At 40.1% G+C, this 57,221-nt stretch carries 58 protein-coding genes, 3 pseudogenes and 2 riboswitches; of the genes and pseudogenes, 50 read left to right on the forward strand and 11 right to left on the reverse strand.

Going from position 1 to position 57,221, the window contains the following annotated elements; translation table 11 throughout:
• Nucleotides 1–42: 42 nt before the first annotated feature.
• Nucleotides 43–825: a carbon-nitrogen family hydrolase gene (locus ACYH0O_RS09130; protein WP_482632019.1), complete on the reverse strand. Its 783-nt coding sequence runs from the start codon at nucleotides 823–825 to the stop codon at nucleotides 43–45.
• Nucleotides 826–947: 122 nt separating this feature from the next.
• Between ACYH0O_RS09130 and ACYH0O_RS09135 the strand changes: the two genes are divergently transcribed.
• The 10 genes from ACYH0O_RS09135 (at nucleotide 948) to ACYH0O_RS09180 (ending at nucleotide 9,821) form a co-directional block, all read left to right on the forward strand.
• Entirely contained in the window at nucleotides 948–2,132 is a 1,185-nt protein-coding gene (locus tag ACYH0O_RS09135) for an aminotransferase class I/II-fold pyridoxal phosphate-dependent enzyme (protein WP_482632020.1), read from the forward strand.
• 50 nt (nucleotides 2,133–2,182) lie between these two features.
• Nucleotides 2,183–2,285, forward strand: a riboswitch (SAM riboswitch).
• A gap of 111 nt (nucleotides 2,286–2,396) precedes the next feature.
• Nucleotides 2,397–3,611: a 2,3-diketo-5-methylthiopentyl-1-phosphate enolase gene (locus ACYH0O_RS09140; protein WP_482632021.1), complete on the forward strand. Its 1,215-nt coding sequence runs from the start codon at nucleotides 2,397–2,399 to the stop codon at nucleotides 3,609–3,611.
• Entirely contained in the window at nucleotides 3,611–4,273 is a 663-nt protein-coding gene (locus ACYH0O_RS09145) for a 2-hydroxy-3-keto-5-methylthiopentenyl-1-phosphate phosphatase (RefSeq protein ID WP_482632022.1), read from the forward strand. The genes ACYH0O_RS09140 and ACYH0O_RS09145 overlap by 1 nt, the downstream gene beginning before the upstream one ends.
• Nucleotides 4,270–4,917, forward strand: a complete 648-nt coding sequence (locus ACYH0O_RS09150) for a methylthioribulose 1-phosphate dehydratase (protein WP_482632023.1) — start codon at nucleotides 4,270–4,272, stop codon at nucleotides 4,915–4,917. The genes ACYH0O_RS09145 and ACYH0O_RS09150 overlap by 4 nt, the downstream gene beginning before the upstream one ends.
• The gene (locus ACYH0O_RS09155) at nucleotides 4,914–5,426 is read left to right on the forward strand and encodes a 1,2-dihydroxy-3-keto-5-methylthiopentene dioxygenase (protein WP_149155318.1); all 513 of its coding nucleotides are present in this window, start codon (nucleotides 4,914–4,916) and stop codon (nucleotides 5,424–5,426) included. The genes ACYH0O_RS09150 and ACYH0O_RS09155 overlap by 4 nt, the downstream gene beginning before the upstream one ends.
• 215 nt (nucleotides 5,427–5,641) lie before the next feature.
• Nucleotides 5,642–5,887, forward strand: a complete 246-nt coding sequence (locus tag ACYH0O_RS09160) for an aspartyl-phosphate phosphatase Spo0E family protein (protein ID WP_262481666.1) — start codon at nucleotides 5,642–5,644, stop codon at nucleotides 5,885–5,887.
• Nucleotides 5,888–6,127: 240 nt separating this feature from the next.
• Nucleotides 6,128–6,586, forward strand: a complete 459-nt coding sequence (locus ACYH0O_RS09165) for a MarR family winged helix-turn-helix transcriptional regulator (RefSeq protein WP_482632532.1) — start codon at nucleotides 6,128–6,130, stop codon at nucleotides 6,584–6,586.
• A gap of 176 nt (nucleotides 6,587–6,762) precedes the next feature.
• Entirely contained in the window at nucleotides 6,763–8,457 is a 1,695-nt protein-coding gene (locus ACYH0O_RS09170) for a M3 family oligoendopeptidase (RefSeq protein ID WP_482632024.1), read from the forward strand.
• Nucleotides 8,458–8,596: 139 nt separating this feature from the next.
• Nucleotides 8,597–9,628, forward strand: a complete 1,032-nt coding sequence (locus tag ACYH0O_RS09175) for a YkvI family membrane protein (protein WP_482632025.1) — start codon at nucleotides 8,597–8,599, stop codon at nucleotides 9,626–9,628.
• Nucleotides 9,629–9,701: 73 nt separating this feature from the next.
• A complete protein-coding gene (locus ACYH0O_RS09180; RefSeq protein WP_220154054.1) occupies nucleotides 9,702–9,821 on the forward strand; it encodes a DUF6254 family protein in 120 nt (39 codons plus the stop codon).
• 43 nt (nucleotides 9,822–9,864) lie between these two features.
• Here ACYH0O_RS09180 and ACYH0O_RS09185 read toward each other — a convergent pair whose 3' ends face one another.
• A complete protein-coding gene (locus ACYH0O_RS09185; protein WP_482632026.1) occupies nucleotides 9,865–11,250 on the reverse strand; it encodes a DUF2254 domain-containing protein in 1,386 nt (461 codons plus the stop codon).
• A gap of 130 nt (nucleotides 11,251–11,380) precedes the next feature.
• Nucleotides 11,381–11,560 carry a YkvS family protein gene (locus tag ACYH0O_RS09190; protein WP_044337597.1) on the reverse strand — a complete coding sequence of 60 codons (180 nt, stop codon included), beginning with the start codon at nucleotides 11,558–11,560 and terminating at the stop codon, nucleotides 11,381–11,383.
• Nucleotides 11,561–11,725: 165 nt separating this feature from the next.
• Between ACYH0O_RS09190 and ACYH0O_RS09195 the strand changes: the two genes are divergently transcribed.
• The 10 genes and pseudogenes from ACYH0O_RS09195 to ptsP all read left to right on the forward strand — a co-directional run bounded on the left by ACYH0O_RS09195 (nucleotide 11,726) and on the right by ptsP (nucleotide 19,933).
• Nucleotides 11,726–11,920: a hypothetical protein gene (locus ACYH0O_RS09195; RefSeq protein WP_482632027.1), complete on the forward strand. Its 195-nt coding sequence runs from the start codon at nucleotides 11,726–11,728 to the stop codon at nucleotides 11,918–11,920.
• Between the two features lie 396 nt (nucleotides 11,921–12,316).
• Complete coding sequence (locus ACYH0O_RS09200) at nucleotides 12,317–12,496, forward strand: aspartyl-phosphate phosphatase Spo0E family protein (RefSeq protein WP_149155324.1); 180 nt, start codon at nucleotides 12,317–12,319, stop codon at nucleotides 12,494–12,496.
• Between the two features lie 154 nt (nucleotides 12,497–12,650).
• Nucleotides 12,651–13,397 (forward strand): SDR family NAD(P)-dependent oxidoreductase, encoded by a 747-nt coding sequence (locus tag ACYH0O_RS09205; RefSeq protein WP_482632028.1) that lies wholly within the window; start codon nucleotides 12,651–12,653, stop codon nucleotides 13,395–13,397.
• A 237-nt stretch (nucleotides 13,398–13,634) separates the two neighbouring features.
• Nucleotides 13,635–14,576, forward strand: a complete 942-nt coding sequence (locus ACYH0O_RS09210) for an AAA family ATPase (protein ID WP_482632029.1) — start codon at nucleotides 13,635–13,637, stop codon at nucleotides 14,574–14,576.
• Nucleotides 14,573–15,766, forward strand: coding sequence for a DUF58 domain-containing protein (locus tag ACYH0O_RS09215; RefSeq protein ID WP_482632030.1), 1,194 nt, complete (start codon nucleotides 14,573–14,575; stop codon nucleotides 15,764–15,766). The genes ACYH0O_RS09210 and ACYH0O_RS09215 overlap by 4 nt, the downstream gene beginning before the upstream one ends.
• Nucleotides 15,736–16,998, forward strand: coding sequence for a hypothetical protein (locus tag ACYH0O_RS09220; protein WP_482632031.1), 1,263 nt, complete (start codon nucleotides 15,736–15,738; stop codon nucleotides 16,996–16,998). The genes ACYH0O_RS09215 and ACYH0O_RS09220 overlap by 31 nt, the downstream gene beginning before the upstream one ends.
• Nucleotides 16,999–17,164: 166 nt before the next feature.
• Nucleotides 17,165–17,320 (forward strand): annotated as a pseudogene (locus ACYH0O_RS09225) (ATP-binding cassette domain-containing protein); the annotation flags it as partial.
• A gap of 52 nt (nucleotides 17,321–17,372) precedes the next feature.
• Nucleotides 17,373–17,636: a hypothetical protein gene (locus ACYH0O_RS09230; protein ID WP_149155329.1), complete on the forward strand. Its 264-nt coding sequence runs from the start codon at nucleotides 17,373–17,375 to the stop codon at nucleotides 17,634–17,636.
• 309 nt (nucleotides 17,637–17,945) lie between these two features.
• A complete protein-coding gene (locus tag ACYH0O_RS09235; protein WP_034756145.1) occupies nucleotides 17,946–18,212 on the forward strand; it encodes a phosphocarrier protein HPr in 267 nt (88 codons plus the stop codon).
• Nucleotides 18,212–19,933, forward strand: coding sequence for a phosphoenolpyruvate--protein phosphotransferase (gene ptsP, locus ACYH0O_RS09240; protein ID WP_482632032.1), 1,722 nt, complete (start codon nucleotides 18,212–18,214; stop codon nucleotides 19,931–19,933). The genes ACYH0O_RS09235 and ptsP overlap by 1 nt, the downstream gene beginning before the upstream one ends.
• A 164-nt stretch (nucleotides 19,934–20,097) precedes the next feature.
• Here ptsP and ACYH0O_RS09245 read toward each other — a convergent pair whose 3' ends face one another.
• A complete protein-coding gene (locus tag ACYH0O_RS09245; protein WP_482632033.1) occupies nucleotides 20,098–20,772 on the reverse strand; it encodes a GNAT family N-acetyltransferase in 675 nt (224 codons plus the stop codon).
• Between the two features lie 359 nt (nucleotides 20,773–21,131).
• Here ACYH0O_RS09245 and ACYH0O_RS09250 point away from each other — a divergent pair, with 359 nt between their 5' ends.
• Nucleotides 21,132–21,308: a hypothetical protein gene (locus tag ACYH0O_RS09250; RefSeq protein WP_482632034.1), complete on the forward strand. Its 177-nt coding sequence runs from the start codon at nucleotides 21,132–21,134 to the stop codon at nucleotides 21,306–21,308.
• Nucleotides 21,309–21,353: 45 nt separating this feature from the next.
• Here ACYH0O_RS09250 and ACYH0O_RS09255 read toward each other — a convergent pair whose 3' ends face one another.
• A complete protein-coding gene (locus ACYH0O_RS09255; protein ID WP_482632035.1) occupies nucleotides 21,354–22,505 on the reverse strand; it encodes an aminotransferase A in 1,152 nt (383 codons plus the stop codon).
• Nucleotides 22,506–22,634: 129 nt separating this feature from the next.
• On the opposite strand from ACYH0O_RS09255, the gene corA reads away from it, so the two are divergent.
• From corA to queE, 4 genes are all read left to right on the forward strand, one after another.
• A complete protein-coding gene (corA, locus tag ACYH0O_RS09260; RefSeq protein WP_482632036.1) occupies nucleotides 22,635–23,630 on the forward strand; it encodes a magnesium/cobalt transporter CorA in 996 nt (331 codons plus the stop codon).
• A gap of 183 nt (nucleotides 23,631–23,813) precedes the next feature.
• A riboswitch (PreQ1 riboswitch) is annotated at nucleotides 23,814–23,858 on the forward strand.
• Nucleotides 23,859–23,983: 125 nt separating this feature from the next.
• Nucleotides 23,984–24,646, forward strand: a complete 663-nt coding sequence (gene queC / locus ACYH0O_RS09265; RefSeq protein WP_482632037.1) for a 7-cyano-7-deazaguanine synthase QueC — start codon at nucleotides 23,984–23,986, stop codon at nucleotides 24,644–24,646.
• Complete coding sequence (locus ACYH0O_RS09270; RefSeq protein ID WP_426891479.1) at nucleotides 24,646–25,080, forward strand: 6-carboxytetrahydropterin synthase; 435 nt, start codon at nucleotides 24,646–24,648, stop codon at nucleotides 25,078–25,080. The genes queC and ACYH0O_RS09270 overlap by 1 nt, the downstream gene beginning before the upstream one ends.
• Nucleotides 25,074–25,799 carry a 7-carboxy-7-deazaguanine synthase QueE gene (queE, locus tag ACYH0O_RS09275; protein ID WP_482632533.1) on the forward strand — a complete coding sequence of 242 codons (726 nt, stop codon included), beginning with the start codon at nucleotides 25,074–25,076 and terminating at the stop codon, nucleotides 25,797–25,799. The genes ACYH0O_RS09270 and queE overlap by 7 nt, the downstream gene beginning before the upstream one ends.
• Before the next feature lie 42 nt (nucleotides 25,800–25,841).
• On the opposite strand, the gene ACYH0O_RS09280 is transcribed toward queE, so the two are convergent.
• Nucleotides 25,842–26,042 (reverse strand): hypothetical protein, encoded by a 201-nt coding sequence (locus ACYH0O_RS09280; RefSeq protein WP_426891477.1) that lies wholly within the window; start codon nucleotides 26,040–26,042, stop codon nucleotides 25,842–25,844.
• A gap of 223 nt (nucleotides 26,043–26,265) precedes the next feature.
• Between ACYH0O_RS09280 and ACYH0O_RS09285 the strand changes: the two genes are divergently transcribed.
• Nucleotides 26,266–27,168 (forward strand): chemotaxis protein, encoded by a 903-nt coding sequence (locus tag ACYH0O_RS09285; RefSeq protein ID WP_482632038.1) that lies wholly within the window; start codon nucleotides 26,266–26,268, stop codon nucleotides 27,166–27,168.
• 94 nt (nucleotides 27,169–27,262) lie between these two features.
• Here ACYH0O_RS09285 and ACYH0O_RS09290 read toward each other — a convergent pair whose 3' ends face one another.
• Nucleotides 27,263–27,730 (reverse strand): YkyB family protein, encoded by a 468-nt coding sequence (locus tag ACYH0O_RS09290; RefSeq protein ID WP_149155340.1) that lies wholly within the window; start codon nucleotides 27,728–27,730, stop codon nucleotides 27,263–27,265.
• A gap of 981 nt (nucleotides 27,731–28,711) precedes the next feature.
• Here ACYH0O_RS09290 and ACYH0O_RS09295 point away from each other — a divergent pair.
• From ACYH0O_RS09295 to ACYH0O_RS09330, 8 genes and pseudogenes are all read left to right on the forward strand, one after another.
• Nucleotides 28,712–28,879, forward strand: coding sequence for a hypothetical protein (locus ACYH0O_RS09295; protein WP_482632039.1), 168 nt, complete (start codon nucleotides 28,712–28,714; stop codon nucleotides 28,877–28,879).
• A 59-nt stretch (nucleotides 28,880–28,938) separates the two neighbouring features.
• On the forward strand, nucleotides 28,939–29,415 hold the full coding sequence (locus ACYH0O_RS09300; RefSeq protein WP_482632040.1) for a GGDEF domain-containing protein: 477 nt from the start codon (nucleotides 28,939–28,941) through the stop codon (nucleotides 29,413–29,415).
• 17 nt (nucleotides 29,416–29,432) lie between these two features.
• Nucleotides 29,433–30,577: pseudogene (locus ACYH0O_RS09305) on the forward strand (putative bifunctional diguanylate cyclase/phosphodiesterase).
• Nucleotides 30,578–30,813: 236 nt separating this feature from the next.
• Entirely contained in the window at nucleotides 30,814–31,032 is a 219-nt protein-coding gene (locus ACYH0O_RS09310; RefSeq protein ID WP_149155345.1) for a hypothetical protein, read from the forward strand.
• A 135-nt stretch (nucleotides 31,033–31,167) separates the two neighbouring features.
• Nucleotides 31,168–31,935 carry a 2,4-dienoyl-CoA reductase gene (gene fadH, locus ACYH0O_RS09315; RefSeq protein WP_426891472.1) on the forward strand — a complete coding sequence of 256 codons (768 nt, stop codon included), beginning with the start codon at nucleotides 31,168–31,170 and terminating at the stop codon, nucleotides 31,933–31,935.
• Between the two features lie 154 nt (nucleotides 31,936–32,089).
• Nucleotides 32,090–33,313 (forward strand): EAL domain-containing protein, encoded by a 1,224-nt coding sequence (locus ACYH0O_RS09320; protein WP_482632041.1) that lies wholly within the window; start codon nucleotides 32,090–32,092, stop codon nucleotides 33,311–33,313.
• A gap of 384 nt (nucleotides 33,314–33,697) precedes the next feature.
• Nucleotides 33,698–33,940: a hypothetical protein gene (locus tag ACYH0O_RS09325; RefSeq protein WP_482632042.1), complete on the forward strand. Its 243-nt coding sequence runs from the start codon at nucleotides 33,698–33,700 to the stop codon at nucleotides 33,938–33,940.
• Between the two features lie 210 nt (nucleotides 33,941–34,150).
• On the forward strand, nucleotides 34,151–34,651 hold the full coding sequence (locus tag ACYH0O_RS09330; RefSeq protein ID WP_482632043.1) for a DUF3993 domain-containing protein: 501 nt from the start codon (nucleotides 34,151–34,153) through the stop codon (nucleotides 34,649–34,651).
• 55 nt (nucleotides 34,652–34,706) lie between these two features.
• On the opposite strand, the gene ACYH0O_RS09335 is transcribed toward ACYH0O_RS09330, so the two are convergent.
• Both ACYH0O_RS09335 and ACYH0O_RS09340 read right to left on the reverse strand, forming a co-directional pair.
• Nucleotides 34,707–34,946, reverse strand: a complete 240-nt coding sequence (locus ACYH0O_RS09335) for a glutaredoxin family protein (RefSeq protein ID WP_482632044.1) — start codon at nucleotides 34,944–34,946, stop codon at nucleotides 34,707–34,709.
• Entirely contained in the window at nucleotides 34,943–35,899 is a 957-nt protein-coding gene (locus ACYH0O_RS09340) for an MBL fold metallo-hydrolase (protein WP_482632045.1), read from the reverse strand. Before ACYH0O_RS09340 ends, ACYH0O_RS09335 begins: the two co-directional genes overlap by 4 nt.
• A gap of 153 nt (nucleotides 35,900–36,052) precedes the next feature.
• On the opposite strand from ACYH0O_RS09340, the gene ACYH0O_RS09345 reads away from it, so the two are divergent.
• From ACYH0O_RS09345 to ACYH0O_RS09355, 3 genes and pseudogenes are all read left to right on the forward strand, one after another.
• Nucleotides 36,053–36,298, forward strand: coding sequence for a YkuJ family protein (locus ACYH0O_RS09345; protein WP_034756109.1), 246 nt, complete (start codon nucleotides 36,053–36,055; stop codon nucleotides 36,296–36,298).
• A gap of 156 nt (nucleotides 36,299–36,454) precedes the next feature.
• A complete protein-coding gene (cbpB, locus tag ACYH0O_RS09350; protein WP_113968397.1) occupies nucleotides 36,455–36,895 on the forward strand; it encodes a cyclic-di-AMP-binding protein CbpB in 441 nt (146 codons plus the stop codon).
• A gap of 98 nt (nucleotides 36,896–36,993) precedes the next feature.
• A pseudogene (locus tag ACYH0O_RS09355) lies at nucleotides 36,994–38,487 on the forward strand (MDR family MFS transporter).
• Here the strand turns inward: ACYH0O_RS09355 and ACYH0O_RS09360 are convergent.
• Nucleotides 38,476–39,201 carry a sulfite exporter TauE/SafE family protein gene (locus ACYH0O_RS09360; RefSeq protein WP_482632046.1) on the reverse strand — a complete coding sequence of 242 codons (726 nt, stop codon included), beginning with the start codon at nucleotides 39,199–39,201 and terminating at the stop codon, nucleotides 38,476–38,478. The pseudogene ACYH0O_RS09355 and the gene ACYH0O_RS09360 overlap by 12 nt on opposite strands.
• A 110-nt stretch (nucleotides 39,202–39,311) precedes the next feature.
• Between ACYH0O_RS09360 and ACYH0O_RS09365 the strand changes: the two genes are divergently transcribed.
• The 11 genes from ACYH0O_RS09365 to ACYH0O_RS09415 all read left to right on the forward strand — a co-directional run bounded on the left by ACYH0O_RS09365 (nucleotide 39,312) and on the right by ACYH0O_RS09415 (nucleotide 54,769).
• Nucleotides 39,312–40,190 carry a LysR family transcriptional regulator gene (locus ACYH0O_RS09365; protein WP_149155353.1) on the forward strand — a complete coding sequence of 293 codons (879 nt, stop codon included), beginning with the start codon at nucleotides 39,312–39,314 and terminating at the stop codon, nucleotides 40,188–40,190.
• A gap of 94 nt (nucleotides 40,191–40,284) precedes the next feature.
• Nucleotides 40,285–40,995, forward strand: coding sequence for a 2,3,4,5-tetrahydropyridine-2,6-dicarboxylate N-acetyltransferase (dapD, locus tag ACYH0O_RS09370; RefSeq protein ID WP_149155354.1), 711 nt, complete (start codon nucleotides 40,285–40,287; stop codon nucleotides 40,993–40,995).
• A 114-nt stretch (nucleotides 40,996–41,109) separates the two neighbouring features.
• Complete coding sequence (locus ACYH0O_RS09375; protein ID WP_482632047.1) at nucleotides 41,110–42,228, forward strand: N-acetyldiaminopimelate deacetylase; 1,119 nt, start codon at nucleotides 41,110–41,112, stop codon at nucleotides 42,226–42,228.
• 488 nt (nucleotides 42,229–42,716) lie between these two features.
• Nucleotides 42,717–45,119, forward strand: coding sequence for a hypothetical protein (locus ACYH0O_RS09380; protein WP_482632048.1), 2,403 nt, complete (start codon nucleotides 42,717–42,719; stop codon nucleotides 45,117–45,119).
• Complete coding sequence (locus ACYH0O_RS09385) at nucleotides 45,116–46,051, forward strand: ABC transporter ATP-binding protein (RefSeq protein WP_482632049.1); 936 nt, start codon at nucleotides 45,116–45,118, stop codon at nucleotides 46,049–46,051. Before ACYH0O_RS09380 ends, ACYH0O_RS09385 begins: the two co-directional genes overlap by 4 nt.
• The gene (locus ACYH0O_RS09390; RefSeq protein WP_482632050.1) at nucleotides 46,048–46,893 is read left to right on the forward strand and encodes an ABC transporter permease; all 846 of its coding nucleotides are present in this window, start codon (nucleotides 46,048–46,050) and stop codon (nucleotides 46,891–46,893) included. Before ACYH0O_RS09385 ends, ACYH0O_RS09390 begins: the two co-directional genes overlap by 4 nt.
• An 11-nt stretch (nucleotides 46,894–46,904) precedes the next feature.
• Complete coding sequence (locus ACYH0O_RS09395) at nucleotides 46,905–48,368, forward strand: hypothetical protein (RefSeq protein ID WP_482632051.1); 1,464 nt, start codon at nucleotides 46,905–46,907, stop codon at nucleotides 48,366–48,368.
• A 2-nt stretch (nucleotides 48,369–48,370) separates the two neighbouring features.
• Nucleotides 48,371–49,366 carry an AAA family ATPase gene (locus tag ACYH0O_RS09400; RefSeq protein WP_482632534.1) on the forward strand — a complete coding sequence of 332 codons (996 nt, stop codon included), beginning with the start codon at nucleotides 48,371–48,373 and terminating at the stop codon, nucleotides 49,364–49,366.
• Nucleotides 49,363–50,244 carry a DUF58 domain-containing protein gene (locus ACYH0O_RS09405; RefSeq protein ID WP_482632052.1) on the forward strand — a complete coding sequence of 294 codons (882 nt, stop codon included), beginning with the start codon at nucleotides 49,363–49,365 and terminating at the stop codon, nucleotides 50,242–50,244. The genes ACYH0O_RS09400 and ACYH0O_RS09405 overlap by 4 nt, the downstream gene beginning before the upstream one ends.
• A gap of 9 nt (nucleotides 50,245–50,253) precedes the next feature.
• The gene (locus tag ACYH0O_RS09410; protein WP_482632535.1) at nucleotides 50,254–52,014 is read left to right on the forward strand and encodes a vWA domain-containing protein; all 1,761 of its coding nucleotides are present in this window, start codon (nucleotides 50,254–50,256) and stop codon (nucleotides 52,012–52,014) included.
• Entirely contained in the window at nucleotides 51,998–54,769 is a 2,772-nt protein-coding gene (locus ACYH0O_RS09415) for a VWA domain-containing protein (RefSeq protein ID WP_482632053.1), read from the forward strand. Before ACYH0O_RS09410 ends, ACYH0O_RS09415 begins: the two co-directional genes overlap by 17 nt.
• A gap of 35 nt (nucleotides 54,770–54,804) precedes the next feature.
• Here the strand turns inward: ACYH0O_RS09415 and ACYH0O_RS09420 are convergent, their stop codons facing one another.
• Nucleotides 54,805–55,671 (reverse strand): mechanosensitive ion channel family protein, encoded by an 867-nt coding sequence (locus ACYH0O_RS09420; protein WP_482632054.1) that lies wholly within the window; start codon nucleotides 55,669–55,671, stop codon nucleotides 54,805–54,807.
• 358 nt (nucleotides 55,672–56,029) lie between these two features.
• Here ACYH0O_RS09420 and ACYH0O_RS09425 point away from each other — a divergent pair, with 358 nt between their 5' ends.
• On the forward strand, nucleotides 56,030–56,572 hold the full coding sequence (locus ACYH0O_RS09425; RefSeq protein ID WP_113968382.1) for a peroxiredoxin: 543 nt from the start codon (nucleotides 56,030–56,032) through the stop codon (nucleotides 56,570–56,572).
• A 131-nt stretch (nucleotides 56,573–56,703) separates the two neighbouring features.
• Nucleotides 56,704–57,159, forward strand: a complete 456-nt coding sequence (locus ACYH0O_RS09430) for a TlpA family protein disulfide reductase (RefSeq protein WP_149155364.1) — start codon at nucleotides 56,704–56,706, stop codon at nucleotides 57,157–57,159.
• Nucleotides 57,160–57,221 lie beyond the last annotated feature (62 nt).

Here is a 57,221-nt window from a genome sequence, read left to right on the forward strand (position 1 = left end):
AGTATTTTCCATGTCAACATTTTTATTGGAAAAATAACCTTTCTAATAAAAATCCGGTCTTCGATCTTGGAATATCGGAATCTTCTTTCGGACCTTTTCTACTTCCTGTAAATTGATTTCAGCCGTAACCAATTCTTCCATTTGCGATCCCTTTGAAAGAATTTCCCCCCATGGATCAATGATGAGGGAACAACCGCCAAATTCATTGTTCGGGTCACTTCCCACCCGGTTGCAGGCAATCACGAAGCATTGGTTTTCAATCGCTCTTGCCCTTAAGAGGGCCTGCCAGTGATCAATTCGTGCTGCAGGCCACTCTGCTACGACAAAAACAACCTTGGCACCTAGTAGAACTTGTTTTCTGAACCATTCCGGGAAACGGATGTCGTAACAAATCAATCCGGCCATCTCTGTGTCTTGAAGGGTGAAGATGCCATCTTCATGCCCAGGAAGTAAATAATGATGTTCATCCATTAATTTAAACAAATGGAGCTTCGAATACTGTTTCACCAACTTGCCTTTTGAATTGGTGACTAAAAGGGTATTGGACACCCCATCCTGCGTTTTCTGCGCAACAGAACCACCTACAATGTGAATAGAATATTTCTTTGATAGGGCAGACAGGAAGGAGATAGAGTCTTTTGCTCCTTCATCAGCGATTTCATCCATTCTTGTAAGGTCATATCCAGTCGTCCACAGCTCAGGGAGCACAACAGTATTACAGCCGTCGTCACTTGCTTTTTCAACCCATTGTTCTACTTTTTTCTTGTTTTCTTCGGGATGTCCGAACACAATATCCATCTGTGCAAGACCTATCTTTTGAATCATTTCGTTCACCTCATTAAGGACTTTTTGGAATTTATTCCTTTACATTCTTTACTTTCCGTTATATCATTTGTGACTAGAATTTGAAAGTAATTAATTTTCAAAAAAATGTAGTGGGTGAGTGTATGAAAACCTTTAGTAAAGCAAAGCGATTAGATTTATTACCTGAACAATTTTTTGCTTCCCTCGCTAAAACAGTGAATGCTGTGGTCAAAGAGGGACATGATGTCATTAATTTGGGCCAGGGAAATCCGGATCAACCTACTCCTTCACATATTGTGGAAAAACTGACAGAAGCAGCAGCTTCCCCGTCCAATCATAAGTATCCTCCATTTCGCGGTTTATCGTCCTTTAAAGAGGCGATTGCTACTTTCTACCTGCGTGAATATGGTGTGCAATTAGATCCGGAAACAGAGGTAGCTGTGCTGTTCGGAGGAAAGGCCGGGTTAGTTGAAATCCCTCAATGTTTATTGAATCCTGGTGATGGGGTAATGGTGCCCGATCCCGGTTACCCCGATTATTTATCAGGGGTAGCATTGGCAGAAGCACAAATGATAAAAATGCCTCTACGAGAGGAGAATGGATTTCTTCCCGATTATAGTGAACGCTCCCGTAACGAGCTGGAAAATGCGAAGCTAATGTTTCTGAACTACCCTAATAACCCTACTGGAGCGATCGCCACAAAATCATTCTTTGAAGAAACAGTCACTCTTGCCAATCAGCATGATATTTGTGTTGTACATGATTTTGCCTATGGAGCTATAGGGTTTGATGGAAATAAGCCCATAAGCTTCTTGGAAACAGATGGAGCAAGGGATGTGGGGATTGAGATTTATACATTATCGAAAACGTATAATATGGCTGGCTGGAGAGTGGGGTTTGCAGTAGGGAATAAAAGTGTCATTGAAGCGATTAACCTCCTTCAAGATCACTTATATGTGAGTCTGTTCGGAGCCATTCAGGAAGCGGCTACCACAGCGCTTTTAAGTTCCCAGGAATGTGTGCATGCACTGGTTTCAACATACGAAGAAAGAAGAAAACTATTAATCTCCGGACTTCAGGAAATAGGGTGGGATGTAAAAGCTCCACAAGGCTCCTTCTTCGCCTGGCTAAAAGTACCTGAGGGCTTCACATCTGTAGAGTTCTCTACTTATTTACTTGAAAAAATCAAAGTTGCTGTAGCCCCGGGTGTAGGCTTTGGAGAATTCGGAGAAGGGTATGTACGTGTAGGGCTCTTAACCTCAAACCAGCGGATAAGAGAAGCGGTTTCGCGTATAGAAAATTTAGAATTATTCCATAAAAGGGATTGACAGAAGTTATAATTGGTGCAATAATCCAACTGAAATAATGAATAATGAAATTCTTATCAAGAGCAGGCGGAGGGACCAGCCCTATGAAGCCCGGCAACCGACTTATTCAAGCACGGTGCTAATTCTTGCAGCAATAAAGCTGACAGATAAGAAAGAGTGACTTTATCAAACCTCTTCTTATTTGGAAGAGGTTTTTTGCTTGCCCAGGCTTATGAAATCAACTTGCGGCTAAGAATAGCAATTTCAAAAGGAGGCAGGACAACAATGAGTGAAGTGATAGCCACATATGAAATAAAAGGAAATAGTGGATCATTTGACAAAAAGGCAGAGGGGATCGCCCTGGGATTGACGGTCGGTTCATGGACGGACTTACCGCTCCTGGAACAGGACCAATTGCGCAAATACAAGGGGAGAGTCGTTTCCGTGAAAGAGTGGGAAGGCAAAGATGGCCCGAGAGGCAAGGTGGAAATTGGCTATCCCGGTCATAATTATTCAAATGATATTCCAGCCATCCTTGCTACGGTATTCGGCAAGCTGTCCCTTGATGGTGAAGTGAAATTAGTAGATATAGAGTTTTCCAGTGACTTGAAAAAAGCCTATCCTGGTCCACGGTTTGGAATAGAAGGAATCAGGGAGCTAGCAGGTGTACAAGAAAGACCCCTGTTAATGAGCATCTTTAAAGGCGTGATCGGCAGGGATCTTAACTACCTTGAAACTCAATTAAAGGCCCAGGCACTTGGGGGAGTTGATGTAGTAAAAGACGATGAGATTCTCTTTGATAATCCACTGACACCTTTCACTGAGAGGATCAATATAGGGAAAAGAGTGTTACAGGAGCTGTTTGAAGAGACAGGTAAGAAAACGTTGTATGCAGTAAACCTTACAGGAAGGACTTCAGAATTACGTGATAAAGCAAGAAAAGCACGTGAACTTGGAGCCCATGCCCTTTTATTCAATGTATTTTCTTACGGCCTGGATGTTCTTCAAGAGTTGAGGGAGGACCCTGAGATCGGATTGCCGATTATGGCACATCCTGCATTCGCAGGTGCTGTTGCTTCATCTCCTGCATATGGTGTGAGCTATTCTTTATGGTTAGGGAAATTCCTACGAATGGCCGGAGCTGATTTTTCTTTATTTCCATCTCCATACGGAAGTGTCGCATTAGAGAAGAGCAAAGCTATATCCGTAAGCCATGAGTTAACGAAGGATGACGATCATTTAAGAAGAGCATTGCCCGTACCGTCAGCAGGCATTCATCCTGCGCTTGTGCCCCTTTTAGTGAAGGATTTTGGTTTAGATTGTGTCATTAATGCAGGTGGTGGCATCCATGGTCATCCAGATGGGGCAATTGGAGGAGGAAAGGCATTCGTCCAAGCAATTGAAGCAGTTTTAAGGGGTGAGTCTCTCTCAGATGCAGCAGATACCCATGATGAGCTTCGTAAAGCACTATCCCAATGGGGAGAGGAGGTAAAGGTATAATGACGCGTCCGATCATTTTCTGTGATTTTGATGGAACGGTTACAGAAACCGATAATATCATCTCATTGATGAAAAACTTTGCTCCTCCAGAATGGGAACCTATTAAAGACGACATCTTAAATCAGTCATTGTCCATTAAAGAAGGAGTGAGCAAGCTGTTCTCACTTATTCCTTCATCACAGAAAGAGGTAATGGTTCAGTATCTATTAGACACAGCAGTCATACGTAAAGGGTTTAAGGAATTTGTAGATTATACAAAGGAACATGAGATTCCTTTGTATATCGTTAGCGGTGGAATGGACTTTTTTGTTCGTCCCTTACTAAAAGATTATGGGCCTTTTAATGGGATTTATTGTAATGAAGCAAGCTTTAACGACTCATCCATAGGGATTCATTGGCCACATCCATGCGATGATCACTGTGAAAGTAAAGGTTGTGGATGCTGCAAGCCTTCCATCTTGAGGAGGTTGTCTTTAACAGAAGATACTGAGGTCGTTGTGATAGGGGATTCTGTCACAGATATTGAAATGGCAAAGCTTGGAGATACTGTGATCGCCAGAGACTATTTGGCACATACATGCGAAGAAAAAAGAATCCCCTATCATCCGTTTGAATCCTTTCACGATTGCATGGACGTCATTGAAAAAGGAGTGAAAATATGAATTCCTATCAATCTCAATGGGAAGAGCTCGCTGTTATCAAAAGGGAACTGGCAGAGAGGGATTGGTTTATGGGAACGAGCGGGAACCTTGCGATACGAGTGAGTTCTTCACCAGTTACTTTCCTGGTTACGGCAAGTGGAAAGGATAAAAAGAAGCAAACCGATGAAGATTTCTTGCTTGTAAATGCTCGTGGTGAGGCTACCCAGGATACTCCTGCACGACCATCGGCCGAAACATTGCTGCACAGTAATGTTTTCACAGAAAGCTCAGCAGGATGCAGCTTACACGTCCATACTGTGGCAAATAATGTAATCAGTGAACTGTATGGAGATGAAGGTATCGTCACATTTAGAAACCAAGAATTAATTAAAGCGTGGGATAAATGGGAGGAAGATGATTCTTTATCCATTCCAATTATTCGTAATCATGCACATATCCCGACGCTTGCCGGGGAGTTTAAGTCGTTTATTAAAGCAGACAAAGGGGCGGTGCTCATTCGCAACCACGGAATAACGGTATGGGGGAGAACCGGTTTTGAAGCTAAGAAACTATTGGAAGCTTGTGAGTTTTTATTTCAATATCAACTCACTCTTTTATCTTTAACGAATACGAGGCCAATTACTAAAGGAGGAGTCAGAATATGACGACAATTAAAATCCAAGGGAAAAATCAAGTCATTGATAATCAGGAAGAAGTAGTGAAGTATTTAAGCGAACAAGGAGTCATATATGAGCATTGGAATATCGAAAAGCTGGTCGAAGGTCTAAGGAACCAATACGCTTTAACCGAAGATGATAAAGCGGAAATCCTGTCTACTTTTAAAGAGGAGATTGAAGACATTTCAGAGCGAAGAGGATATCAGGCTTGGGATGTGATCTCCCTGTCCGAACGCACACCAAATCTTGAAGAGCTTTTAAAGAATTTCCAACAGGAGCATCATCACACAGATGATGAAGTCCGTTTTATTGTAAACGGCCATGGTGTATTTGTCATTCAAGGGAGTGATGGTGATTTCTTTGAAGTGCATCTAAACCCGGGTGACTTAATTTCAGTCCCTGAAAACATCCGCCATTATTTCACATTAAGTGAAGACAAGCAAGTAGTTGCCGTCCGCATATTCGTCACACAGGAGGGCTGGGTACCAATCTATTAATATATTTTTCAGGATAGACAAAGAGTAGAATCGATTGTCTATCCTTTTGTTTTTATTAGGGGAGATATTTGGCGGAAAATGTCTAATTTAGAAACATTACTAGTTATTTTGTCTTGTTTTGCGAATCTATTTACTTTTCTAATAATACTTGCGATAATGCTCAAGTAACGATTTAACTTAATAAAGGCTAGGAGCTAAAAAGGAGTTTATTAGAAATGGGTCGTCTACTAAAACAGAAGTGGTTATTAATGAGAATTAATCAAAAACGTTCAGAAATGATTGGGTTGGGAGAGAGTTTAGGATTATGTGCAGCGGAGACAGTCAAATGCAGTCAGCAATTAGATCAGCTTTTGAACGACTATGAAAAGTGCACAAATAAGATCGTATCATTAACCCTCCAAGAAACATCAAACGAATTTGGGCAATACATTAAGAACTTATTAAAACGAACTGCTTCTTGAGACTATTCATCAAGATCTTCCCTCATCATTAAAGGTTTACCAGAGAAAACAAATCTCCGACAATATCCACACGAATACCAAAACAATCAACTTAATTTGTCGTTATTTGATAAACGAAGGACGGTGCGCAATATGCAAACCGTCCTTCGTTTATTAAATACTGAGGAGTCTATCATGTTTGACAATAACAGCTTTTATTTGTATAATATTTTGAAACTGAGATATTTAATTTTTAAAGGAATGAATGCCATGAATGAACCTCAGGATACGAAACAATCATTAAAGCTTTTCATTGTCTTGTCAAGAGCTTTCAAAGCCTTAAATGAAGAGATAAATAAAAACATTCAGGAGAACGGTTTAAACCCTACTGAATTTGCCGTCCTGGAGCTTCTTTATCATAAGGGAGATCAGCCTTTGCAACAAATTGGCGGAAAGATTCTATTAGCTTCCGGCAGCATAACGTACGTGGTGGATAAGCTTGAACAAAAGGGCTACCTAAAGCGCAATGCTTGTCCTAAGGACCGTCGGGTCACATATGCTCAAATAACAGAAAGCGGCAGAAAGTTAATTGATGAGATATTCCCCAATCACGAAAATCGTATTCATGAACTGATGTCAGCTCTTTCTCATGATGAGAAGAAAGAAACGATAGAAATGCTGAAGAAATTAGGATTATCGATTAAAGACTTGTCGTATTGAGTCTCCCTTTGCCCCGTCTTTCACGAGACGGGGCTTTTATTTTGTCTTAAAGCACGTCTCTTCCATATCGTTTCCATTATTTCTAATTCCTGAAATTCGATATTACAATAAACAGGAGATTTTCTATCGTAAGTCGAATAACTATAATCGGGATTATATTATGAGGAGGCAATAGTATGAAGTTTGATCAGTTTACATATGAAAGGCCCAGTTTAGAAGAGATTAAACCTGTTTTCCAACAATTACTTGAAAAATTCAAGTCTGCGTCCAATGTTCAAAATCAGGTGGAGGCCATGAAGGAACTAAATGATATACGCTTGACCATCGATACCATGCAAAATATTTGCTATATCCGGCATTCAATCGATACCAATGATGAGTTTTACAAAAAAGAGCAGGATCATATCGATGAAATGATGCCTGAGGTTCACGGGATGGTGACGGAATATTACAAGGAACTCGTAAATTCTCCTTATCGTAAAGAATTAGAAGAAAAGTGGGGAAAGCAGCTATTCGCTCTCGCAGAAAGCGAAATGAAGACTTTTTCTCCTGACATCGTGACTCTATTACAGAAGGAAAATAAGTTATCTTCCCAATATACAAAGCTGATGGCGTCTGCAAAGATTCCATTTGAAGGGGAAGAAAGAACTTTGGCTCAGATGGGCCCATTCACACAATCTATCAATCGGGAAACAAGAAGAGAGGCTGCTCAAGCGACCGTTGCCTTCTTTGAAGAGAATCAAGAAGAATTGGATCGTCTATTTGATGAGTTAGTCAAGGTGCGTCACACGATTGCTACTACTTTAGGGTATAAGGACTTTGTTGAACTAGGTTACTATCGCATGACGAGAACAGATTATACGCCTGATATGGTAAAGGTTTTCCGCGATCAAGTGAAGAAACATATCGTTCCTCTGGCTACTGAACTTAAAGAAAGACAAGGAAAGCGCATTGGGATAGGTTCGATGAAATTTTATGACGAAGGCTTTAAGTTCATTTCCGGAAACGCGGTTCCTAAGGGAGGTCCTCAGTGGATCATTGATAATGGCAAAAAGATGTACGAAGAACTGTCTCAGGAAACAAAGGATTTCTTTGATTTCATGATTGAACATGATCTCATGGATCTGGAAGCGAAGAAAGGAAAAGCTGGAGGCGGTTACTGTACGTATATTGCAAACCATGAGTCTCCATACATTTTCTCGAACTTCAATGGGACCTCAGGGGATATCGATGTTTTGACCCATGAAGCAGGTCATGCGTTCCAGGTATACTCCAGCAGAGGGTTCGATATCCCTGAATATATTTGGCCAACGTATGAAGCGTGTGAAATTCATTCAATGAGCATGGAGTTCTTCACGTGGCCATGGATGAATTATTTCTTCGAGGAGGATACAGACAAATATCAATTTTCACATTTAAGTGAAGCACTTCAATTTCTTCCCTACGGTGTGGCTGTTGATGAGTTCCAGCATTTTGTGTATGAGAACCCTGAAGCTTCCCCTTCTGAACGGAATGCCGCATGGAGAAAAATTGAAAAGGAATACCTTCCCCATAAGGACTACGACCATATTTCGTATTTAGAAAATGGGGGATTCTGGCAGCGCCAATCCCATATTTATAATTCTCCATTCTATTATATCGATTACACATTGGCTCAAATTTGTGCATTCCAATTCTGGAAGAAAATGAATCTTAATCGTGAAGAAGCGTGGAATGACTATATTGCCCTTTGTAAACTCGGGGGAAGCCTTTCATTCACAGGGCTTGTAAAAGCAGCCAAACTCGACTCTCCATTCCAGGAGGGGACTGTTGAGGAAGTCATTGAACCGATAAGACAATGGTTAAATGGAATTGATGATCAATCATTATAAAGTAAAAGGGCAGCCGCATTTTTTATGGCTGCCTCTTTTGTTTGGGTTCTGCTACAATTCCGGAAGAATTATGTTCTTTTGCTTCTGATTTTCCGTGCTTGTACATAAGGTGAAGTAGAAGGTTGTCAGAGGTGATGGGATGAAAAAATTAGCTGGGTCTTTTCAAATAGCTGCCGTTTATGTTGGTACCGTTATCGGAGCCGGATTTGCAACAGGAAGGGAAATTGTAGAGTTTTTCACCCGGTTTGGCTTTGTTGGGTTTATTGCGATTTTATTAAGCGGGTACTTATTTATTACAATGGGAACGAAGATTATGCTGAAGTCCCATGATATTAAAGCAAAGTCCTTTGAAGAATTTAATGAATATCTATTTGGAAAATGGTTTTCTAAGTTTATGAATATCGTCATGATGATTATGCTGATCGGGGTTTCAGCGGTAATGCTTTCAGGAGCGGGGGCTGTATTTCAAGAGCAGCTTTTGCTACCAAAGCAATTAGGGATACTGCTGACGATCGGACTTGGTTTCATTACGATGATGGTTGGGATCAAAGGGCTTTTTGCAGTCAATACGTTCGTTGTTCCTCTTATGATTGTCTTTAATCTTTTCTTGATGGTTTATTCTGTAAGAAACGCTGCATTTTTAGACGCATTTCTTTTGATACCTCATGCTGAGGATGGATGGAAATCCGTAGTAGCACCTTTTTCATACGTGGCCTTTAATCTGGCCATGGCTCAAGCTGTACTCGTTCCCGTTGCCGGCGAAGTGAAAGACCGGGAGACCATTAAGTATGGAGGATATCTAGGCGGTTTTTTCCTTACAATGATACTTATTTCCAGTCATATTACCTTAGTCATGATCCCGGATGTGACACAATACCAAATTCCAATGGCTGTGGTGATGAAATCCTTTGTAGCCGGCTTTTATATTATTTATATCATCATCATTTATGGTGAAATTTTCACTTCCGTGATCGGGGGAGTATTTGGTCTGGAGAAACAATTAACGAATTATTGGAAGGGCTCTTCGTTACTGACCTTTACGGGTATCTTTCTGATGATCTATTCGTTAAGCTTTTTTGAATACAGTGAACTTTTGTCCTATTTATACCCGCTCTTTGGGTATATGAGCTTATTATTCATCATCCTTCTTTGGATGAAACCCAATAAATAATCATCAATGTGAGAGTAAAATGCGGGTCTGCTGCTCATGTTAATAGAGACAAATGAAAAAAGGAGTGGCGACCATGACGCAATCAAAACACGAAAAAGAAAGACAGTGGAATGTAAGAAAACAGGAACAGCATCCTCATGGCAAAGTATCATCCTTCAAGGAGCTTTCAGAAGGAAAAAAAGGAAAAGAATAAGAAAAAACGGATGCTTCGGGCATCCGTTTTTGTTTGGCTCCAATTACTCTTCTTTCTGATGATGGTAAGAGTCGCTTGTCTTATATTGTTCGGGGAAATATTTATTTCTCACTTCATCCTTATCCCAATTCGGTTGTCCGGAAGATGCAGCCAGTTCATCAAGATGTCTCATGATGTACTGCATGTCGAGGTTTTGGAGGCTGTCATAGTCGATTCCTTCCAGAATATAGTCTTTAAACGTCCAGACCATGCGCTTCGTTTCTTCGCTATTGTTTTCCCCTATCATTCTCAGTGAACGCAGAATTTCTGCAATTATGGATATATCTTGCTTCCCATAATGCCTTAACTGGTAAAAGCTTCGGTATAAATAATCTACAAAGGTCGGCTGTTCCAATATGATTCGCACTTTGTTTTCTTCATCTGATAAATATGAGCTTGGAAGCTTGTGTTTAGCAAGCTTCGATAGAATGATCCCGATTTCTTCTATGCAGTTTTTTGCCGTATTCGGGTCATTAATGGCGGGGGAAATGGCTCTCAAGGCTATTTCAACCAGCTTTCTTATCCCGAGTTCAATGTCTTCCATGGGCTCTTTATCAGGCCCAAGTACGAGGAATTCCAAGTAATCTTCTACATTTATTTCTTTATTCGTCGTCCATGCTGTCATGACAGGGGTTCCTTCAAGTAAGTATTCACCAGGTGTTTTCACCATGCGGATAACTGCATCATCCTTAGCAGCTTTATTGATCATTCCTTCAATATTAATCTGTTGTAAGTACCCCGATTGCTCACTATATACCATAATGGGCTCCGTATCGTCAAAGAGCGTCTCATTAAAATTTGAAGGCTGTTCATTAATGGCATTCTTTCTATATAAATAACTATTATCGATTTTTTGATTCGTTTTGATTGTTATATTATGTATTAAATTACTTACCTTCACCCAATTGGAAACATGATGAACAAAGTAGACGAAAACAAATAAACAAATAATCGCCACTATGCCGGCAAAGGCCGAAGAAATATATAATTTTTGTCCGGACTCGTCCTGAAGGAGGACCAACAAAGTGATACAGTACACCACACCTGACACAAAAATGGCTAGAACCCGTTGTGTAGGACGGTCATTAATGAAGTTCTGCAGGGTCCTTGGTGAATATTGGGATAAAAAGGTGGTTAACACGACCATAATCGTTGAAAAGGTAATCGTGGTCATGGTCATGATCGAAGACGCTATCGTACTGATGATGGTCATGGATAAATCAAAATTGGAAAACAGTACCTTAGGGAACAAAGGATAATCATGCTGACTCAACCACCAATCAAAATAGAAGGTGATGAGAGCAAGTACTAATGAGATGACTGAAAATAAAAATGGTACAAACCAAAAACTTTTCCTGGCTTTTTTAACAATGTGAATATTTAAATTCATGACGGGGGTCCACCTTGAACTACAGTATGCTATAAGAGTATCCTTAAAGGCATTTTCGTAAACCTTTCTCTTGTTTAAGAGCTCAATTTAAAAAGGTGGAGTTTCGTTCTCCACCTTTTAGAAAGTCGTACTATGCTTCAACTATTTTATAGTTTTTATGATTAACAACTGTTTTTTCTTCAAGTTCAAGGTCTCGATAATTTTTCATATACGTTAGATCAACGATAACCGAGTTTTCATTTACTTTCTCTACTATACCTTTTAAACCTTCTCTAAATTCAATCACATTTCCAATTTCTGCTTTTTTCATCAGAGGTCGCCCCTTTTTGCCAAAATTCTACAAACAATTACTAATATTTTGACGTAAACTCAAGAAAAGGTAAAGAGTTTTCTAAAAATTTCATCAAAAAAATTATTCTTGAGGTTTACATCCTTTTAAAACTACAATAGAGACATTCAGGATGGAGGTTTGGATATGAGTGAAACAGAAATTCTTGAACAATTACAATTATTGCGTACAAGAGAAGTGGTAGAAATAGGTGTGATGAAAGAAGACTTTCTTACCTTTAGATCTGTACTCGTTAAACAAGAGGATTTTAAACAGTTTCGTGGAGTGGCTCAGCATGGCGGTAATATTATTTATCACTATTTAGATACACCAAGAAGTTAGAAGAAGCGGGGGATGAGATCCTCCGTTTTTTTCTTGTTCATATCCAATATATGTAGCACTATGGTTATTTAGAATGTATTGCCAAGCTGCAAAGTAAGGACGGTGGTAACCATTACCATTACCTGATGAAATCCTGCTTCTTCGTTGTTATCTTAGTGGGGAGCGCTAATTAGGAGGTAGAAATATGATTAAGAAAAGCTTACTAATAGGAATTGCAACATCTACAAGCGATTGGATTACCGATAGAGAAACCATGTTAAATATTGGAAAACACCGCTTCGCTAAATAATTTTTAAGCAAGATTTCACTCAATATCAAAATAGCGTTCGGATACTTTTTTCTTTTCTCTACGTGGAATTAATAGTAAAATAGAGTAAAGAAAAAGAGGTGATGTTGATGAATGGGACCATTGTGGCTCGAATTGAAACGGTAAGATGGAAGATGATACAGTCAGGCGTTCGTTTTGGGCTTAGCAGTCCAGCCACCATTCAACTTAGTAAAGAGCTGGATGCCTTAATCAGTATTCATCAGCGTAATGATATTAATAAAACTACAAAAAATAAGATAGTACAATAAATAAAAGGATTAACCTTTGAATGCCCCGGCATCTCCAAAGGTTGATCCTTTTCTATATGTCTGGGATAGGGTTGAGAGCCACGGGGAAAGGGTATGCTTTTTAGGGAGAATGTACAGAAAAAAAGCAAATGAAAATGTTTGAAGATAAAGGGAGATGACAAGATTGAAAGATAAAATTGTCTGCATAACAGGTGGAGCGAATGGGATCGGTAAAACGCTGGTTGAAGTTTTTGCGAAGCAAGGCGCAGTTGTTGAATTTATGGACATGAATGGAGGGAAAGGGGAGGAATTGTCCCTGCAGCTCAATTCAGAAGGTTATTCAACACGGTTTCATGAAGTGAATGTAGGAGTCTATCAACAGGTGAAAGATGTCTTTTCAAAGATAAAAGAAGATCATGGCATGGTGGACGTACTTATTAACAATGCCGGTGTTTCGAAGTTCATGTCCTTTTGGGAGATGGATCCCGAGGACTGGGACAGCATTCTACCTTCAAACTTAAGTAGTGTCTTCTATTGCAGTAGAGAGGGGGCCGTTTTAATGAAGAACCGAGGGGGGTGCATTATTAATATGGCATCTACCAGAGCATCAATGTCAGAACCGGATACGGAAGCCTACTCTGCAACAAAAGGAGGCATTGTGAGTTTGACTCATTCAATGGCCATCACACTGTGTGATGTGGGAATCCGTGTGAATTCAATAAGTCCCGGCTGGATCCAAACCGAAGATTATGATTCATTACGGGACAGGGACCATGAACAGCATCCTTCGGGCAGAGTGGGGAAACCAGAAGACATAGCAAGGGCATGCTTATTTCTTGCTCATCCTGATAATGATTTCATTACAGGAGAAAACTTAGTGGTGGATGGTGGAATGACAAGGAAGATGATCTATAAGCATTAATGCTGTAAGGGAAATAGGAAAATTATTTGTATAGATTTGAATGAACATAGAAGAACTGCCGGTTACGAATCCAAGACAGGGATGGTGACCGGCTCTTTACTGTCCGAAAATAAAAAGGGATATTTTAACAACCAACTATGGTATGATGAGGAAGGAACTATTTTTAGAATATTGGATAAATATTTGCTATTGTTATTAATTAATAGATATATAAAGATCCATAAAGGGGGAGCAAAGTTGTCAACTATACGAGACATAAAAAAAGAAATGAGCAAAGTTCTGATTGGAAGGGAGAAAGAAATCGATCTTCTATTGATTGCCTTACTTCAGGAAGGGCACGTCCTGCTTGAGAGTGTACCTGGGACCGGTAAAACATTATTGGCTAAGACATTTTCACACTGTATTGAAGGGGATTTTAAGCGGATACAATTCACACCGGATGTATTGCCGAGTGATGTAACTGGCATTCAGTTTTTCAATCCAAAAACTCAAGAATTCGAATTAAGAACCGGACCAGTTGTCACTAATGTGTTATTAGCAGATGAAATTAATAGGGCTACTCCAAGAACGCAGGCAAGTTTACTAGAAGTGATGGAAGAGAAACAGATCACCATCGATGGAGAAACGGTATCATTACAGCCTCCTTTCATAGTTGTAGCTACGCAAAACCCGATTGAATCACAGCAGGGGACATTCCCTCTACCTGCAGCCCAGCTGGATCGTTTTCTGTTGAAGATTCCATTTACATATCCAAGTTTCGAAGAGGAACGCAGTATCCTTAATCGATTTAAATCTGCACAGCCTTTAAATACAGTAGAAAAGGTGATGAGCCTGGCTGAAATTCAATCTCTTACAAGTCTCGTTAAAGAGGTACACATATCTGAGGATATTGAATCTTATATTCTTCAAATCACAAGGGCGACAAGGGATCATGAATGGGTTGAAGTAGGGGCGAGTCCACGTGCAAGTTTAGCTCTATTAAAAGCATCCCAGGCTCAGGCATTCATAGCTGGGAGGGACTTCGTCAGACCCCAGGATGTCGTTGCGGTAGCACCATTTGTTCTTCAGCATAGAGTTCAATTAACCATTGAGGCATCCCTTACTAAAACACCTGAAGGATTAATTGACAGAATCATAGAGATGGTCATGCTGCCTGTTGAAGCGAGGCAGGCGCAGTGAACTGGAAGCGCGAAGTAGTTGAAGACCCTAATATATCCCTGAGTATAGTGCTCCTAGTCATTGTCGGGGCAGTAAGCTTCTACGTGCAATCGTATATTGGCTTGGGGATTTTCCTGTTGATCATCCTATATTTTCGCGTTCATCAATGGTATCTGCTTAAAGTTGGAGAGGGAGTCATGATTGAAAGATCTCAACGAAGATTAAGGCTTCATTTTGATGAGGAAGATAATTGGGTATTTAAACTTGAAAACAAAGGGCTTCCCATTTGGGGAGCAACGTTGAAGATGACCTTTAAAGATATTGTTGAGCCTACAATGCATCCATATTCATTGGGCATTGCAAACGAGATCGAGGTATCCATCCCATTCTCCATTCGAAAAAATGAAGTGGGGAAAATTTTGTTGCCGGTCAAAGGAAAGAGAAGAGGATTATGCCGAATAACCAATATGCACCTTGAGATTCCTCATCTTTTCGGAAGTGGTAAGGTTATCCTGAATCTACTCGATTCAGTTCCAACCACCATTATGGTGTTCCCCTCTTCATCCCCTGTCAGGATGGCGGAACATCAGCTTACTTTAAGGCAGGGGGATGTTTCTACTCCCCATTCTTTGTTCCATGATGTGTTCCATCCCGTAGGAACAAGGGGGTACGTACAGGGCGATCGATTTCAGGACGTTCATTGGAAGGCTTCTGCACGAACAGGAGAGCTGCAAACGAAAATCTTCGCGCCATCTACTCAAAAAGAGTGGATGATTGCCATCAATATCTCTGATCGTTTTGCCATTACTAGCAAGTTGGAGAGCATCATCAAGCATACAGCTTACCTTATGCAACTTGCCGTGGAACAAAACATCTCCTTCTCCCTGGTCTTAAATGTGAGAACAGCGGGAGTTACCCCTTATTATTATCTGCCACCAGGGACAGGACGGAAGCACCGGCAGAGAGGGCTGGAGCTTTTAGCTACATTATCAACCGATGAATTCACCATGCCCTTCCACATCGTCCTCCAGCATTTGTATCTACGCAGACTGGTACCTTGCGTTTTTATTGTTGCCGGTTCGCTTGGGTCAAGGGAAGAGGAGTTATTGCAAAATATTGGTAAAGGCCATCCGCATATCTTTAAGCTGAGCTTAGAAGAAGAAGAAGGAGTCGTCACATTATGGAATCGTTCGTTGAAAATTCCTTCCTAACGAAACATAAACAAATGCTTTTTATCAAAATGGGACTGTATGCAGGCATTGATCTTCTGTTTGTCCTTTTGACCATTACGTTTCTATTTACAGGTGACGTCGTGTTGAATCAATACGTGCCGGCTTTTGCGATGATGTTGGTGTTGGTAGTGACTTACATGGCCATATCCATCAAAATGCAGAGCTTTAATCATCTTCTGTTATATGCAGTATTTGCCTTGGGGATTGGAACTGGAACCTTATTTTTCTCGGCATCCTGGTGGGTTTTGCTTCCCGCTACGATCTATCTGCACTGGAAGATCAGCTCTTATCTACAGATCAAGGACCCATCAATTGAAATCAGCAGTGGTAACGTATTGATTTTTCTTCTTATCTCTGCTGTTTCTTTATTCTCGGGATCCCTCAGACAGTTGGAAAACACCTATCTGGTATACAGTCTGCTATTTCTATTTTTCGCGTCCGTTGGGACCTTAACCTCGATTCAAAGGATGTTGGCCAGTGAAAGTAAAGGAGTAAATAAGAGTATATATAAACCTTTTGCCCTCCTTTTCACTGTGTTTTTAATCGGGGGGATACTAGCAGCTTTTAGTTCAGTGGTCAGCCAGGGAGTCTTTTGGCTGCTTGAAAAGGTGTTTTGGCTATTCTCCTTTTTAGTTAACCCGATCTTTAGTATTTTGATTAAATTAAGGGATTCGATCATGAAGTTTTTTGAAAATAATCCGGAAAAAGGAGACGGAAATGAGAATGAACAACAGGTTTATGATGAATCACAACTGTCTACCCTGGGGGATGGACTTTCTTTTTCATGGTTGGATGAGGCATTGCTGGGACTATTAGTTTGCTTTGCTATCATTTATTTGATCAAGAAAAGAAAAACGTCCTTACATTTATCTACGAGTGGGGGAACAACACCTGTCATGACGACCCGGGCAGCAGGAGCGGGTGATACTCCAAATCAAAGAGAGCAGGTCGAATATTCTATAGCAAGGGACGCCATCAGGAAATCGATGAAAATGTTAGAAGAAGAAGCTTACAAGAATGAAGTGGGCAGACTTCCGAATGAAAACGTCCAAGCTTGGTTCACTAGAATTGAGTTGGAGGAAAGTGCCCGATTTCTCACTATATACGAACGTGTGAGATATGGACGTGGAGTTCCGGAACAGGATGAAGTGGATTTTTTTACAAAACGAGTCCGGGAACACATCGAATCCTTAAATACCTCACATGAATGAAGCTGATGCAGGAAGTTCTCCTTCCGAGCTTCAGCTTCTTTATTTCATGCGACTTTTGGGTATGATAAATGTGAATATATGAGAGGTGAAGATAGTGTTGTTTCACTTAGAGAAAGTAATATATATAGTAAGCATCGATACATGGAGATAACCTAAAAACCGAACAACCAGCCTCAAAGGTGAAAGCGGTGCGGGAAAGACTACTCTTCTAAAATTGCTGAATAAAATGAATATACCAGATGAAGGAAAGGTCTATTATAATAAGATTCAAGATGCCCAGTTAAATGTATTGATACCATATGACACTCCTGTTCTAATCTAGTTTTTACCTGCATATGATAGAGAAAGAATGACAGGGAAGGGGAGAGTGCTACATGAATTACCAAACAGAACAGGCACTTAGAGTGAAAAGTCTAGTCATAGATGTCATAGAAGAATTAATGAAAGAGGATGGCAAGCACGAGGTGCAGGAATTAAAACAACTCTCAGAATTATTCTCTCGGTGCATATGTGACTTAGTAAACGTTTATACAAACACCTCTGAAGATCATGAAATGACACTGAAAGGCACGGTCATAAAAGCAAAAATCGGCTACAATATCATGAAAGCAAAATCTGAAGCGGTAGAAAGAGAATAGTATCATGTTGACTAAACTGGCTCATACTAAAGATTCCCCCCCACATCACAGGGGAATTTAAAGAGTCAGTTTTTTTTGATGAATAAACATGAAATTTTACATAAATAGGTTCATAACAGTGGCAAATTTATGAAATACTAAAAAAATCAAGCTTTACAATTGTGTATATCTTCATTGCATGCTATTCTTTTTTATTGAACAGCTTTATAGTAGGAATGGATTATTTACTAGAAATAGTTGACGTATTCTACATAATCCATTACTTTAATGAAGCAACCAAAAACAAGATAAATTAAGGAGTCGATTTACATGGCACAAAAAACATTTACAGTTACAGCTGAAACAGGAATTCACGCTCGTCCGGCAACTCTACTAGTTCAAACGGCAAGCAAATTCGACAGCGATGTACATCTAGAATACAAAGAAAAGAAAGTAAACTTGAAATCAATCATGGGTGTAATGTCTTTAGGTGTTGGTAAAGGTGCAGAAATCACAATCATTACTGAAGGTAGCGATGAAGAAGAAGCGTTAAACAGCTTACAAGAAACATTGAACAAAGAAGGTTTAGCTGAGTAATGTCCAGTCTTTTAAAAGGAATTGCGGCATCAAATGGTATTGCCATAGCGAAAGCGTATCGCTTAGTTGAACCCGACCTAAGCTTTGAAAAGAAAAACGTAGACAATGCGGAACAGGAAGTATCACGCTTCCAGGAAGCTATTGCGACGTCAAAGTCAGAGCTTGAAGCGATCCGTGATAAAGCAAGAGTTGATTTAGGTGAAGATAAAGCTCAAATCTTTGAAGCGCATCTTCTTGTCCTAAGCGACCCAGAACTACTGACACCAATCGAAGACAAAGTGAAATCTGAAAATGTAAACGCTGAATTCGCCCTTAAAGAAACAGCGGATATGTTTGTATCCATGTTTGAATCCATGGACAATGAATACATGAAAGAACGTGCGTCGGATATTCGTGACGTGACAAAGCGTGTCCTTTCACACCTGTTGGGCGTGCAGATTGCGAATCCAAGCATGGTGACAGAAGAAGTGATTGTGATCGCAGAGGATCTAACACCTTCTGATACGGCACAATTAAACCGTGAATTTGTTAAAGGATTTACAACAGATATCGGTGGAAGAACATCTCACTCGGCCATTATGGCCCGTTCAATGGAGATTCCAGCTGTAGTGGGAACGAAATCCATTACTTCCTCTGTTGAAAATGGTGACATGATCATCATTGATGGATTAAGTGGAGAAGTACATATTAATCCGACTCAGGAAGTCATCGAAGAGTATAAGAAAGAGCATTCCCGATATGAAGAACAAAAAGCTGAATGGGCGAAGCTTGTCAATGAACCAACGGTATCCAAGGATGGGGATCATGTTGAACTTGCTGCTAACATTGGGACACCTAAGGATCTTGAAGGGGTGAAGAATCACGGCGGAGAAGGTGTAGGTCTGTATCGTACAGAATTCCTATACATGGGTCGTGACGAATTACCGTCCGAAGACGAGCAATACGAAGCTTATAAGGCTGTATTAGAAGGTATGGAAGGGAAACCTGTAGTGGTTCGTACCCTTGACATCGGTGGAGATAAAGAGCTTCCTTACTTAAATCTGCCAAAAGAAATGAATCCATTCCTCGGGTATCGTGCAATCCGACTTTGTCTGGATGAACAGGATATCTTCCGTACTCAGCTTAGAGCGTTATTAAAGGCCAGCCCATTTGGAAATCTGAAAATCATGTTCCCGATGATTTCAAATCTTCAAGAGTTCAGAGAAGCGAAAGCCATCCTTGAAGAAGAGAAAAAAGCTCTTCTTGAGAATGGTACGAAAGTAGCTGATCATATTGAAGTAGGAATCATGGTAGAAATTCCATCAACTGCTGTAATGGCGGATGTTTTTGCTAAGGAAGTAGATTTCTTCTCTATCGGAACAAATGATTTAATTCAGTACACAATGGCTGCCGACCGCATGAATGAGCGAGTTTCCTACTTATATCAACCGTATAACCCTGCCATTTTACGTCTAGTCAAAATGGTGATTGATGCGGCTCATAAAGAAGGGAAATGGGCAGGTATGTGTGGTGAAATGGCTGGAGATGAGATTGCTGTACCAATCCTTCTGGGATTAGGTTTGGATGAGTTCTCTATGAGTGCTACATCGATCTTACGCGCACGTTCTCAAATCCGTCAGTTGAATCGTGCTGAAATGAAAGAACTGGCAGAGCAAGCACTACAATTAGACACCAATGATGCTGTCATTTCTGCTGTGAAAAAAGCGACATCAATGGAATGAATTTAGGTTTAGATGGTGGAAATGAGGGGATTATATCTGTGAAGAATAAGGCACACCATTTGGGCCTTTTCATTCTCATTTCCCCCTTTCTTGTGGATTGAAGGAACGTATTGTTCTTTCAATCCCTATTTTCTTTTTCTGGGATTTTATTTTTGCAAAATGCGCTAGAACCTTGAACTTTTAAAAGGATTTTTCCATTCCATTAATACTCCATAGTCACATGATTCTTCATCCTTCAGATACCCTTTAACCGCTTTTAATGGAGTGCGTCCTGTTTGCAGAAGAAACGTAATGACAGGATCCTTGAATTCTCCACTCGTTAATTTCTGTATATAATCCTCAATCGGAAAATCTTTGGACACTTTATGATAGGATGGAATCCGACCGCCGCCAAGTAAGCGATCCAATCTTAAATGAACTACAATCTCAAACATGGCATTCATCAAGACCTTTCCAAGCTTAAATCCCCTATAATCAGGGTCGATACATAGATCCACCACATACAATGAATTTCCATTCTCATTGTGAGTCCGGATATATCCATCATCAGTTATGTCTTCCCACGTATGGTCCGGCTTTAACGGATCAAAGTCGACAATTAAGCTTGTCATACTCCCTACTAATTTCCCGTCAACTTCCACACAAATAGCGCCAAGAGGAAAATGAGACAAATGATGTGCGAGTTGGTCTTTATTCCACCATAATTCTGATGGGAAGGGAGGTGGGAATGCTCTTTTTTGAACGGATATCAAGTCGTCGAAATCATCCTTGCAATAATTTCTGATAACAGCTTTATAAATTTGATCGTTTCTGAAAACATACTGTTCTTTCATATACATGTCAGAACCTCACTTCTCAGAATTTACTTGTTTATTATACGTTATGAAAGCGCTTTTTTAAAGTGTTTTACTGAAATAACTTTTCTTCTGGAAAAAATCGAAATTTTTTCAGAAGAGCGGTTTATCATTCTGGAAAGCGGGTATTCTATAATTAAGCATGAAATTGGAGATTAATTTCTCACTAACACCCCCTTTTCCTTTTTTTGAACCAACTCAGTTAACTGGGTTGGTTCTTTTTTTTGCTATTTTTATTCCGGAACTTGATTCGTATAGTGAAAAAGAAGAAAGTGAATAATAATCTTATGCTTATGCTGATCCATTGAAGGATAAGCATGATCAATAAAAGGGGTGAATAAATAATGGCGAAGCGTACAAAAAAGAATGATCCACAACAGAAGAACAAAAAAGGATTCGATTCTTCTAAGATCAATGCGGAATTTGCCCACGAAATCGGAAGTGCGGCAACAAACAAAATACACAAAGACAAAGCCAAAAAAGAAAAAGCACCTAAAAATAATGGTGAATATAAAGAGTGAACATGAAGAGGGACGGACCTTGTTATACAAGGTCCGTCCCTCTTGTCAGGTTTGGATGAAGGAGTGAATACGGTCGAGTCCTTCTGTCAGCTGGTCCATGGAGCAGGCATAGGATAGTCGAAAGTATCCTTCGCCGAACTGGGAAAAAGCATCACCAGGAACGACAGCCACTTTCTTCTCTTGGGCAAGAGCCAACGAGAAGTCAAATGAACTCAAAAGAATTTGATCTGGTATCTTCACGAAAAAGTAGAAGGCTCCATCGGGTTTGACGATTCCTTCAAATCCCATCTCAATTAATCGGCTATATACATAGTCCCTTCGTTTTTTATATTCTTTCTTCATTTTTTCAGCATCATCTTTTCCAACTGTAAGTGCTTCATAGGCAGCTTTCTGAGAGACGGAAGAAGCACAGGAAACATTGTACTGGTGAACCTTTATTAGATGCTTAGAAATCGATTCTGGAGCGAATACCAGTCCGATCCTCCAACCGGTCATACTATGTGATTTAGATAGACCATTGACGACGATGGTCTGTTCTCTTAAATATTCGGCAATGGAATAATGCGAATCATCAAAGGTAAGCTCACTATAAATTTCATCAGCTAACACAAAGATATTTCTATTTCTAAGCAAGTCGGCAATCTCTTTTAATTCTGCTTTGGATAGGCTTACCCCTGTTGGATTGGATGGATAAGGTAATATAACACATTTTGTAGAAGGAGTTAAGCTCTCCTCAATAAGAGCGGCATTCAACTTAAAATCATTTTGTGTGATATCAATATGTACGGGATTAGCACCACAAAGTGTAATGATCGGTTCATAGCCTGGGTACACAGGTCCCGGGATAAGGCAGTCATCTCCTTCGCATAGGATCGTACGAAGGATCACATCGATCCCCTGAGAAGCGCCGTTTGTGACTATGACCTCATTTACAGGGTTATAATGTACATTATATTTTTCTTTTACATATGAAGCCGCGGCTTCTCGTAGTTCGAGAAATCCTGCATTATGGGTATAGGAAGTGAAGTCATCATCAATGGCAGCCTTACCCGCGTCTTTGACATGTTGTGGGGTGGGGAAATCCGGCTGACCGATTGTCAGGGAAATGATGTCGTCTATGTCTGCTACCATATTAAAAAACTTTCGAATACCTGATATCTGGATGTCCTTGATCCGAGGGTTAATATACTGTTCCAATACGTACACCTACTTTAATAATTTGATTCATATTTTATCATTAATTCCAGCATTTACGTAGTGATTTTGTTTGAATGGTGAAGAAAAAGGGAAAAGATAAAAAAATAAATGTCAGTTAGGGAGAGCCATATGATTCGTACAAGTATTATTATGGAAAATGGGGAAATTGAACAGAATGTTCCCTTATCCAGAATAAAAGAAAAAGGTGTTAAATGGTATTGGGTGGATTTTTCAGAGCCGACCAGCAAGGATATTCGGTTACTTAAGCTGTATTTTCGATTCCATCCACTTGCGATAGAGGATTGCCTGGACGATTTCAGTCAGCGGGCTAAGCTCGATTTTTATGATCAATACATATTTGTCCTTCTTCATGCCATTAATCAGAAAACGCTGGATTCTCACGAAGTGAATATGTTTGTGAACGCAAGTTTTATCGTTACCTTCCATAAACAACCTGTGAGGGAATTAAATAATGTATGGGAAAAAGTTCAGCAAGAAGGGGATCAGCTCAGTCCTTTTAAGATCATGCATGGAATTGTTGACCGGTTAGTGGACGATTATTTTCCCCTCGTATATGGTATTGAAGATCGCCTCAATAAAATAGAAGATAACACGAATGAAGATGCGGATAGTGATCTGATGGATGAATTATTCGATATTCGTCATGATATGTCAAAGTTAAGAAGAACCCTCGTTCCCATGAGGGATTTATTATATCGTATCAGCAATTCCGGCAGATTGAATGCACTCAAAGAAGAGCAGCTATATTTTAATGATGTGTACGATCATTTAATTAAGCTTGTCGAGATGCTTGAATCGTATCGTGAATTTTCATCAGATATCCGGGATAATTATTTATCCATTAACTCAGATAAAATGAATAATATCATGATGACCTTAACCGTCATTACGACGATTTTTATGCCTCTTACGTTTATTGCGGGTCTGTATGGGATGAACTTTGTCTATATGCCGGAACTCGATGAGCGAAGCGGATACTTTATCGTTCTCGGGGTTATGGGTATCATAGCACTGATCATGTTTGGTTTCTTTATGAAAATAGGCTGGCTCAGGTTCAGCACGAAAAAACGGAGAAAACGAAGAAGGCTCCTTCGTTTAAAATAATCAAGCTAAAAAAGCAGTGACTCCATAAAGGTGTTCTGCTTTTTTCATCTGTTACCATTATGAGAGATCTGGTCACGATGGAGATGAATTTTCTCATGAAATTCCCGTAAACGGTAGATTTTTTTGAGAAAAAACGTTATATTAATTGAGGATAAAAGAAGAAGAATTGGGATTATTGATAAGTCTCGAGAGGTTCTAGCACAACCCTCTATAAAAAACTAAGGAAAACGGCATCCTTAGGTGTCGTTATTTTTTGTTAATGACGGCTTTAAAGCCAATGTTATAGGGTATCACAGAATCTCTTTCTTCTTTTCATGGCAAAAGAGCCTGTAGAAAAGAAAGGAGAACCTTTTATGAACACAGAGAAAGCGTTAGTCGTATTCAGCGGAGGTCAAGATAGTACAACGTGTTTATTTTGGGCAAAGAAAGCATTTAAAAAAGTAGAAGCGGTGACATTTAACTACGGTCAGAGGCATGTTGCAGAGCTGGACTGTGCAAAAGGGATTGCAGAGGATCTTAAAGTGCCTCACCATGTATTAGATATGAGTTTATTAAATCAATTGGCACCAAGCGCTTTAACACGGGAAGATGAGGAAATCACTCATCAGGATGGTGAATTACCATCTACATTCGTTCCTGGAAGAAATCTATTATTCCTGTCATTTGCAGGCATATTAGCGAAGCAAATCGGAGCGAGGCATATTGTAACAGGTGTATGTGAAACGGATTTCAGCGGTTATCCTGATTGCCGTGATATTTTTGTGAAATCCTTGAATGTTTCCCTCAATCTATCCATGGATGATCAGTTTGTGATCCATACTCCACTAATGTGGATCAATAAGGCACAAACGTGGGAAATGGCAGATGATTTAGGTGCCTTCCGTTATGTACAGGAAAATACACTCACTTGCTACAATGGGATAAAAGGCAGCGGGTGCGGTGAGTGCCCTGCATGTGAGCTTAGGCATAAAGGGCTGGAAGAATATAAAAGTGCAAAAAAAGGGGGAGAAGGATGATGATACAACAAATCTACCCGACTCCTGACCACACTTATGAATTTGAATTAAATAAAGATATGCATTTTGCGGCAGCCCATTATATTCCACATGTGGATGCAGGAAGCTGTCAGGATATCCATGGTCATACGTACTTTGCCAATATTACTATTGGAGGGGATCAGCTTGATGATTCCGGATTTCTTATTAATTTCCAACACATCAAAAAGCTGATTCATAAGCGCTTTGATCATAAAGTCATGAACGAAGATGAATTGTTTTCTGCAGAAAACGGCAATGTGTTCCCGACCACTGAAGTTGTAGCGAAGGTGATGTGGGAAATCATTCAGGCTCATTTAGACACACTGCCTCACCAACCTAAATGCCTTCAAGTATTTTTAAGAGAAACACCGACAAGTTACGTCATTTACAGACCAAAGGTGAGACAATCATGAAGAAAATCCCTGTATTAGAAGTGTTTGGTCCAACCATTCAGGGTGAAGGTATGGTAATAGGTCAAAAGACGATGTTTGTCCGAACTGCAGGATGTGATTATAGTTGTTCATGGTGTGATTCTGCATTTACGTGGGATGGTTCTGCGAAAGAGGATATTCAGCTTATGACGGCTGAAGAAGTGTGGAACAGGCTAAAAGAAGTCGGTGGAAACAACTTCTCTCATGTAACCATTTCCGGTGGTAATCCTGCTCTGTTGGCTCATTTGAAGGAGCTTATCGAGATCTTAAAGGAGAATGGCATAGCGTCGGCCTTAGAGACGCAAGGTAGCCGCTGGCAGGATTGGTTCTATGATATAGATGACCTGACACTTTCACCAAAGCCTCCAAGTTCGAAAATGGAGACTGATTTTGAGAAGCTGAATTTCATTGTTCACCGTTTAATTGAAAATGGCTCACAATTTAGCTTAAAAGTTGTAGTGTTTGATGATAAAGATCTGGAATACGCCACTAAGATTCATAAACTCTACCCTGACGTTCCATTCTATATTCAGACAGGTAACCCTTCTGTTTCTGAAGAAGATACACCAAAGCTTTTGTCAAATTTATTATTGGATTATGAAGCGCTCATTGAAAAGGTTTGTGGGAACGAAGAATTAAATCATGTGCGGGTGCTCCCGCAGCTGCATACTTTGGTGTGGGGCAACAAGCGGGGAGTATAATTGAAAAAGCGATTGAAGGGAAGTCTTCAATCGCTATTTTTTTTATTTTTGAGGGTTTTCACGGTGCTCCTGATTTATTCTCCTTTGTCCCTCGAAATAAGAAAGTTCATCGGGTTCATCTTTTCCATCAGCATTCTTCCCGAAAGCAACAATGGGAAGATTGTTTTGTGAGGGAAGGATGTGGTCACTAATTTCATCAAAATCAGGCAGGCTACGGTTCTCTAAGTCCCTTCGATCGGTCATATATACACCTCCTCCACTTAGTATGCATAGGGAATCATTTTCTATTACCATTTAGGTCACGGTAAAGAAAGCGAGGGTTGAAAAAGTTGAAAAAATCTCCTCTCAGGAAGGGTCTGACGACTTTTTTTCATGATTACCTGTAAACATGTTTCTCAAATGTTCGATATAAGAAGAGTAAGGCAAATAGGCAAATACTCATGTTTGTATGGAAGGACGAAAATAATTGAATCAATCAAACAGTATTCTTCTTGAAAGCGGGACCAATGAACTTGAAATTGTTGAATTTGAAGTTCATCACAATAAATTTGGTATCAATGTAATTAAAGTGAAGGAGATTATCCAACCAACTCCTTGCATCCCTATTCCCCATTCTCATCCTCACGTGAAAGGACTCATTCAATTGAGGGGAGAGGTACTTCCAGTAATCGATATGGCTAGGGTACTTGGAGTGAAAGAGGAGGAAACATCTCATTCAAAGTACATTGTTGCTGAGTTTAATCAACAGAAAGTCATTTTTCATGTACATAACGTTACTCAAATTCATCGCATTTCCTGGAATCAAATAGAGAAGCCTTCAGAAATGTATTCTGGTGTACATTCCGGAATAATAGGGGTCATCAAGCGAAACGAATCAATGATATTGTTACTGGATTTTGAGAGTATCATGCTGGAAATCAATCCTGATACAGGGATCCGGGTGGAACAAGTAAAGAAGTTAGGACCAAGGCAGAGAAGGAATAAGAAGATTGTTGCTGCTGAGGATTCCCCTTTACTCCGCAAACTTTTGAATGATACGTTGAGTGAAGCAGGATATGAAGAAGTTGAATTTTTTGAAAATGGGGCCGATGCATTCAATTATCTGGAATCACTTGTTGAGGGAACTCACGATGTTCAACAGTCAGTTCAGCTTGTCATTACAGATATTGAAATGCCGCAAATGGACGGACATCATTTGACCAAAAGAATCAAAAGTCATTCTAAGCTCAACAAACTCCCAGTCATCATTTTTTCTTCACTGATTACAAATGATTTAAAACATAAAGGTGAGATGGTCGGAGCAGAAGATCAAATCAGTAAACCCGAAATTACTGATTTGATTTTGAAAATTGATCAACATATATTGTAGAATCAAATGAGATCGAGGATAATCATAAAGGGTTCAGACATTTGTCTGAACCCTTTATGACATATATGCGTTAATCCGCTAAAATCTTTGAGCATTAAAAGAAGCTGTCGCCCAACTTTTTAAAAACAGGTTTTTGATAACTGCTCTTCCCGGGTTTACGTGGCTGTTCATTACGATCAGACATCCCTGTATAATGTTCTAAAATCCCTTTAGCCTGCTGAAGTCCCATTTTACATTTAGGATTTCTTAACGAATGATCAAGTGAACCCAGATGAGGCAATTCCTTGAAATCTTCCTTTGTTGCAGGGATATGAAAGGTATAATCTCCGCAATCAATCAATACGTCGGATTGTTGTTGACTATTCTTTGGGTTGTTGGAAAAGTGAAGTCCAACTTTCTTCGCCTTACCTTCCCGAATCATTTTCATTAAGGCTCGTTTTTTTAATGAATATAAGTATTTTGGGTTACCTGCTGTTTTCGCATGACGATTCACAGTGAAAATAGCTTGAGAGAGGGTAATTACGGATGTGGAAGAAGGGGTAGATTTACTAGTATTCCTCAAGTTATTAGCTCCTTTCTATTGTATTAATCTCCATTATACCTCCTTTTTATGGGATTGGAAAGGTACGGTGGGGAGTTTCTTGTTGGAAGTTAGTAATATTTTGACAGGTCCATTTCTATGCCAGGAGGAAATATTGCGTTACTTTACGAGGATTAGACAGGGTATCCAGGCCTCAGGGTGAAAGTTGTAGAGGGTAAATATCATAAAGGCTCCACCTAAAGAATGTAACTCTTACATTTTCAGGTGAGCCTTTTGTTTATCTTTGGGGGTATATATTAATATTCTCTGTAAAGTTGTACGGTGAAGATTGGATATTATTTCCCCCGTAGGGTTGTGGGTAAGCAGGGTAAGGATACCCTCCATAAGGCGAATAAGGTGGATAGCAAGCAGGACCGTAGCAAGGTCTGTTGAAAAGGAACGGGCTAATGGCCAACCCAGCTAACCCACCAGCTATAAACGGTAATCCAAAGAATGGGAAGAAGCGCTGATCTCCTCTTCTAAACTGTGGATAACCGTGGTATGGGTAATATGCGTGTTGATACATATACAATAAACCTCCTCTCTCTATTCACATTAGTGTATGGTTCACATTCGGACTGCGCGCCTGTCTCACATATAATAGGCAGACGAATGGAGCGGAATGTAGGTATAAAGTACCAAGAGGTGAAGAAAATAACGAATATTCTTATAAGAATGTAGGAAATTCTTGGATTAACTAGTAAAATATAAGGAGGATACATTATGTAGAAAATGACAGAAGGCTAAAAGGATGACGAATCCATGAATTGGACTACTATTATAAGGCACCAGCAATCAAGATCAACAGGTCCTTGATACTGTATTGAAAGAACTTATTTTAGATTATATACATGATTTGATTTTCATTATGAAGGTTGAAGAGGACCTTCTTTCAGGTACCTATAGATAGATGAATCAGCCAAAAGGTACACATCCATTCAGAATAGGGATATGTGGCGCCTTTTGGAGGAAGTGATTTCATTCGAGATGGCTACTGATTTACAGGAGAAATACACCCAACTTGTTCAAAAGGGTGAGAGCGTCACCTTTCAGGATACTTTTTTTCATACGAATGGAAGTCAGGTCGTGAACGAATCCATACTGACACCAAGGATGGATATGGAAAAGTAGAGTATGTTGTTTCCATTACGAGAAATATAACTTCGTCCATTCTGGAGAAGAAGAAATTAGTGAAAGCGAAAGAACGCTATAAATCCATTATCGAGCATAATCTGGATGCCATATTCATTCTGGACGGAGAAGGTGTCATCAAGGAATCTAACGGAGCAGGCTGCTCATTGACAGGCTATTCAAAAGAAAACTTAGTTAATATGAAAATCTATGATTTATTTCACTCTCAAAATGAGAAACTACTGACAGAATCACTAATTCACACACTTTTGGGAACTCCTACTACGATTGATTATAGTCTTCTTCTGAACGAAGCCGGAGAGGAGAAAATAACCCAGCTGAAAATGGTTCCCATCGTCGTAAAAGAAAAGTGTGACGGCTGTTATATTATCGTTAAGGATATAACCAAGCATCATGAACAGAATGAAATGATCCATTATATGGCTCTGCATGATCAATTAACTGGTCTTTGGAACAGGAGAGCACTGGATGATCATGTCCCTTTGATCATTCATAATATGGAAGAAAGAGGTTAGAGCTCTCGCTTTTATACCTGGATCTAGACCGGTTTAAATTTGTAAATGATACCCTTGGATTAAAGGGAGGAGACCGGTTTCTCAAAAAAATCACAGACCGTTTGCTAACCCTGACGAACGAAGAATGTTTATTATACAGACAAGGGGGGGATGAATTTATTTTTCTGTTGAAGAATAGTGGTTTTGAAGATACCAAGACGAAAGCGAGGGAAATCTTGGCACTGTTCATAGACCCTTTCACAATAGATGGGCAGGAATTTTACATCTCTCCTTCGATTGGGATCAGCCGTTATCCTGCAGATGGATATGATTCTAATTCACTCATTCAAAAAGCAGCTCAAGCCCTTTTTGAAGTCAAAGAAAAAGGACGCGCCCATTATCGTTTTTATCAGACGCATATGAAATCAAGTATTCCGAATTATATCATTATGGAAGCACATCTGAGAAGAGCCATAGAGAAGGGAGAGCTATACGTCCACTATCAGCCACAGGTAAACTTACCTACAGGTACCATTGATAGCTTCGAAGCGTTAGTTCGCTGGAACAACGGCAAATTTGGGTTTGTATCCCCTGCACAGTTATTCCGTTGGCAGAAGAAACAGGATTGATACATCAAATTGGCGAATGGGTACTGGAACAAGTGTGTATGCAGTTGCAAAAGTGGCTATACAAAGGATATAAGATGGTACGTGTGGCTATCAACATATCTCCCAAGCAATTTCTTCAGGAGCAATTAGTAGATACCATTGATTTTTATTTATCAACGTATAATCTTCCCGCTTCTTGCATAGAAATTGAAATTACGGAGGGAGCCATGCAAGATACTCAACAAACATTAAAAATGCTGAGGAAGCTTAAAAATCTTGGAGTGTACATTTCGGTGGATGACTTTGGAACAGGATATTCCTCACTGCATTATTTGAAACAATTTCCCATTGATATCTTGAAGATCGATCAATCGTTTGTGAAAGAGATAGGAATGAATCAGAAGGATTCTGCCATAACGACTACCATCATCCATCTTGCACATAGCCTGGGTCTTGAGGTGATTGCAGAAGGTGTAGAAAGTGAGGGACAAGTTGATTTTCTTAAAGAGGCGAACTGCCAAAAAGCCCAAGGCTACTTCTTTAGTAAACCGATCTGCCCAAAGGAAATCGAGTAACAGCAATTTGTTCTTATGTAACGTTCTTGCCCCACTACTTGAGCAACCTGTCATTTGATGATACGTTTTATTTTCATTCTTGTTCACATACGTCTGGTAAATGCGATGAAATGTTTGACAGAGTAGTTCCTATGACTTATTTTAAAGTGAGGAGAGTAAAAGATTCATAGACAGGCATATTAGGATCGAAATCCGTGTGAATCAGAGTTCCGAATGCTTTATTAAGGAGAGGGATTATGAAAAAGACAAAACGTATGGAAATCCTATTTCTCCCTACCGATAGAGGAACGATTAAAGCATATATTTTTGGCTTTAAAACTCCTCGATCTTTAGGTCAGGTAGTCGTTTCATATAATAATGTTTCTGTTGAAGCAAAAGGATATAAGAGAAATAAAACCATTATTAAGGCGTTGGCACAATTACACGATACTATTGTTAACAATCCGGATAGCTGATTTTTAAGGCTGATTTTTTAAGAAGAAGATATTTTCTTAAAAATCGGTCTTTTTTATATTTAAAATGGTTGCAACGCATCACTATATGATAAAATTATGAGTGAATATTCATTCATAATTAAGGGGGAGTTACATATGGGAGAACAACAAGTTGTAATTGTAACAGGCGGTTCGAATGGTATGGGGAAATATATGGCGAAGCACTTCGTCGAGTCTGGTGCAAGCGTCGTCGTAACAGGGAGAAATGAAGAACGACTACAATCGGTGAAAGATGAGTTTTCGGGTCTTGATGGAAAGATTGAAGTCTTTCAAATGGATGTCAGGGAACAGGAACACGTAAAGGCGATGGTTGAATTTACTGCTGAGAAGTTTGGCAAAATCGATGTACTCATAAACAATGCAGCAGGAAATTTTATCTGTCCGGCGGAAAAGCTCACTCCTAATGGATGGAAATCTGTTATTGATATCGTCCTAAATGGAACGTTCCTGTGCTCACATGCTGTAGGGAATTATTGGATTGAGAACAATCAAAAGGGGTCCATCATTAATATGGTCGCCACTTACGCTTGGAATGCAGGTGCAGGTGTGGCTCATTCTGCGGCTGCGAAAGCCGGAGTCTTATCGTTAACCCGCACACTTGCCGTTGAGTGGGGGCATAAATACGGTATTCGTACAAATGCCATTGCACCAGGACCAATCGAAAGAACCGGTGGGGCCGATAAGCTTTGGATATCTGATGAGGCAGCGAAAAGAACGATTGATAGTGTCCCGTTAAAACGATTAGGAACACCGGAAGAGATTGCGGGACTTGCTTACTTTATTGCGTCAGATCAAGCGGCGTATATAAACGGAGAGTGCATCACAATGGACGGGGGCCAATGGCTAAATCAATTTCCGTTCTAATATAAGATAAAATATGAACGAAAGATAAATGGCTTTCCCGCATATGTTAAAACGGCAGTGCAGGGAAAGCTTTTTTATTTATGTCTTTTCAATTCCACTGTATAGTTGTGTTATAATTATGCAAAAAAACATGAGTAATGGTGGGGGAGTGCGCATGGACGCATTAGAAGTATTAACCAATATTGAAAAAGTGATTCCGTACTTTCAACCGATTTTCAGTGCGGATGAACATAAAATCATCGGCTACGAGGTATTAGGGAGAATGGAAGTCGATGAAGGAATCATTGAGAGTCTCGGACCATTCTTTGGAGATGAAGAGATACCCGATGAATATAAAGTGGAAGTGGATGAACGGGTAACCAGACTGGCACTGTGTAAGTTTATTAGTGAGGAACAAGAGGGATACATCTTTTTAAACCGAGATGCAAGGCTATTGATGCTGGACCACGGGGAATCCTTTCTGGAGCTACTTCAAGATTACGAAAAAAAGGGTTTGGATTTGAACAGGACGGTAATTGAGCTGTCTGAAAAAACGTTCGTCGGGGACTTCGATCAGCTTGTTCATTTGCTTCTGTATTACAAAACATATGGAATTAAGATAGCGATTGATAACGTTGGCGGAAACAGCGGTCAGCTGGACCGGCTATCTCAATTCTCACCTGATATATTGAAAGTGGATTTATACCAACTGAGAAATGATGCGGGGAATAAAGTCTATAAAGATATATTGTACAGTTTGTCAATGCTTGCGAGAAAGATAGGGGCATCCCTCTTATTTGAGAATATCGAAATCAACTTTCAACTGCAGTTTGCCTGGTTGAACGGTGGTCGTTATTATCAAGGGTATTACCTGCAGCACCCGTCAGACTCATTTTTGAAGCCGGATATCCTAAAAGAGAAATTGAAGGAAAAATGTCAGGACTATATTCGATATGAGAAGAAGCATCTTGAAGCAGGATATGAATTCGCAGACGTCCTACATAAAGAAATAAGTCAAAAGCTGATGATGATAAAAAAACAAAGTACCGAGTTCGATGACATACTCTTTGACTTGGGGAAGTATTTTACCGACAAATGCTTCCGGTTATACATTTGTGATGAAAATGGCTTCCAAGTGACAAGTAACGTAGTAAAAACTGATCAAAAGTGGCACATAGAACCAAGGTACAAAGGAAAGAACTGGAGCTGGCGCCCGTACTTTCTTGAAAATATCATTCGTATGAGGATTAATAAGAAAGGTTTATTATCGGACATCTACTGCGATATTGATTCAGGCGAATCCATCCGGACTTACTCCTTTCCATTTGGCAATGGATTATATTTATTTATGGATCTTTCGTATGAATTTCTATTTGAGGAGGATGGTTTGATCTTTTAAATCCCTTGACGCCTTTCTTTCAGCCACTTCTTATCCTTGTCGCCTCTGGTCAAAGCCCTTCCGCTTTTCTTGATGTCCAGCTACAGGGCTTAGAGGCTCGAGGTCATAAGACGATGCTGACAAAAAGGCAAAAATACGCCTTTCTGTCAGCATCGTCTTATGCTTGTCGCCTCTGGTCAAAGCCCTTCCGCTTTTCTTGATGTCCAGCTACAGGGCTTAGAGGCTCGAGGTCATAAGCCAAAGCTGACAAAAAGGCAAAAATGCGCCTTTCTGTCAGCATCGTCTTATGCTTGTCGCCTCTGGTCAAAGCCCTTCCGCTTTTCTTGCATAGCCTTTTCCTATTAGGACAAATTATTCTTAAGGACATTTTTGTAAGGAGGGGCTATGATGAGTATATATATGATCGTGCTTGCCCTGATTGTTATAGGGATAGCAGGTTATTCGTTAGTGTATACCTTTAAACTGGCTGGGCAGGAAAAGCGGCTGAAAGGTGAATATGATACAGATATACCGGATGTTGTGAAGGAGCATCCTTATATTCGGAATCCTATTTTCTTGTCTATCTTAATTGCCACCATTCTCATTACACTGTTTATTATTTATTGGTCCATTCGCTATTTATCATAATTAAAAGGGTGCCGCATGAAATCATGCGGCACCCTTTTGGTTAAATGTACCATTAATTTTTGTGTTTGACTGACACCAATAGGGGGAATTTTACAACCAAACCAAAATATATGTCAGTCCTTGTTAGGATTTAACGAACAAATGATAACCAATCGACAATTTTCCATTGCTACAATAATTTCAACAAGTTTATTAAGGGAGGGAAAGCAAATGGAAATGAAAAAATTATGGCTATTATTTCTTATTGTAGGGCTCGTTACAGCGGCATGTGGGCAAGTAAGTCAAACCAAGGCATCAGAATTTACTGAAGATAACGCATTGTCTCTTGTGGAAGATGCCTTTCGTACCCAAGTATCATTAAGTGAAAAACCACAATCGAAGAAACAGATTAATGACAAGCTGTCACAGTATTTCACAAAGGATCTAACAGCAAGCTTCATAAAGGAAAATATATATGAAGTTGAGGGCGGATATATCACATTTGGATCGGACTTCGCACCACACTACATTCCATTTTTTATGTATGATGAGTCTACTAACGTAAAATACATAGATGGAAATTGGTACGTATGGGAAGAACGAACAGATGAGGAAGAAGGTCCTGTGTCCCGGATTTCAGGTATAGAAGCGGTCTTATTAAGTGAAGAAGAAGGTACTTGGAAGGTTTCATCCATTACCTACGAGTTACCAGAAAAAATTCAATCCCAATAATACAAGAAAAGTTGGCCATGAAAATGAATTGGCCAACTCTTTTTTGTTGATAAACCTAATGTTTATTTTTTAATGCTGCCGTTAGGGATCCCAGGTTGAAGCCTGAAATCACTTCAGAGTCCACAGTGATTGTCGGAGTGGAATAAGACTTCAGCTCTTTAACCAGATAATCCCTTGCTTGTTCATCTTCTTTAATATTGATTTCTCTGTACTCAACATTGTGTTCCTTTAAATACATTTTGACCACTTCACAGGGTGGGCATTCTGGTTGAGTGTATAAAGTGACTTTTTTCATGATGGTTTTTCTCCTTTGCTTTGTCTTACGAAATAATCTACGATTCCCATTGCTGATACGTTCGTATCCAGAGTTAATAAATTGAAAATCGGGTTGTTTGGATCAACGCCCTTTTGGACCATTTTACTCTTTGTATGTTCAAAAAGTACAGCAGATATCGCTTTAACGTTCTCTTCCCCTGTTCTTTTGGATGAGAACTGTTCCTCACTTTTTTCCATGAAAAGATCAAGCCACCTTTCTACTTCCCCTAATGCAAATGATACTTCTTCAGTGACACCGTAGTGTCCAAAATACAAGCGATCGAGCTTCAGACCCTTATACATGCGTATGGAATCCTTCATGTTTTCAGGGCTAAATTGGTTGGGGGAAGTAGAAGGGATATAGAAGTGCTTTGACCCCACCGTATACTGGATTCCGCATGTGTCCCCGGTGAACATCCCATTTGACACAGAATCAAAGATGCTTAAATGGTGATTTGCATGACCAGGGGTGTGATAGAACGTTAATGTACAGTTTTCGCTCAGATTCAGTTTTTCCTCATGCTCCATCACAATCATCCGGTCTTCCGGAATTGGCACAATCGGGTGGAAAAGATCATCGAATTTCTCTCCATATACCGCTCTTGCTCCTCGGATCAAGCGTGTAGGATCTGAAAGGTGACGACGTCCTCTAGGGTGAACGATGACTTTTGCATTGGGGCATTCCTTCAGGAAAAGACCGGCACCCCCTGCATGATCAAGATGTATATGAGTTAAAATTATGTATTGAATATCTTCAAGATTAATGTTTAACTTAGAGAGACCTTTTTTTAGATGAGGTATAGAAGGACTGGCAGATGTTTCGATAATGGTAAGGGACTCTTCGTTTAAAATATAACTTCCTGTACGTTCCTGTAGTGACAAATCCATTAGATCAACTAACGATATTCGGGAATCTATACGATAAATACTCATCGGATCCATCCTTTCGGGGAGAATATATTTCTACCCCTTCATTATAAAGGAATTTATGGAGAAAAAGGACAAAACATTAGATTTTACAGGATAGAATCTGGTACAATGCAAAAGCTATGACCAAGAATTAGAACAGGAAAGGAGAGACCGATTATGTCTCAGCTTCTTGGAATTATACAAAGATTAAAATCATTACAAGAACAAGGTGAACAAGGGGAAACTCAACAACGATTTTTCGAATACAATGGAAAGAAAATTTGTGAGGTAAAATATTTACCAAAACAAGATACATTCGAAATTGAAGTCATGAATGAAAAAGGAAACAGTTTTCCTTTTGATAACATAGACATTACAGCGATTGAAATTTTTGAACTTCTACAAGAAGCTCAACAAGATTAATGTACTAAAAAGGTAACCATTCGGTTATCTTTTTTAGTCTTTAAACCAATCGTCAAAACATACATTTTTCTTCCAATATGTTAAAATAGATAGTGTCTGCTTCTTTTGTTTATAGATTGGCACGCAAATTCTTATTTTTAAAATGAGGGGTTATACATGATTTCATTGAGTAGCAAGGAGTTATTAGAAACGAATATTAAAGATTTCATTATTCCTTCTGAGAAGGTGGCTCATGTCCAAGTGGGGAATTCCTTGGAGCATGCGTTACTATTACTCACTAAGAGTGGTTACTCAGCCATCCCTGTACTTGATCCGACATTTCGTTTTCAGGGCTTAATCAGTTCCAGTTTAATCACAGATTCCATTCTTGGTCTTGAACGCTTTGAGTTTGAACAACTTGAAGCAAAGAAGGTAGAGGAAGTCATGACAACTGAATTTCCCAGCGTCTCCTTAGAATCAGATTTTAAGAAAGCACTTGAGCTTTTAGTGGATCATCCATTCTTGTGTGTGGTTTCTGATGATGGATACTTTGAAGGAATCATGACAAGGAGAGTTGTGTTAAAGCAACTTCAACGACAACTGTTTAAAAGGGACTAAACCCTTCATGACAGTTACATAACGGTAAGATTATATAGGATGGCATAATTGTCATCCTCTTTATTTTGTTTATTTAAGACGATACAAAGGAGAACAAGATGAGCAGTTTAGAATTGGGTTCAATCAAAAGGACGAAAAAACCGCTTGTATTGATAGCTGTTATGCTGGCTATGTTCATGGGGGCCATTGAAGCAACAATCGTCTCTACCGCCATGCCTGCCATCGTGGGTGATCTAGGTGGCTTCTCTCTGTATAGTTGGGTGTTTTCAGCTTATCTATTAATGAATGCCATAACCGTTCTTATCTACGGTAAACTATCTGATTTATTTGGCAGGAAACCGATTATCACAATCGGGATCGTGATTTTTCTCATTGGGTCTGTTTTATGCGGATTTGCCCAAACGATGGAGCAATTGATTCTATTCCGATTTATCCAGGGACTTGGTGCGGGAGCAGTATTACCTATGGCCACTACGATTGTGGGAGATATTTATTCAAAGGAGGAACGTGCCAAAATACAAGGGTATTTATCAAGCGTATGGGGGATTTCCGCCATTAGCGGACCACTCGTTGGTGGCTTGTTGGTTGAATATGCGAGTTGGAGGTACGTGTTTTGGGTCAATATCCCACTCGGCTTATTATCGATTGTGGGCCTATGGCTGTACTTACACGAGAATATTGAAAAGAAAAAACCGGTTATCGACTATGGTGGTGCATTTCTATTAGTCGTAACTCTCTCATCTTTAATGTATTTACTGGTGGAAGGAGGGGTACACCTGCCTTGGGACTCCTGGCAGGCAATGTCTCTGATCAATATTATCATCTTAGGGTTTGTTGTGTTTATTTATCACGAACGACGAACAGCACAACCGATGATGCCTTTTGATCTATGGAAGATCCGTTCCATTTTGGTCGCCAATATCGTTTCACTAACAACAGGCGTTATGTTAATCGGCATCTCAAGCTTCCTCCCTGCCTTTGTACAAGGTGTCATGGAGCGGAGTGCAACTGTCGCCGGGTTTACATTGACGGCCATGTCTATTGGATGGCCAATTTCTGCTACAATCGCCGGACGCTTATTATTAAGGATCGGCTACTTTAAAACATCCATGATGGGGGGGATATCCCTTCTGGCAGGTGGAACTATCTTTGTCTTGATGGATCCATCATATGGTCCATTATGGGCCGCGTTTGGCTCATTCTTTGTAGGAGTAGGGATGGGGCTAAGCTCTACATCCTTTATCGTTTCCATTCAGTCTACTGTCGAGTGACAAGTCAGAGGGATTGCGACTGCCACTAATATGTTCATGAGGAATTTAGGTACGACCATAGGAGCTGCGTTATTGGGAGGAATCTTAAACAGCCGCCTGCAGAGATACTTTGAAGAAAGCGGTAATGATTATTCGATCAATGATGTGAATATGCTCTTGAATGAACAAGATAGGGAGCAATTGTCTTCCGATATGCTCGAGTTGTTACAAAATGCACTTACAGGTTCCTTGCAATCTGTATATCTAGTCGTTTTACTTTTCGCCCTGTTTAGCTTTATCGGCATCTTATTTCTACCCAGGGACCAATCGCTAAAGAAATAGATTTTTCCCCAGCTGTAATATAAGAATGAGAGTAAGCACGTTTAATAAAATTTGTACATGTTTCGTAGAAAGTTTAGCTGCTACCCTCACTGCCACTTGAGCCCCGATTAGTGCACCCAGTGCAAAAGGGATGGCAGCTCCCCATTCTACATGGCCATTGTGAAAATAGACGGTGAATGCTCCTAAGCAGCTTACAAAAGTCTGAAAGCGGGTGAGAGCTACCGATTTTAAATATGAAAGCCCGTGTAGCAGATGAGTGTACATGAGCATGGTTGCCTGCCCTGGTCCGAACAATCCGTCATACGTACTGATTAAGTACAAAAGTCCATAAACCCTAAATTTCTTAGGGTTCACCTTCTTGGATTTGAATCCTTTTATGATACTTAGCAGGAGGGCGAATAATAGAAAGAAAAAGGCCATCCATTCGAGCGAAGAAGGAGATATTTTATCCGAGAAAAATGCCCCGGTCAATCCGCCTGCAAGTGCAATAGGAAGAATAGGTAAACATTCTTTCCATGTAACCTTTCGATCTTTTATTAAATAAACAAAGCTTGAAAAAGAACTCATAATGTTTGAAAATTTGGCCGTGGCAATGGCTGTATGAATGGGTAAACCAAGCAAAAGCATCACCGGCATACCAATCAATCCCCCGCTTCCTGCCAACGTTCCAATGAGTGCTACCACCAATCCAGTGAAAAAGAGAACGACTTCCATTTTCAGGCACCTCCCCATGTTTCTACTATCAGTCTATTCCATTCTTAGTAATAATGAAATTTTATATTAATTAAGATATAATATAAGAAAAACTTATGAAGGTGAAAAAGATGGCGTTCTCAGAATATCAATTACTGCACGTACTGGCTCAGGAAATGAACATGCGTAAAGCAGCAGAGCGGCTATTTGTATCACAGCCGGCACTGTCACAAAGACTCCAGACAATTGAAAAGGAATGGGGTACCAGATTATTCCTTCGCTCTCAAAAAGGTCTTGCCCTAACCCCTGCCGGAGAGCTTGTGGTGAAGTTGGCTGAAGAAATGCTTCTGAAGGAAGAAAGTGTGAAGGACAGAATTCAAGCATTGGAGTTCGAGGTTCATGGAACCTTAAAAATTGCATGTGCCTCGATTGTAGGTCAGAATTGGCTTCCTAAAGTACTTAAAAGGTTTGTGAAAACCTATCCACATGCCAAGATTTCGTTAATGACAGGGTGGAGCAGTGAAATTCTTAAAGCAATTTATGAAAATGAAGTGCATATCGGGATCATTCGTGGTACTCCCGATTGGAAGGGTCCCAAACACCATCTCTTTCAAGATACACTGTACTTGGTCGATAGGGAGATTCAATCGATAGAAGAAGTCATGAAAACTGATCGGCCTTTTATTCAATTTAAAAGTGACTCGAATTATTATCAGGAAATTCAGGACTGGTGGCACCGGCAATTCCAGACAACCCCGAAGCGAACGATCGTTGTTGATCAAATTGAAACATGTAAGCAGATGACATTAAACGGTATCGGCTACGCGATTTTACCCGCAATCACGTTAGACGGGATGGAAGAAGATATTTATAAAATCCCTTTAATCGATGAACATGATTCTCTGATACATAGGGACACTTGGTTACTGGGCTATGAATCCGCCTTTCAATTAAGACAAGTAGAAGCATTTGTTGAAGTTGTAAACGAATTCATTGAAGAAAACTCATAGTTTTGACGTTTAGGGTTGTCTTACATCCTTTAATTTGATAAAGTAATTCAAGAAACAAATTCTGAATTTATACATAATTACGGAGGGTATTCATATGAAAATGATGGACGCAAACGAAATTATTTCTTTTATTCAAAATAGTACCAAATCAACACCTGTGAAGGTTTATGTGAAAGGTAACATAGATGGAATCGACTTTGGTTCATCTTCCCAAACCTTCCTTCAAGGAAATTCCGGTGTCGTATTCGGGGAGTGGAGCGAGCTTTCTACTATTCTTGAAGAAAATAAAGATAAAATCGACGACTACGTATTAGAAAATGATCGCCGAAATTCTGCGATTCCTCTTCTTGACCTAAAAGGAGTTAAAGCGCGTATTGAGCCAGGCGCCATCATTCGCGACCAAGTAGAAATTGGTGACAATGCGGTCATTATGATGGGTGCAATGATCAATATCGGTTCTGTAGTAGGTGCGGGAACGATGATCGATATGAATGTTGTACTTGGTGGCCGTGCTACAGTAGGGAAGAATTGTCACATTGGAGCGGGTGCAGTTCTTGCCGGGGTCATTGAACCGCCATCGGCAAAACCCGTCGTCATTGAAGACGATGTAGTCATTGGTGCCAATGCCGTTGTCCTTGAAGGTGTAACTGTTGGAAAAGGAGCTGTCGTTGCAGCTGGAGCGATTGTCGTGGATGATGTAGCTCCATACACGGTTGTGGCCGGTACACCCGCAAAGAAATTAAAAGACATTGATGAAAAAACAAAATCAAAGACTGAAATAAAACAAGAATTACGTCAACTGTAATCATTTCAACAATAGCATGATCAAGGAGAGAACGGACGGCTGGCGTCTGTTCTTTTCTTGTAAGGTCTCAATTTCACTATCTATACATCTATTATTCATTTAAGGAGGATACCTATGTCAACAGTAGACTTTAAGTCGATCAGGAGAGATCTCCATCAAATTCCTGAACTTGGGTTTCAAGAGTTTAAAACACAGCAATACCTATTGAATTATATTTCAAGCCTACCTGCTGACCGCATAGAGATTAAGACCTGGAGAACAGGCATTTTCGTTAAGGTTCATGGCACCAATCCTAAAAGAATGATTGGGTACCGTGGTGACATTGATGGCCTGCCGATCACGGAAGAAACAGGATTGGATTTCCCTTCATCACATGAAGGAAGAATGCATGCATGCGGCCACGACTTTCATATGTCGATTGAGCTGGGGGTTTTAACCCATTTCGTTCACCACCCGATAGAAGATAATCTTCTGTTCATATTTCAACCCGCAGAGGAGGGACCAGGTGGAGCGAAGCCCATGCTTGAAAGTGAAATCATGAAGGAATGGAAGCCGGATTGTATATTCGCACTTCACATTGCGCCGGAATATGAAGTGGGGACGGTTGCTGTTAAAGAGGGGCTGCTTTTTGCCAATACGTCTGAATTATTTATTGATTTTAAGGGGAAGGGTGGTCACGCTGCCTATCCTCACCATACGAAGGATATGATTGTCGTTGCTTCTACCTTTGTGACACAACTGCAGTCGATTGTGGCTCGAAATGTGGATCCATTAGACAGTGCAGTGATTACCGTCGGCAAAATGGAAAGTGGGACGGTGCAAAATATAATTGCTGAAACAGCCAGATTGGAAGGTACGATCCGTACCCTATCAGCCGAGTCGATGGAAAGTGTAAAAAAACGTCTGGAAGCGTTAATCGATGGTATGAAAATCAGTTATGATTGTGATATTCAGGTGGATTATGGCAGCATGTATCGCCAGGTCTACAATGACCCGGATTGGACAAATCATTTCATTTCTTTCCTCCAAAAAACGAATCGGAACCTCGTAATCTGTAAAGAAGCTATGACGGGTGAAGACTTTGGTTATATGCTTGAGGATATACCAGGCTTTATGTTTTGGCTTGGCGTGAATTCTCCGTTTGGACTGCATCATTCTAAATTAAACCCTGATGAGGAAGCGATAGACTTTGCCATCTCCCTTCTCACAGATTATATTGGCGGATTAAAATAATGAGTGTGAATCACGGATCGTTATCTCTGGATATCGTTCCGTGATTTTTTTTGTCAGTTTAAAAGGCTCTTTCGCAAGATTGTTGTTCAACATTGAATCTGCTTTGGCTCTTTCAATGAGGTGGCTCGACCTCCTCCCCGGGGAATCTTGTGCCTGGAGCGGAAAGGAACGGTCCATGTTTCATATTCCCTCATTAAAAAGATAAATTTACTTTATTAGAAATCTGTGAATAATCAGTCGGAGAGGTCATAATGGCGACAGGATTCTCACCGGTCGTACTTTCCCTGTGTAACTAGCAACAATGTTTATGAGAAGAGCTATTCAAAAAATAATTAACATAAATTTCTAAAATGGTCTTGCTAAGAGTTGATAATAGTGTAAAATTACACTTAAGTAGATGGATAATAAGGAAAAAGATAAAAATAATAGAAACTTTTCCCATAATGATTTCGTCTATCTTGTAGAGAGAAAGAAAGAGGGGAATGCATGTGAAAAGATGGAGGAAAGCAATATTTGTGATGACATTAGGGTTCTTGATGTTTCTTTTCATGGAGGACACCACACTCGCACAAGCACAAATAAAAATTTCAGTGGAAGAAGGAATCGATGGAAAAGTGAAGGAGGGAAGAGGTTTCCCCCTTAAAGTAACCGTCGAAAATACAGGTTCTGATTTTAAAGGAGATCTATTGTTTGATTATGCTCCTTCCTATCAGACTGGAGGGGCAAGAGTGTTATCCATAGATGTACCAGCAAATTCAAAACGTACATATACATTATCCATTCCAGGATTCAATGATGAAATCAGGCATAACTCCAATCAGGAAACCATTCATTTGTTCCAAGGATCTTGGGAAAAAGGAAAGGAGATAAAATTTAAAGGAGATAAACGATTAACTCCTGATTTCATCTATAGCAACTATACGACCATCGGTTTATTAAGTGAAAATCCTGACCGTTTGAAGGGAATTAAAGGGACTAACATGGGAGGGAATCGGGTAGAGGCTTTAACACTCACAAAGGAAAATATTCCTGAAGAGAAGACCGGATTTCAAATGCTTGATTATCTTATCATTGACCAATATAACATATCAGAACTTAGTCAGGATCAACAAAGAGCGTTGAAAAGCTGGGTTGACACAGGTGGGGTTTTATTTATAGGGGGGGCTCCTCATTTAGAGGATACTCTTGGCTCTGTAGCAGATATGGCTCCTCTTACTTTCGGGGAAGAATCAACACTCTCCGACACTGCCACCTTTAATGTTAAGAAGAATATAGAGGCTACCTTTAACTCATTAGCAATCTTTAAAGGGACTGTTAAACCAGAATCGGATGTTCTGGTTGAGCAAGACGGGATCCCGTTGGTTGTGAAAAGTTCTGAAGGCTTAGGAGAAGTGTGGCAGACGGCATTCTCACTAGGTGACCCTGCATTAAATGCATGGGAAAGCTATGACGAATGGTTTGCAAACGTCCTTTCTAAAACAGAACCCCACTTTCTCCTTGGGCAGTCCAACGGAGATCAAAGTTTCCTGGAGAGAATTTATTATGAAGTAGCTGACAGTAATGAGCTCTTTCCGACTACCAATTTTAAAGTAAGTACACTTGTCATCTTTCTCATCATTTATTTGATTGTCATTGTACCTCTTCTCTATTTCTTATTAAGAAAAGTGGATAAGCGTGAACAAGCATGGTGGATCATTCCTGCCATTTCGGTCCTCGTTTCCTCAGGCATCTTTATCACCGGAGCTAAAGATAGAATCTCGGAGCCTCATTTGAATCAAATGAGTGTCTTAAAAGTCGAGGAAGATAAGAGCGTACATGGAATTTCAGCTTTTAGCGCATTATCAAACTCCGGGGGAGACTATGATTTTATTTCAGATAAGCATAATTTAGATATCACACCTGCAAGAGTCAGGAATAGTGCTGGGGGAGTAAATCAGTATAAGTTTGCAGTTGAAGAGATAACGAAGGATAATCGATCCATTACATTTCGGGATGTAGAATACTGGTCCACGAGGACTTTACTCGGTTCAAGCGAAAAGGAAGAAGTAGGAAAGTTTATACCGGAATTAGTGTTAGAGGATCAAACCTTATCCGGTACGATTCAAAACGATTTTCCATATGATTTTACAGATGTATATATTTGGTCGGGGTCCAGAATGCATCGTTTGGGGGATATGAAAGCCGGGGATACGCTCGACGTTGATAAAAAGCTTTCAACGAATTATTTATCTTCTCCTATTGGTGTGACCCCAAATATGTCAGCGCCATTCCCGAATCAGCAAAAGATTAAGCAGCAAAAGAAAGAACGGTTGGAAAACTTCGCATCTCAAATGATTTCTGTGGATAATGAAAATAACTCCCCGGTCATTTTTGGGTATACAGATGCGGAGATATTCAATATGAAGATTAAAAACAAAGAATCCAAGTCTGAAAATTTCTCATTACTCTATCAACATTTTCCTTCCATGGGAAACTATAAGGGTGCTTTTACACTTAGAAATGAACAACTTGATCTAGATGTGTTGCCTGTTAAGGGACAGGTGATTGAGCATTACTCACATAATGGTGCAGATGAGATGGGACTCGAAGATGGGACATATGAACTATCCATTCACCTTCCTAATCAAATTGAATTATCGAAGGTTACTCTTCATTCGTTAAATATGACTCTTCATACAGGAGGGGTGCTTCAGTTTTCTCTGGTCGATCCACAAACAGATGAGCGGCTGGTGCTTTCTGAATCATCCACGAACTCAATCGAGGTAAATGATAAATTGAACAAATATATAGATGACAATGGGGAAATCGTCTTCGAGTTTGAAAAACGATCTCAAGGGGATCCGTTTGTTCGTCTTCCTAACATTGTGTTGAAAGGAGAGGTTCAACCATGATCGAGATTCAAAACTTATCTAAACGCTATGGGTCGTTCCTTGCCCTTGATGACCTGAACTTATCCATTGAGAAGGGAACCGTATTTGGCTTTGTTGGTCAAAATGGAGCGGGGAAATCTACGACATTTTCTATTTTGGCTACTCTCTTAGCTCCTACTGAAGGAACGGCTACCGTGAACGGATTCAATATAAGTAAAGATCCAAAATTGGTCAGAAGACAAATCGGCTATATGCCTGATTTCTTTGGAGTGTATGATCAATTAAAAGCTGACGAATACCTGGACTTTTATGGTGCAAGCTATAAAATTCCTGCAGATCAAAGAAAGAAACTCATTCCCCAGCTGTTGGAACTGGTGAATCTATCTCATAAAAAAGATTCCTATGTTGACCTTTTATCCAGGGGGATGAAGCAGCGTCTTTGTTTAGCAAGGTGCCTCATCCATGATCCGGAAGTGCTGATACTCGATGAACCGGCGTCAGGGCTTGATCCGAGGGCCAGAATCGAAATGAGGGAAATTCTTAAAGAATTAAAGAAAATGGGAAAAACGATTTTAATTTCCTCTCATATCCTTCCGGAGCTTGCGGAAATGTGTGATGAAATTGGCGTGATTGATAATGGGAAACTCGTAGCTCATGGCTCTGTTCAGGATATCCAGTTTCAACTGCAGGCAGATAAACTGATTGTCGTGAGAGTAAGGGGAATGGTGGAGAGTGCTGTGGCTTTCTTTGAAGACGACCCCTTGGTTTCAAAGGTTGAAGTGGACGAGGAGAATAGAACGTTTCAATTCCTTTATAAAGGAGAAGAAACGGAGCAAATAGAGCTATTGAAAAAAGCTGTTTTAAACGACATCCAGATTGTGAGTTTCAAAGAGACTGAAACGAATTTAGAAGATGTCTTTATGGAGATCACGAAAGGAGTGACACTTTCATGAAGCAGTTACTCATCAATCCAATGTTAAATAAAGAATTTAAACTTCGCTTTCGCTCCATTAAGGCATTTATCGGGATGTTATGCTACTTAATTGCCGTAGGAATTGTCGTGATCGGTTTCATCTACATGCAAACGCGATTTTCAAATACTGGTTATTTTCGTCCCGAAGAAAGCCGGGTGATGTTTATGATTCTCTCATTTTTACAGCTTGCTCTCGTGTTATTCATTACACCCGGGTTAACAGGCGGTGTCATCAGCGGAGAAAGAGAGAAGCAAACATTAAGCATGTTGTTGACGACGGAGCAAAGCTCAATGAGTATAATCCTGAGTAAACTGGTATCGTCAGTTTCATATTTGTTATTACTCGTTGTCTCAAGTTTGCCTCTATACAGCTTTGTGTTCTTGTTCGGGGGAGTTTCCCCAACGGATTTACTTTTTGTCTTCGGATACAGTTTGTTTTTGGTTTTTGCATTTGGTTCCGTCGGAGTTTTATATTCAACGATTATTCGAAAGACGATCGTGTCGATGGTCACAACCTATGCAACGGTATTGTTTCTTGCAGGGGGGACGTTATTCCTCTTTATGCTCTCAATGGCAATCGGGACCGGTCCTTACCAGAATCAGACCAATCCTGCACCATATCTAATTGCCATGTTTAATCCCGGGATCGTCATGATGGGCCATTTTGAACCGATGATGATTGAAGAGATATACACTCGCAGCGGCGTTACGTTTCCTTTATGGATTTCATTCCTGATTATCTACACTGTTCTTGCAGTGATTTCCCTGTCCCTCAGTATCATGAAGCTACGACCAAGCATGAAGGTGAAGAGCACTAAATAAAGGGTGAGAAGATGGAAACTAAACAATTTCTTCATTTGCTTCGGCAAATAAGAAAAAAGCTCTGGATCAATCAATTATGGTATTACATTCAGCTCCTGCTTGTTTATGCAGGAGTCTTTGCTCTATGCATCGTTTCGATAGCAGCCTTTGTTGTAATCCCATATTGGGAAAGAATCCTATGGGTAGGTTGCCACTCTATTTTCATTGGTGTTGCGATTTTGTTTTATCGAAGAAGAGCCACCTTGAAGGATAGTGCCTTAACCTATGATAGGTTTGTGGACGACAATCGTGTAACTGCCGCTTATAGTAGCCTTCACAGTGGCCATGCCCTATCCTCCCTAGTTGTGCATGATGCATTGAAGAAGATGAAAAGGGCTCATCCGGAAGTATTGAAATATGGAAAGAAGAGAATTAAGCCCTCATTCCTGTTGTCAAGCGGAATTCTTATGCTTATATCCTTACTGATTTTTACTCAATGGGATACCTCTTTTCAAGAAGCGAATCGGATTGAGAAAGAAAAGAAGATCATTGCGGAGTCAAATAAAAGAATAGCAGAACAGGCGAAAAAGAAAGAGAATGCTTCTATTAAAGAAAAGCTGTTGAAGAAAAATGAAGAGCTCGAGAAAGTAAAGGAAGCGACCAAACGATATGATGAAATAATCAAAAAAGTTAAAGAGGTCAAGTTTCAGAAGAAATCAATAGAAAAACAGAATGAAAAGCTGCAGGAAGTGAAGAAAAAGGTAGCAGATTTAAATGTAGAAGACGTAAACAAAGCGCTTCAAGAAAAAAATAGCGATAAACTCCAGCGAGCTTTTAATCAAATGACAAAAGAACAAAGAGATCAGCTTTTAATGGCTTTGAAATCACAGGATATTGCTTCCTTGGAAGAATTAACAGAAATAATGAAAGAACCGAATAGCGTAGAAGAATTAGATCAGCTTGCTAAACTCCAAGATGAACTTCAAAATGAAGCCGATCTCTTAAAAGCTGCAATCGGACATAGTGATACAACAGGTTCAGATCCATTGGCACAGAATTCCGGTAAAGCACCATCTAATCAGGCAAACAGTAAGTCACAGGCAAAAAAGGATCCTTCTTCATCTGCAAATGGAAATCAGCCAGGCAACAGTGCTTCAAATTCAACTGACCAGGGAGGGAATGGAAACGGTTCTTCTTCTTCCCCTCTAGCAGGCAACGGGCAAGGATCCAGGGAGATGCTTTCTGTCCCGGAAAAAATCGAAGGACAGAACCATATTGAACGAGATACAGGCAAATTAGGTGAGGGTGAACATGGAGAGCGATTTGAGAGCGATGGGCCGGTACAAAAGGGAACCCTTCGTCCATATGAAGAAGTGTATCAAGACTATTATTCTTCTTACCGGGAGTCGTCAGATCGATCCACGATCCCTAAAGACTTAGAGAATATCGTGCAATCCTATTTCAGTGAAATTGATCCAGGGGAGTTGGTAGAGTGAACATGGAAGATAAGGAGCAACAATTTAAGAAAGCTTCATTGAAGATAATAGAAGTGAAGGAAGAGGTTCAGCGCTTTATCGTAGGGCAGGAGGAAATCGTAGAGGGTGTGCTTTGGTCCGTCCTTGCAGGAGGGCATACTCTCTTGGAAGGCTTACCCGGATTAGGGAAAACGATGTTGGTGCGTACCTTGGCGGATGTTATGGACCTTAGCTTTTCACGAATTCAGTTTACCCCGGATCTAATGCCTACAGACATCACTGGAACAATGGTCATGAAACAAAGCAGGGACGATCAACATCCATTCGTTTTCCATCAAGGTCCTTTGTTTCATCACTTAGTTTTAGCTGATGAAATCAACCGCTCGACTCCCAAGACGCAAAGTGCCCTTCTTGAGGCAATGGCAGAGAATACGGTCACGGTGGTAGGAGAAACGATGACATTGGAGAAGCCCTTCTTTGTCTTAGCCACACAGAATCCCATTGATCTTGAAGGAACGTACCCTTTACCTGAAGCACAAGTTGATCGTTTCATGTGTAAAATCTTAGTTTCCTATCCTACTAAAGCAGAGTTGAAACAAATTATCCAGCGTACAACAGGAACCGACGACATCGTTCTTGAGAAAAAGCTGAATCAATCTGAACTATTAAACATTCAGGATCTGGTAAAAGAAATCATGGTCACAGATGAAATGATTGACTTTGCCATTGATCTTATTGATGCAACACACCCGAAAAGTGAAAGAACAACGGAAAGAATCAAACAATATGTTGAATTTGGAAGCGGACCAAGGGGGCTTCAAAATGTCATCCTAATGGCCAAAGCGAGAGCATTAACACAAGGCAGGTACCATGTTTCAATGGGGGACTTGAAAAAGGTGGCTCCTCTCGTATTGCGGCACCGTATAATCCTGAATTTTGAAGGAGAAGCAATGAGTGTGGGAACGGATGAACTTATCCTTGAAATGATTGATTACGTTCAAAAAGGTGATAGTCGGTGACAAAACTTTGGCACAGCCAGTTTCTAGCTCAATTGAAAAGGCACAGGATTACCAGCAAACGATTAAAGAGCGTTCATCATAAAGGATCTCGTCTCGCAACCTATCATGGTAGTTCCCTGGAATTTTCCGATTATCAAATGTATGAAATTGGGGACGATGTAAGGCAAATCGACTGGAATGTGTATGCCAGAACGGAAAAGGTATATATCAAAAGGTATCTGGATGAAAGAGAAATAAAGGTTCATATTTACCTCGATTGCTCGAACTCCATGTTAATAGAAGATAGAAAGTGGAAGAGAGCGAAAGAATTAACGGGAGCACTGTCATTTTTAGTTCTTTCAAATGATGATCGGCTTTCATTGCACTGCATGGGAGCTCATCACCAAAAGTACTTTATGAAAAAAGGGGCACGGGACGCAAAAGCCATTCTCCATGACATTCAAGAGCTTTCCCTAGACCGTTCAGAGGAAGATGGAATCTCCTTTTTTGAGGAAGTAGGAAAAGGGGTACGAAAAAAAAGCTCTGTATCCTTTGTTCTTTCAGATGGACTCGAATCACTCTCAGTGATAGAGGAAGCACTCAGAAAACTTTCGATTAAAAGAGAAATGGTTTATTTTATCCAACTCCTCGATGAAGAAGAGCTAACGCCATCTTATCAAGGTGATGTCAAATTATTAGATAGTGAAAAACACCGTGAAACGAATGTATCAATAAGTCCGAGGATGGTGGATCTCTATCAGGAGCGATTACTGAACCACAACAAAGAGATTGAAGCATTATGCAATAAATGGGGGTTTGGCTATATCCAAACAAGTTGCCTGCCACCATTAAACGAAGTATTCTTTAAGGATTTCAAAGAAAATGGATGGATCCGCTGAGGTGATATGATGGGAATAGGGAATCCAATCTTTTTTTTATTTTCTTTTTATATAGCCGCTGTTATTTTAATGTATTTCTTTCGAAAACAATACAGAGATCAAGTTGTTCCTTCTAATCTACTATGGGAAGAGGTTATGAAGGAATGGCAAGCTTCTCCATGGTTTCATAGATTACAGAAAAATCTCTTACTTCTTTTACAAGTACTGATCCTTTTCTTCTTAATGATTGCCCTGGTAAAGCCTTACATATTTAACGAAATGGCCCCAAAAGATCATCTCGTCATTTTACTGGACACCTCTGCCTCTATGAATGCAGTGGTGAACAATCGATCTCACTTTGAAGAAGCAAAAGAAGACATTCAATCATTAATTGAAGGAACAGGTGGAAAAGTAACCCTATTAGGAGTGGGGAAATCTGTAACCACCATTGTCTCGGAAGAAACAAACGACCGGGTTGTTCTCAATGGTTTAAAGAACCTTCCATTATCTAATGACCACGAAGATATGAAAAAAGCGATTCACCTTGGAGAGGCATTGGCAAGCGGGTCGGAATCAATCATACATATCTTCTCAGACTCAATGGAGAAAGAGGATTTTACAGAAGAACTTACCACTCCTATTCAGGTACATAATCTTTTGACTAATCCTGTAAATGTTTCCCTTACAAGTTTCGGGGTTGAACGGCTAGGATCTTCTTATAAAGGAGTCGCTGTGATCGAAAATCAAAGTGAGGTATCATTAAGGGGTCACCTCGCCATTCACGATGAAAAGAATGAGATCTCTTCAGTGGAACTGACATTGGATCCAGGAAAGGAAACCGTTGTTCCAATATCTGATCTTTCCCATAGCCCAATTTATAAGGCGGTAATCGATGTTAATGATGATTACATGGAAGATAACAGTCTTTCAAATATTCAGGCTGCTTCAAAGCCGGCCATTCATGTTATAGGGGAAATTAACCCCTTCTTATTAAAAGGGTTTCAATCGATCGGAGTTGACGTGAAAACCATTGAAGAGGATCAAAAGAAGTCCGGGGATGAAATCATCTTGACCACAAAGGAGAAGTGGCAGCAATTATCGTTCGAGAGCCCTGCCATGATCGTCCCGGCTCGGTCAAATGAATCCAATCCTCTGACACATGGGATTAAAGCAACGAATGAAGATCCCCTATTAAAACATGTTGATCTGGAAAAAGTGTATGTGGAAAAAGTGAATTCCATTCAAATAAAGAATCTCCAATCAGTTGCTACAGCTGATTCCATTCCTCTCATTCAGAAGGGAGAAGTGAATGGTCAGAAGCTTGTCCTGTTAAATCTGCACCTTAACGAATCAGATTTCCCATTACATCCGGGATTTCCGATCTTTCTTTATAATTCTTATCGGTTTTTATCAGAAAATCATGGGTTTTTAGGCTATTATCAACCGGGAGAAGAGAGGACAATACCTCTTACGGGTGATAATTGGGATATATATTCCACTGAAGGTGAGTTTGTAAAAGAGTGGAATGGGGAGGGAGGGTTCAAAGCACCCGAAGCCCCTGGTGTATATCAGGCTATACGAGATGGTAACACGAAATATTTCAGTGTCGTACTTGATGATCGGGAAAAACAATTATCAGAAGGGGCTTCTTTTTCACTTGAACCCATTAAAGGAATGAAAAACGAGGAATCAAAGAGCATTCCCCAAGCACTTACTGTGAGGTTTCTAATCTTGGCAATTCTTTTATTATTTATCGAATGGGAGGTGTACAGACGTGGGAGTCGAATTTAAAGAAATCCTTTGGTTATGGTTAATGATTCCCCTTGGATTTGTACTCTTCCTATTTGCGAAACAGGGATTGCAGAGGAAAGAAGAAAAGCTCGTCCTCATATTGAGGGGATGTGGGATGGGTCTATTGATCATTGCCCTTGCTAACCCGTATATTACGTTCCCGGATAAAGGGCGGTCGGTAATTATTCTAGCAGACCGTTCTGCATCTGTGGCGGAACAAGAGAATCACATCCTGAATCTGATCAATCAAGCATCCCGAACCACGAGGGAACATGATGGTTACGGAATCGTTGCCTTTGGAGAAAACTCAGAAATTGAACGAACAATTTCACCAGAAAGAAATCATATCGATCAATTTGCAGGAGAGATCAAAGAGAGAGAAACAAACCTCGAAGAAGGACTGGAATATGCATCGAATCTCCTAACCCGTGGGGGAAGAATTGTCGCCATCACAGACGGGAAGGAAACGACGGGGTCTGGGGGAAATGTCATACCTTTATTAAAGGGAAAAGGGATTGAAGTGGATTGGATTCCACTTTCATCGGATACGAAAGAAGACGTGGCTGTAACTAATGTTACATCGCCCTCCATTCAATATGACGGAGAAGAAACAACCATAACCGTTAACGCGTACAGCACAACAAAAAAAGAGATAGAGATGCACATATCCTTAAATGATCGGTCAATCATTAAGGAAATTGTACAGGTGCAAGAAGGTGACAATGAATTTCAGTTCAAGCATGTCGTAGGTGAATCGGGTTTATTGGTATATAAGGCAGAGGTGTTTACTAAAGGGGATGGAAACAAAGAAAATAATACCTTATACAATCTTGCCCGTTCAGAAGGTCCAGCCAAAGTCCTCCTTTTGGAAAACCCTTCGGGGGAAAGTTCATTAACTCCATTACTGAAAACAGCAGGGTTTAGCGTCGATTCATACAAACCTGAGCAGTTACCGGCAAAGCTGACTTCCTATCTGGAATATCAATCGATTGTTTTTGATAATGTATCTGCCACAAGCATTCCTGAGAATAAAATGCTTCTCATGGAAAAAAGCGTAAAAGAATTTGGACGAGGATTTATCATGTTTGGCGGAAGTGACAGTTTTGCCCTTGGCGGATATTTTAAAACACCTATCGAGAGATTACTGCCCGTCGATATGGATGTGAAAGGGAAAAAGGAGCTTCCTTCTCTTGGTCTTGTCATTGTTCTCGACCGCTCAGGCAGTATGAATGGTCAAAAGATTGCTCTTGCAAAAGAAGCTGCTGCGAGAACCGTCTCTTTACTAAGAGATAAAGATACGTTGGGAGTCATTGCATTTGACGATCGACCATGGGAAATGGTCGAGACGAAACCACTTTCTGATCGTAAAAAAGCAGAAGAGCAAATACGCTCTATTTCACCTGGTGGGGGAACGGAAATCTTTTCCTCCTTACAGCAAGCATATAAAAGTTTAGAAGATCTACCTTTAAAAAGAAAACATATTATTCTTTTAACAGATGGACAATCTGCGACGACTGGTAGTTACCAATCACTCGTAGAGGATGGTCACGATAAACAAATCACGTTATCCACCGTCTCAATCGGTGAAGGAGCAGATCGAGGTCTATTAAATAATTTGTCCCAATGGGGAAAAGGTCGATTTTATGATGTTGTCGACGCCAGTGTGATTCCGAGTATCTTAACAAGGGAGACAGTCATTACTACAAGGACCTATATTGAAGACAATCCATTTTATCCAGTGATTTCTTCGTCTAAATGGGAAACGATATTTACCGAAGGCATTCCGCAAATGAATGCCTATATTGCCACTAGTCCAAAAGGCACTTCTCAAGTTGAAGTGATGAGTGAAAAGCAGGACCCAATCTTGGCAACCTGGAGATATGGTCTGGGGAGGACATTTGCATTTACGTCTGATTCAACTGGAAAATGGACAGGAGATTTCATCAGATGGAAAGGATGGCCGACGTTCGTTAATCAGCTTGTTACCCGTTCGTTTCCTGATATTCAATCCAACCCGTTCACCATCGATGTGGAAGACGATCTGGGAGATACACAGTTAAAGCTTTCGTCATCGGAGGGAGATGTCTCGCAACTAGAGGTAACGGCACTTGATGAAAGTGGAAAAGAGATCCCTGCAACGACGAGAATCAAGGCTCCGGGAGACTATGAAGTCGAATTCGAAAGCAGGTTATCACCTGGACTATATCATATGAATATCTCCAAGACAGGTGAAGAGAGTGGAAGCTCATACCAAACAGGCTTTTCGATTCCATATTCGAAAGAATACTCCTACAAGGGGGGAACGCGATCACTGGAGGAGATAGTAGAAGAAACAGGGGGGAAGAGGTATTCCTCGACTAAAGAAGTCTTTAGAGAGTTCGAAACCAAATCATCCAGAGAACAATCAATCCGTACAATCCTTATCATTATAGGCTTCCTGCTTTTCTTTAGTGAAATTGCAATAAGAAGGTTTGGATTAGGTCCTATCTTAGGAGTCTTTAATAAACTTAAAAGGGGGACACCTGTTTCCGTTCCTAAAGAACAAACAAGCATTGACCAACTTGGCAGCAAAGTGAAACAGAACCGCGAGCGGAATGAGGGGGAGAAACCTATAAGCAGTAAGCAGTCTATGCCTAAAGTTTCAGAGGAAAAGGGGCCGATAATCAATTCCAAGGTTAAACAAGATCCTCAAGAAACAAGGGATGATGATCGCCTACAGCGTCTACTGAATGCAAAAAGGAGAATAGACAAATAAAAAGAGAAGGACGGCGCCTTCTCTCATCACTTTCATTAGTCTTCCTTTTTCTCAATGTAAACCTGATGAGGGTAAGGAATTTCAATTCCATTTTGATCAAGAGCTTCTTTTAAAGCTTTACGAAGCTTTCGTTCCACTCCCCATTGCTCCATGTTTTTCGTTTTACATAACACTCTCAGCACTACATCGGAAGCGCCAAGTGTCTGAACACCTAACACATTTGGTCCGTCTACAATATTGTCATCTTCTTGAGCGATGGTATCACAAACCTGCTGAAGTACTACCATGGCTTTGTCAATGTCATCGTCATATGAGATCCCGATATCAACAAGTGCTCTCATATTACCGCGGGAATGATTGCTGACACTCGTAATTTCTCTATTTGGCACATAATGCAGAGTGCCATCGAACCCACGGATATGAGTCGTTCGTAAACCAACCTCTTCTACAATCCCTGAGAAATTTCCAGTGGACACGTAATCTCCTACATCCACTTGCTTTTCCAATAGGATAAAGAATCCAGTCACTACATCACTTACTAATCCTTGAGCCCCAAAGCCGACTGCAAGTCCAACAATTCCTGCTCCGGCAAGAATCGCCGTCACCTGGATACCGAAGATTTGTAAAATCGTGACAAAGAAAACAAAAATCAAGATGTATCCGATTATATTTTTTGAAAGACTTTGTAATGTTTGGGCGCGACCTTCAGAAACATCATTTCTCTTTCGGTATTTTTCAAAGACTCTCTCAACCACTTTGTTTGCCGCACCTTTCACGATAATGAAAGCGATCCAAAGCGCTACTATCTGTAAGGCGCCTATTCCGATCGTCACCAATAGACCGCCCCAATTAAAATTGGAAAGTCGGTCACTTAAAGTACTAAGACCAAGTATGTAATTCAATCCAAAACATCCTTCCTTTTAAATAATGACCATTCTAGTATACACAATTCACCATAGGACATGTCAAAGAGTAAATCATAAGGCATATTGTTTTATTCCCCAGTTGAGAAATGGTAAACTTTATGTAGATGTTTATTCAAGCAGAAAAGTGAGTAAACTTCTATATAATAGGGAAAACCAAGTAAGGGATGCAGTTAATAGATTATAATTATTTTAATATTAAATTGATTATAATTTAACATTGACTAAAAAAAACTAATCCTATATAATGAAAATTGTGATTCAGAAAGGACAGGCTGTCACGTCTTCCTTTCTCTGGTAAAATATTTCATTAAAAACTCATTGGAGGGATTCACTCATGGCAGAACGCATGGTAGGTAAACAAGCTCCACGTTTTGAAATGGACGCTGTATTGCCAAACAAAGAATTCGGTAAAGTGTCACTGGAAGAAAATATGAAAAATGGTAAGTGGACAGTATTGTTCTTCTACCCAATGGACTTCACTTTTGTTTGTCCAACTGAAATTACAGCAATGTCAGACCGTTACGATGAGTTCGAAGATTTAGATGCAGAAGTTATCGGTGTCTCTACAGACACTATTCATACACACTTAGCTTGGATCAACACTGACCGTAAAGAAAATGGTCTTGGTGAGTTAAGATACCCACTAGCTGCAGATACAAACCACAGCGTATCCAGCGAATACGGAGTCCTAATCGAAGATGAAGGTATTGCTCTTCGCGGACTATACATCATCAACCCGGAAGGGGAACTACAATACCAAGTAGTATTCCACAACAATATCGGCCGTGACGTTGAAGAAACTCTACGTGTTCTTCAAGCACTTCAAACTGGCGGACTTTGCCCGGCAAACTGGAAGCCAGGTCAAAAAACTTTATAATCTTTAAATGAATAATGGCCTAACCGTTTGTTAGGCCATTTTCTTATCATGTTGATTTTTTCAGGAGTAGTACAAAACCATCCTGTGAACAATAGAAAAAAGATCGATATAAATTAAGGGAGGCCATATTAATGAAGCTTCGTGAACCGATGCCAGAATTAAACGGTGCTACAGAATGGTTAAATGGAGAAGTAACAAAGGCAGAGCTGGTAGGAGAAAAGCCGACACTTATTCACTTCTGGTCCATCTCATGTCACCTTTGTAAAGAAGCCATGCCACAAGTAAATGAATTTCGTGATCAATACAGCGATAAACTGAATGTTATGGCTGTTCATATGCCACGCTCCGAGGATGACTTGAATCTGGACGAGATAAAGAAGGTAGCGGCTGAGCACGAAATCACTCAGCCAATCTTCGTAGACAGTGAGCATAAACTGACAGATGCATTCGAAAATCAATATGTCCCAGCTTACTATGTATTTGATAAAGACGGGAATCTTCGTCACTTCCAAGCGGGCGGAAGCGGAATGAAAATGCTTGAAAAACGCGTCAATCGTGTGCTGGATGAAATGGAAAAAAGCGAATAAGTTCAAACGAAATATGTGGAAATAGATCGGTCAAAAGACCGATCTATTTTTTTGGATTCATT

The organism is Rossellomorea sp. H136, assembly GCF_056838065.1.

Bases quoted from the DNA above. Each gene is read 5' to 3' on its own strand.
- ACYH0O_RS09425 (WP_113968382.1), top strand. From the start codon at position 56,030: ATGGCAGAACGCATGGTAGGTAAACAAGCTCCACGTTTTGAAATGGAC.
- ACYH0O_RS09325 (WP_482632042.1), top strand. From the start codon at position 33,698: ATGATGAGTATATATATGATCGTGCTTGCCCTGATTGTTATAGGGATA.
- ACYH0O_RS09180 (WP_220154054.1), top strand. From the start codon at position 9,702: ATGACGCAATCAAAACACGAAAAAGAAAGACAGTGGAATGTAAGAAAA.
- ACYH0O_RS09250 (WP_482632034.1), top strand. From the start codon at position 21,132: ATGGCGAAGCGTACAAAAAAGAATGATCCACAACAGAAGAACAAAAAA.
- ACYH0O_RS09175 (WP_482632025.1), top strand. From the start codon at position 8,597: ATGAAAAAATTAGCTGGGTCTTTTCAAATAGCTGCCGTTTATGTTGGT.
- ACYH0O_RS09345 (WP_034756109.1), top strand. From the start codon at position 36,053: ATGTCTCAGCTTCTTGGAATTATACAAAGATTAAAATCATTACAAGAA.
- ptsP (WP_482632032.1), top strand. From the start codon at position 18,212: ATGTCCAGTCTTTTAAAAGGAATTGCGGCATCAAATGGTATTGCCATA.
- ACYH0O_RS09320 (WP_482632041.1), top strand. From the start codon at position 32,090: ATGGACGCATTAGAAGTATTAACCAATATTGAAAAAGTGATTCCGTAC.
- ACYH0O_RS09195 (WP_482632027.1), top strand. From the start codon at position 11,726: ATGAGTGAAACAGAAATTCTTGAACAATTACAATTATTGCGTACAAGA.
- ACYH0O_RS09375 (WP_482632047.1), top strand. From the start codon at position 41,110: ATGTCAACAGTAGACTTTAAGTCGATCAGGAGAGATCTCCATCAAATT.
- ACYH0O_RS09130 (WP_482632019.1), bottom strand. From the start codon at position 825: ATGATTCAAAAGATAGGTCTTGCACAGATGGATATTGTGTTCGGACAT.
- ACYH0O_RS09365 (WP_149155353.1), top strand. From the start codon at position 39,312: ATGGCGTTCTCAGAATATCAATTACTGCACGTACTGGCTCAGGAAATG.
- ACYH0O_RS09160 (WP_262481666.1), top strand. From the start codon at position 5,642: ATGGGTCGTCTACTAAAACAGAAGTGGTTATTAATGAGAATTAATCAA.
- ACYH0O_RS09310 (WP_149155345.1), top strand. From the start codon at position 30,814: ATGAAAAAGACAAAACGTATGGAAATCCTATTTCTCCCTACCGATAGA.
- ACYH0O_RS09410 (WP_482632535.1), top strand. From the start codon at position 50,254: ATGGGAATAGGGAATCCAATCTTTTTTTTATTTTCTTTTTATATAGCC.
- ACYH0O_RS09430 (WP_149155364.1), top strand. From the start codon at position 56,704: ATGAAGCTTCGTGAACCGATGCCAGAATTAAACGGTGCTACAGAATGG.
- dapD (WP_149155354.1), top strand. From the start codon at position 40,285: ATGAAAATGATGGACGCAAACGAAATTATTTCTTTTATTCAAAATAGT.
- ACYH0O_RS09400 (WP_482632534.1), top strand. From the start codon at position 48,371: ATGGAAGATAAGGAGCAACAATTTAAGAAAGCTTCATTGAAGATAATA.
- ACYH0O_RS09330 (WP_482632043.1), top strand. From the start codon at position 34,151: ATGGAAATGAAAAAATTATGGCTATTATTTCTTATTGTAGGGCTCGTT.
- ACYH0O_RS09165 (WP_482632532.1), top strand. From the start codon at position 6,128: ATGAATGCCATGAATGAACCTCAGGATACGAAACAATCATTAAAGCTT.
- ACYH0O_RS09235 (WP_034756145.1), top strand. From the start codon at position 17,946: ATGGCACAAAAAACATTTACAGTTACAGCTGAAACAGGAATTCACGCT.
- ACYH0O_RS09270 (WP_426891479.1), top strand. From the start codon at position 24,646: ATGATACAACAAATCTACCCGACTCCTGACCACACTTATGAATTTGAA.
- ACYH0O_RS09340 (WP_482632045.1), bottom strand. From the start codon at position 35,899: ATGAGTATTTATCGTATAGATTCCCGAATATCGTTAGTTGATCTAATG.
- ACYH0O_RS09385 (WP_482632049.1), top strand. From the start codon at position 45,116: ATGATCGAGATTCAAAACTTATCTAAACGCTATGGGTCGTTCCTTGCC.
- ACYH0O_RS09155 (WP_149155318.1), top strand. From the start codon at position 4,914: ATGACGACAATTAAAATCCAAGGGAAAAATCAAGTCATTGATAATCAG.
- fadH (WP_426891472.1), top strand. From the start codon at position 31,168: ATGGGAGAACAACAAGTTGTAATTGTAACAGGCGGTTCGAATGGTATG.
- ACYH0O_RS09150 (WP_482632023.1), top strand. From the start codon at position 4,270: ATGAATTCCTATCAATCTCAATGGGAAGAGCTCGCTGTTATCAAAAGG.
- ACYH0O_RS09135 (WP_482632020.1), top strand. From the start codon at position 948: ATGAAAACCTTTAGTAAAGCAAAGCGATTAGATTTATTACCTGAACAA.
- ACYH0O_RS09390 (WP_482632050.1), top strand. From the start codon at position 46,048: ATGAAGCAGTTACTCATCAATCCAATGTTAAATAAAGAATTTAAACTT.
- ACYH0O_RS09230 (WP_149155329.1), top strand. From the start codon at position 17,373: ATGAATTACCAAACAGAACAGGCACTTAGAGTGAAAAGTCTAGTCATA.
- ACYH0O_RS09200 (WP_149155324.1), top strand. From the start codon at position 12,317: ATGAATGGGACCATTGTGGCTCGAATTGAAACGGTAAGATGGAAGATG.
- ACYH0O_RS09185 (WP_482632026.1), bottom strand. From the start codon at position 11,250: ATGAATTTAAATATTCACATTGTTAAAAAAGCCAGGAAAAGTTTTTGG.
- corA (WP_482632036.1), top strand. From the start codon at position 22,635: ATGATTCGTACAAGTATTATTATGGAAAATGGGGAAATTGAACAGAAT.
- ACYH0O_RS09395 (WP_482632051.1), top strand. From the start codon at position 46,905: ATGGAAACTAAACAATTTCTTCATTTGCTTCGGCAAATAAGAAAAAAG.
- ACYH0O_RS09190 (WP_044337597.1), bottom strand. From the start codon at position 11,560: ATGAAAAAAGCAGAAATTGGAAATGTGATTGAATTTAGAGAAGGTTTA.
- ACYH0O_RS09140 (WP_482632021.1), top strand. From the start codon at position 2,397: ATGAGTGAAGTGATAGCCACATATGAAATAAAAGGAAATAGTGGATCA.
- queC (WP_482632037.1), top strand. From the start codon at position 23,984: ATGAACACAGAGAAAGCGTTAGTCGTATTCAGCGGAGGTCAAGATAGT.
- ACYH0O_RS09245 (WP_482632033.1), bottom strand. From the start codon at position 20,772: ATGTATATGAAAGAACAGTATGTTTTCAGAAACGATCAAATTTATAAA.
- ACYH0O_RS09170 (WP_482632024.1), top strand. From the start codon at position 6,763: ATGAAGTTTGATCAGTTTACATATGAAAGGCCCAGTTTAGAAGAGATT.
- ACYH0O_RS09145 (WP_482632022.1), top strand. From the start codon at position 3,611: ATGACGCGTCCGATCATTTTCTGTGATTTTGATGGAACGGTTACAGAA.
- ACYH0O_RS09360 (WP_482632046.1), bottom strand. From the start codon at position 39,201: ATGGAAGTCGTTCTCTTTTTCACTGGATTGGTGGTAGCACTCATTGGA.
- cbpB (WP_113968397.1), top strand. From the start codon at position 36,455: ATGATTTCATTGAGTAGCAAGGAGTTATTAGAAACGAATATTAAAGAT.
- ACYH0O_RS09335 (WP_482632044.1), bottom strand. From the start codon at position 34,946: ATGAAAAAAGTCACTTTATACACTCAACCAGAATGCCCACCCTGTGAA.
- ACYH0O_RS09205 (WP_482632028.1), top strand. From the start codon at position 12,651: ATGACAAGATTGAAAGATAAAATTGTCTGCATAACAGGTGGAGCGAAT.
- ACYH0O_RS09280 (WP_426891477.1), bottom strand. From the start codon at position 26,042: ATGACCGATCGAAGGGACTTAGAGAACCGTAGCCTGCCTGATTTTGAT.
- ACYH0O_RS09220 (WP_482632031.1), top strand. From the start codon at position 15,736: ATGGAATCGTTCGTTGAAAATTCCTTCCTAACGAAACATAAACAAATG.